This window comes from Mycobacterium persicum (assembly GCF_002086915.1).
Taxonomy (GTDB): domain Bacteria; phylum Actinomycetota; class Actinomycetes; order Mycobacteriales; family Mycobacteriaceae; genus Mycobacterium; species Mycobacterium persicum.
In genome coordinates this window covers 3909449-3966308 of the sequence record NZ_MWQA01000001.1, presented here as the reverse complement: position 1 = coordinate 3966308, position 56860 = coordinate 3909449, and the positions used below count along the sequence as shown (strand labels likewise).

The window sequence follows — 56860 nt, the reverse complement described above, 5'->3', positions numbered from 1 at the left end:
GGCACTGGCACGTCGGCTCGGCACCACCGATGCGGTGGTGATCGGGCTGGGATCGATGATCGGCGCCGGGGTGTTCGCCGCGTTCGGCCCGGCCGCCCGGGCTGCGGGCGTGGGGCTGCTGATCGGGCTGGCTCTCGCCGCGGCGGTCGCCTATTGCAACGCGATCGCCTCGGCCCGACTGGCCGCGCGGTATCCGGTTTCCGGCGGCACCTACATCTACGGGCGCGAACGCCTGGGACCGTGGTGGGGCTTTCTGGCCGGTTGGGGATTCGTGATCGGCAAGACGGCCTCGTGTGCGGCGATGGCGTTGACCGTCGCCTCCTACACCGTCACCGGGCCGGGGTGGGCGCAGCGAGCCGTGGCGGTCGCCGCCGTGGCGGTGCTGGCCGCGCTGAACTATCGGGGCATCACCAAGACCGCGATGCTGGCCCGAATATTGGTGGCGTGCACCTTTATTGCGCTCGCCGTCGTGGTAATCGGCATTGCCGCGGCCCGGCCCGGGTCCGCCCATCTGATCGAAGGCTGGTCCGTCGTCACGCCCTACGGGGTGCTGCAGGCGGCGGGACTGCTGTTCTTCGCGTTCGCCGGCTACGCGCGCATCGCCACGATGGGAGAAGAGGTCCGTGACCCGGCCCGCACCATCCCCAAGGCGATCACCCTGGCGCTGACGATCACGGTGGCGACCTATCTGGTGGTCGCGGTGGCGGTGCTGTCGGCCGCCGGCCCGGACCGGCTGGCCAGTGCCGCGGCACCGCTGGCCGAGGCGCTGCGCGCCGCCGGTGCCGCGCCGTTGGTGCCGGTGGTGGCAGTCGGCGGCGCGCTGGCCTCCCTCGGTGCGCTGCTGGCGCTGATTGCCGGGGTGGGGCGCACCGCGCTGGCGATGGCCCGTCATCGGGACCTGCCTCGCTGGCTGGCCGCGGTCCATCCGCGCTATCAGGTGCCGCATCACGCCGAGATCGCGCTGGCCGTCGCGGTGTGCGTGCTGGTGGCAACCGTGGATCTGCGCGGCGCGATCGGTTTCTCGTCCTTTGGCGTGTTGATCTACTACGCGATCGCCAACGCCGCCGCCTATACCCTGGCGGGCCGGGGCCGGCGGCGGGCGCTAAGCGTCTTCGGGCTGACCGGTTGTCTGGTCCTGGTGGTCACATTGCCGTGGGAATCGGTCGCCGCTGGGCTGGGCATGTTTGCCGTCGGGCTCGTCGGGCGCTGGGTGGTGCTGCGCCGCCGAACCCGCTGACGGTGGGGTATCCGGCAACGCCCGAGTGCGCCGCCCCGCTGGTGCTGCCCACCTCCCCGGGCGGCTTTAAAGCCCGGCCGCGCGGGTGACCCGGGCGAAGCGGCTGTCCGGGCCGCACGCGTCGCGGACCACCGCGAGGTCGTCGATGACGTCGAGATCGGCCAGTGCCGCCACAGTTGTCGCCTCAATACCGTTGTCGCGCAACGCTTTTAATGTGAGTTCACCGGTGTCCGATTGCGACATCGGGACGCCGCGCAGGCACTCCGCCGCAGCAGGGCTGTGCACTCCGAGCACCCACCAGCCACCGTCGAGTGCCAATCCGAGCACCGCCGGCGCATTGAGTAACCGTCGTGCGCAATCACTTAGCAGTCCGGCGGAAACCTGGGGAGTATCCATGCCGATTTGCAGTACGGGATACCCGTCTGCGGCATCGGCGTGTGCGTTGGCGAGCCGGTCGGCGAAGTCCTCGCCACGTTGCTCGATGACCGTGAAGGCCGCCAGCCGTTGCCGGATGTCGTCGGCGTTGGCCGCCCCGTCCAGGTCACCGGTGAGCGCCACCACCCGCGCGGCCACCGGCGCCGCCGCGACCGCGTCGAGCGTGTCCAGCAGCGCCGCCGCGGCGATGTCGGCGGCGATCCGGTCACCGATCGTCGCGGCCAGCCGCGTCTTGGCGAATCCGGGCTCCGGCGCCTTGGCGACCACCAGCACCGTGACCGGCAGCACGCTCACGAGATCACCTTCCAGAAGTCCAGAATCGCGATGATGCTGCCCCGCAACGAACCGCTGACCTTGGATTTGCCGCCCGTCCGGGGACCGTAGCTGACGTCGAGTTCGACCACGCGCCAGCCGGCTGCCGCGGCGCGGACCAACAGTTCCAGCGGATACCCGGACCGTCGATCGGCGACGCCCAGATGCAGCAGCGCCTCGCGCCGAGCCACCCGCATGGGCGCGATGTCATGCACCGGCAATCCGTGGCGGGTACGCAGCCGCCAGCTCATCACTACCGTGCCCAGCCGCGCCACCCAGGGCCAGTGCAATCCGCGAACCGGGCGACGTCGACCGGTTACCAGGTCGGCGCCCCGCTCGAGTTCGGCCACCAGCCGGGGCAATTCACCGGCATCCATCGACCCGTCGGCGTCGATCACCGCCACGATCGGGGTTGTCGCGGCTTCCACGCCCGCATGCACCGCAGCGCCGTAACCTGGCCGCGGCTCGGTAACCACCTGCGCGCCGTGGCGGCCGGCAACCACCGCGGTGTTGTCGGTGCTGTTGTTGTCCACCACCAGCGACCGATAACCGGCCGGGATCGCGGCCAGCACCGCCGGTAGCGACTCTTCCTCGTTCAGACAGGGCAGCACCACAGTCACCGCATCGCCGGGCATGCCCTCCGACCTTAGGCGAAGCCGCGACCGGGATCAGTGGCCGGAGTGGCCGCCACCGCTACTGCTGCCGCTACCACCACCGCTGCTGCCGCCGCTACCACCACCGCTGCTGCCGCCGCTGCTGCCGCTACCACCACCGCTGCTGCTGCCGCCGCTGCTGCCGCTACCACCACCGCTGCTGCCGCCGCTGCTGCCGCTACCCCCACCGCTGCTGCCGCTGCCGCCGCCCCCGAGGGGCGGCTGCGGAGCCGGAGCCACCGTCTGCGGCGCCTGCGGGGCCACAGTCTGCTGCTGGGTTGGTGCCTGCTGAGTTGGTGCCTGCTGGGTTGGTGCCTGTTGCGTTGGCACTTGCGTCGGCTCCTGGGTCGGCTGTTGCGTCGGCTGGGGAGCCACGGTCGTCGGAGCGACGGTGGTCGGCGGAACGGACGTCGGAGCGACCGTCGTGGTCACCGGAGCCATCGTCGTGGGCGGCGTGGTCACCGGTGTGGTCGGCGGCGTGGTCACCGGTGTGGTCACCGGTGTAGTCGGCGGTGTGGTCGGCGGCGTGGTCACCGGTGTAGTCGGCGGCGTGGTGGGTGGGGTCGTCGGCGGTGTCGTGGGTGGCGTCGTCGGCGGCGTGGTGGGTGGCGTGGTCGGCGGAGTCGGCACTCCCGGCGACCAGCCCGGCCACGGCGGAATGATGACGGGAACCGGGATCGGAATTGGTGCGGGCACGACACCGGGAGGCGCCGGGGCCGGTGCAACCGGCTCCCCGCCCGTCGCGGGCGGCGTCTGCTGCCGAGGAACCACGCCCTGGACGGCCGGGACGGTACCTCCCTGGAAGCCCGCGGTGGGGTTGTCGATAGGTGGCGGTGGGACCGGCGCCTGCTGTTCCGTCGGCAACAGCGGCATGAACTTGCCCGGCTGCGCGTTCTGGTAACCCTGGACCGGCTGCGACGCCGCGGTCGGCCGGATGGCAACCGCCACCGCCACCGCCAGCGAGGCGAATCCGATGATCATGAATGCCACCACGGCATTGCTGATCAGCAACGACCGGGAGTTGAGCCGCGGACGGCCCGAGGCGGCCGCCTCGTCGTCGCCATAGTCGCCGTAGTCGCCGTACTCGCCATAGTCATCGTCATAGTCGTCATAGGCGCCCGCAAAGTCGTCGCCGGCCTCCGAGTACGCCAGCTGGGCATCTGCTGCCTCCCCCGCCGGCACCGCGGCCGGCGGGAGGAAAGTCGTCGCGTCTGCGGCCACGGCCGGCTGCGCCATCGTCGAACCCGACGCGCCCGCTGCCGCCCCGGCAACCAACGCCGCGCCACGGGCCAGGGCGAACGTCGGATCGTCGACAGCCTGCACCCGCATCGTCGAGGCGGCCTGAAACTGGTCGGCCAGCACCGAGGTCTGCTCGGCAGAGGTACCCACTAGCAAAACCTCACCGGGAGCACCCGACTGCTCATCCAGCCGCGCCATCAGCGTGTCGAAGGTCGCCGTGGTGTCACCCTCCACCGGCGCGGCAGCCAGCACGGTCGGCGGCGCGTCACCGGCACCGGCGACCGACAAGCTCGCCGTCTGCTCGCCGACCAGCAACACAGCCGAGTCCGAGCCCTGCGCACCCAAGAGCGCGGTGGCAGCCTCGGACTCCGACAACACCTCCACGTCGTGGACCCCGGAATGGACCAGAGCTTGCCGCAGTTCGTCGGCTTTGCCGTGATCCGGCCAGCACAGCCGGGTGGCGACCAGTCGGTGACCCTCGTCGGCCAGCAATCGGTCCGTGCCGGCCACCGTCTCGGTCAACACCGAGATGGGCTCATCGGCCACGTCGACCGAGGATTGGTCGATCACGGCGGCACCCCCGGAGCCGGCCCCGACAAGCGCTAACCGCGCGACCGGACCCGCGACCGCGACCCCCAACACGACGTCCATTTACGGTCTCCTTCAGCTGGCGACCCCACGGCCAGCAATGTCCGGCATCATTAGACTGCGATACGGTCGGCAGTATTCATCTTTTCAGGCGACAAACGCAGCGTAACTGGATTTCCGAAGGGCTGGGTCACACCCGAAAACCCTGCCACCTGCCGCGTCGTCCGAATGGAGGATATGTTCGCAATCCAACAACGCCGAGCGCCCGGCAGGGGGTTCCCTCGCCGCCGCGCCGACGCCGAGGCAGCCGCAACCGATCTCGATCCCAGGGAGGCATCGTGAGCCTGAGCAGCGACGACACGCCGACCGGCCCGATCATGGGCGCGCAGCCGCCGGCCCCGCCCGGTCAGGCCCGGGACTCGCTACGAAGGTGGAACATCAACCGGGACCTGGCCGCCGGTGTGCTGGTGGTCAGCGCGCTGTTCTTCCCGTGGAATCTGTATTTCGGCTTCCGGATTCCGGGCAGCAGCAAAATCTTGTTCGGGGTCCTGCTGCTGGTGACGCTGCTGTCGCTGACGGCAGCCGTCGTGCCGTATCTGGGTAAGCCCGATCCTGGCCGGGCAGGACGGGTGCGTCTGGGCCTCAACATCCCGTATCTGCTGCTGGTGTTGGCGTTCGTCGTCTACGACGCGTTCCAAACGATCCGGTTCGGTGGCACCGTCAACGTGCCCGGCGGTGTCGGGCCGGGCGCCTGGCTGGGAACCGCCGGCGCGGTGCTCAGCGCGCAACCGTCAATCACCGCCACGATCGCCGACGATGACAAACACCGCAACTGGTTGCTGGCTGCCCGAATCATCGGCTATGCGTCGATGTTCGGCGCCGCCCTCAGCTCGGGTTTCAACCTTGTGTGGCGGGTGCGATACGCGTTGCATCCCGCTGGGGCCGCCTCCGGGTTCGGCAAGCAGAACATCGTGGTGATCGACACGGCGGTGGTCTATGGCATTGTCGCGCTGGTTGCGGTGCTGGTTGCATCCCGGTGGATGCTGAAGGGCACCGAAGACTACCGGCTGTCCACGATTGCGCTGGGAGCCTCGGCGCTGGTCGCCGGAGTCATCGTGTGGATCCTGCCGGTGGGCCGCGAAGTCGACGCATTCCACGGCATCGCGCAGAACACCTCGACGGCCGGCGTCGGATACGAGGGGTTTCTGGCGTGGGCGGCCGGCGCCGCCGTCTTCGCGCCGCTGACCTTGGTGCGACCCCCGGGCGGCCGGCCGATAGCCAAGGCCGTCTGGCGCGCGGCGGCCCGCAACGGCTTGCTGCTCATCGCCGCGTGGTGCCTGGGTTCGGTGGTGATGAGGCTGACCGACCTCACCACGGCGGTGATGTTGGATTACCCCTATTCGCGCTATGACACCATGACGCTGGCGGGCTTCGATCTTGTCACCGCGGTGCTTGCGATCTGGCTTCGACTCAACCTGACAAACGATGCGCTGCCCGGCCGGCTGATCTCGTCGCTGTCCGGATTTCTGTTCGCGCTCAGCGTTTCTCGCGTCATCCTCGGCGTCGTCCTGGCGCCACGATTCGCGACACCGCCCGGCGCCCCGGCGAACCCGGTCTATGGCAACAACCTGGCCCAGCAGATCAGCAGCGTCTTCGACGTGACGCTGTGCGGCCTGGCCCTGGGCATTCTCGCCGCCGTCCTGATCGCCCGGCGGCAGCGCCCGCCGCGGCGAATGCGGTCACATCCGCGACGCCCCCGGTCTGGTCGGCTCCGCACCCCACCGGACGGGCGGCCCGCGCTGCCGTCGGAAGCGGAGACGGCCCGGTTCCGGACACCGGAGGCGGTCCATGACGCGCCCACCACCGTCCTGTCGGCGCCGGGGCCGTCCCCCCGGATCTTCCGGTCAGCCGAGACGACCGGGCCCGTGCGCCCGAAGATCTACCGTCCGCCAGGCGACTCGCAGTAACGGTCAGCGCAGGGCCGCGAACGCGAACTCACGCAGCCCGTCGCCCGGCGCCACGGCCGCACGGAAGCCCAGCATCTCGGCGGCTCGCGCCGGATCGGCGACGATGTGGCGCACATCGCCGCTGCGGTATTGCCCGGTGATGACCGGAGACATCGAATCGCCCCGGGCCTCGCACAGCACGGTGGCCACCTCCAGAATCGAGATCGGCTGCCCCGAACAGACGTTGGCGGCGGTGAACCCGCCGCGGTCCGCCGCGGTCAGATCCGCGGCGGCCAGATTGGCCGCGGCGACGTCGTCGACGTGGACGAAGTCACGCATCTGACCGCCGTCTTCGAAAACCCTTGGCGGCTCCCCCTTTTCCAGCGACGAGCGGAAGATCGCCGCGACCCCGGAATACGGGGTGTCGCGCGGCATGCCGGGACCGTAGACGTTGTGGTAGCGCAGCGCCACCACCGAGCCGCCCGTCGACTCCGACCACGCCAGCGCGTAGTGCTCCTGCGCCGCCTTGCTGGCCGCGTACAGGCTGCGCGGCCGCACCGCGGCGGCTTCGTCCACCAGCCGCCACCTGACCGGGTCCCCGCAGACCGGGCAGCGGTGCTCGAAGACGCCGGCGTCCAGATCGGCGCGCCGCCGCGGCAGTGGGTCGACCAATCCGTGCCGGCCGCAGTGGTAGCGACCCTGCCCGTAAACCACCATCGACGACGCCAGCACCAGGCGGCGCACCCCGGCGGCGAACATCTGGGCCAGCAGCACCGTAGTGGCCAGGTCGTTGTGGGCGCCGTATTCGGGCGCGTCGGCGGCGTCCACCCCGGCACCCACCATCGCCGCCTGGTGACACACCAGGTCCACCCCGGCCAGCAGCGGCGCCAGGGCGTCGCCGTCACGGACGTCCACGCGGTGACACCCCGGCGGTAACCGAGCGTCGGGCCCGTGCGCGGCCGGCAGCAAGGCGTCGACGCCGACCACCTCATGGCCGGCGTCGCTCAGCGCGACGGCCACCCGGGATCCGATGAAACCGGCCGCACCGGTCAACAGCACCTTCACGGCAACTCGAACGGCAACGCGACACCGGCATGCAGCAGGCACAGGGTGCAGGTGCGCTCCCCGGCGACCCGGCCGATCGACGCCCGCACCAGCTCCTTGAGCATCTCGATGTTCTCTCCGAAGCTGGCGAACACGTCGGACGCTTTCACACCCTTCCCGACGTCGATACCCGCGTCGACATCGGTCACCAAAGCTATTGCTGCATAACATAATTCGAGCTCACGAGCGAGGATTGCCTCGGGATAACCGGTCATGTTGACCAGGTTGAACCCCGCGGCGGCAAACCACTGGCTTTCGGCGCGGGTGGAAAACCTCGGGCCCTGGATCACCACCAGCGTGCCGCCGTCGACCACATCGGGTAACCCGGTGACCGCGCCGCGCAGCGTCGGACAGTACGGATCGGCGAAGGTGGCGTGCACCCCGCCGGAGTCGAAGTAGGTGTCGGCCCGGCCGCGGGTGCGATCGACCAACTGGTCGGGCACCACCACCGCGCCGGGCCCGAGCCGGGACGTCAGGCTACCCACGGAGCACGGGGCGAACACCCGTCGCACGCCAAGGGCACGTAGCGCCCACATGTTGGCCCGGTAGGGCACGGTGTGCGCCGAATACTGGTGATGGACGCCGTGCCGGGGCAGGAACGCGACATCGTGGCCTCCGACGGTGCCGATGGTGATCGCGCCGCTGGGCCGGCCGTAGGGGGTTTCCGGTTCGACGGTGCGCGCATCGGGACCGAAGAAGGTGTAGAAGCCGGTACCGCCGATCACTGCGAGCATCCGCTCATTGTTGTCTATGCCCGCAAGTTGATCGCGGGTGCGGGACACCGGCAGGATGCCTTGGTGGCCAGTTTCACGCAGTGGGTCGGCGGCGCTCGCCCGCGCACCCTGCCGAACGCGGTGGCGCCCGTCGTCGCGGGCACCGGCGCGGCGGCCTGGCTGCACGCCGCCGTGTGGTGGAAGGCACTGCTGGCGCTGGTTGTCGCCGTTGCGCTGACCGTCGGCGTCAACTACGCCAACGACTATTCCGACGGCATCCGTGGCACCGACGACCAGCGGTCCGGCCCGCCGCGGCTGGTCGGCTCACGCTTGGCGGCCCCCCGCTCGGTGCTGACGGCGGCGATGGTGAGCCTGACGGTCGCCGCGGCGGCCGGCCTGGTGCTGGCGCTGGTGAGCCAGCCGTGGCTGATCGCGGTCGGCGCCGCCTGCATCGCCGGGGCGTGGCTGTACACCGGCGGCGCGAAACCTTACGGCTACTCCGGTTTCGGCGAAGTCGCGGTGTTCGTGTTCTTCGGTCTGATCGCGGTGCTCGGCACCCAGTACACCCAGGCCTTGCGGGTCGACTGGGTGGGGCTGGTGCTCGCCGTCGCGACGGGAGCGCTGTCGTCGTCGGTGCTGGTGGCCAACAACCTGCGCGACATCCCGACCGACACGGTGTCGAACAAAATCACCCTGGCGGTGCGGCTGGGCGATGCCCCTACCCGAGTGCTCTACCAGGGGCTGCTGGTCACGGCGGGGGCGTTGACGCTGCTGTTGACGATTGCGACGCCGTGGTGTGCCGTGGGCCTGGTGTCCACGCCGCTGGCCCTGCGTGCGGCCGGGCCAGTGCGATCCGGCCGCCGCGGGCCCGAGCTGATCCCGGTGCTGCGCGATACCGGGCTGGCGATGCTGGTCTGGGCGGTTGCGGTGGCCGTGGCGTTGACGGTGGCCGGGTGAGGGTGCGCGCCGGGCCTGCCGGGCATTCAGGCTGGGCCTTCGGGGCGGGTGCTGTTGGCGCCGCACGACCCTGGGCGCACACTCGACATGGGGATAACAGCGACCGAGGACGGGTATGACGGAGATCGCCACAGCCAGCGGGACCACGAACGTGGGGTTGCTCAGCGTCGGGGCGTACCGCCCCGCACGGGTGGTCACCAACGACGAGATATGCCAGAACATCGACTCATCCGATGAATGGATCTACACCCGAACCGGTATCAAGACCCGCCGGTTCGCCGCCGCCGAAGAATCCGCCGCATCGATGGCGATTGACGCCAGCAGGCAGGCGATCGCCGGCGCCGGCCTCGAAGGCAGCGACATCGACGGCGTGATCGTCGCCACCAGCACCCACTTTCTGCAGACCCCGGCGTGTGCCCCGATCGTCGCCGCGGCGTTGGGCGCCCAAGACGTTCCGGCATTCGACATCTCGGCCGGATGCGCCGGATTCGGATACGCGGTCGGGGTCGCGGCCGACATGATCCGGGGCGGTAGCGCCGGCACGGTGCTGGTGATCGGCACCGAGAAACTGTCACCCACGGTTGACATGTACGACCGGAGCAACTGCTTCATCTTCGCCGACGGCGCCGCCGCGGTGGTGGTCGGGCAGACGCCGACGCAAGGCATCGGACCGACCGTCTGGGGCAGTGACGGCGACCAAGCCACCGCGATACGGCAGGACATCGACTGGATCACCCACGCGGAGAACCCGATCGGACCGCGACCGTTCCTGCGCCTGGAAGGTACCGCCGTCTTTCGGTGGGCGGCTTTCGAGATGGGCAAAGTCGGTCAGCGGGCGCTGGACGCAGCGGGGGTCTCACCCGACGAGATCGACGTGTTCATCCCGCATCAAGCCAACAGCCGGATCAACGAACTGCTCGCCAAGACCCTGCAACTGCGGCCGGATGCGGTGGTGGCCAACGACATCGAGCACACCGGGAACACCTCGGCGGCGTCCATTCCGCTGGCGATGGCCGAACTGCTGGCGACCGGGACCGCCAAGCCGGGCGACCTGGCGTTGTTGATCGGTTACGGCGCCGGCCTCAGCTATGCCGCGCAAGTGGTCCGAATGCCCAAGGCGCCGAACGGATAGGCGGGATTTCAGCTTTCGCCGGCACCCTGGTCGGAGTTCGGATCGTCGGGATCCTCACCTCGCAGCCGGGCCCGCAGCCGTTCGCGTTCCGCGCGCCTGCGCTCCCCCGCAACCGCCAGGGCGACGGTGGCTCGCCGGCGCAACGGAGTGAATATCCACATACCCAACGGCATCGCAATGGTCAGCCCGAACAGCGCGGCGACGACAACCGGGAATTCGTTGATCCCGGCCAGCCGCGCCGCCCCGTAGATCGCCGCGGTGACCGCGGCCGCGAGCAGCAACCGGGCCGTAGCGTAGAGCGCCACGTCGATGACGCCGCGGTGCTCGGTGGTTTTCTCGGCGCTGTTGCCGTGAGGCGCTGCTGACACAGCCTGAGCCTACGGCGCGGGTATATTCGCTCTCAGGAGGTGTCGAGTGCTTTACCTGCTCGTCGTCCTGGTATTGGGGACGCTGATCTACATCGGCTGGCGTGCGGCGCGGTCGCAGACAAGCCGGCCCAAGACTCGCGTGATCGGACCCGACGACGACCCAGAGTTCTTGCGCCGGTTGGGACAGGGCTGACCGGGGCCCGGTCGACCTAGATGAACGCCGGGTTGGTTCGCCGCTGATCGTTGGGGAACCCGTCGGCGACAACGGCGGCCAACTCCATCAGCGCCTCGCGAGTCTCCCGCTTCAACCGTTCGAAGCGGATCTCGGCGCCCTCTTCCAGATGCGGGTCGAACGGCACCAGCCGCACGGCGCGGCAGCGCCGTGAGAAGTGATCGACCACCTTCTGCATGTCGACCTTGCCGGACCGCGGCCGGACGGCGTTGATCACCGCGATCGATCCGCGTACCAGCTCTTCGTAGCCGTGTGCATCCAGCCAGTCCAGCGTTGCCGAGGCGCTGCGGGCGCCATCGATGGATGCCGAGCTGACCACGATCAGCACGTCGGCCTTGGCCAATATCGCCGACATCGCCGAATGCAGCAGCCCGGTGCCGCAGTCGGTAAGCACCAGGCCGTAGAACCGCTCGAGGATCTCGAGGGTGCGAGCATAATCGTCGGCGCTGAACGCCTCCGACACCGCCGGATCGGTTTCCGAGGCCAGCACTTCCAGCCTGCTGGGCCCCACCGAGGTGTAGCTGCGGACATCGCTGTAGCGCTCGATGCCGTCGGCGTCGCGCAGCAGATGACGCACCGTGGCCGGCGTCTCCACCGGCACCTTCTGGCTCAGCGTTCCGCGGTCCGGGTTGGCGTCCACCGCCACCACCCGGTCCCCGCGGATCGAGGCGAAGGTGCCGCCCAGGGTGGCGGTGATGGTGGTCTTGCCGACACCGCCCTTCAGTGAGAGCAGCGCGATCCGATAGCAACCGCGTAGCGGCCTGTTCACCGCAACCACCAGGTCGTTGTACCGGTTGACCCGTGGGCTTTCCCCCAGGTTGATCAGCTTGCCGGACACCATGTAGAGCCAGCGGCGCCAGCCCTCCGACGGCGGCGGTTTGACCTGCCGCAACAGCGTGCTGGTGGACAATTCCGGATAACGCGTCGGCGGCGTGCCCGCCGGTCGCTGCGCGGTCTCCACCGAGGTGTCGGCCGGCTGCCCGCCGAAATACCCGTAGGGCTGCGCATCGGTGATGGTCGGCAACCCCTTGGCCGGCGTGGTAGCCGCCCACGCGCGCGGTTCGGCGCGGGTCGGCGGCGGGGGCACGGCATGCGTCTCCGATTCGGAGAAGCGTCGCTCGGTGCGGAATCCGGCAAACGCCCGGGTCGGCGCCTCGCTGGAGTCGCCGCCCGTCTCGCCGGCCGACAGCTGTGTCGTCGGGCGATCCGGGTCTTGGCGTTCCTGCCCCAGTGGCGCCCCCACGCCCTCCGTCGGATGGTCAGACACGTGTACGTCCCCTCGTCGCGTTACTCGGTCCTTGTACCCGCCGCCTGATCACCCCACACCAGCATAGGAGTGCAAACCCACGGTAACCAGGTTAACGAAGAACAGGTTGAAGACCATGGCCACGAACCCGGCGACGTTGACCCAGGCCGCCTTCCGGTCCCGCCAACCCGCGGTTGACCTGGCATGGAGGTAGGCCGCGTAGATTACCCACGCGACGAAGGACACCGTTTCCTTGGGGTCCCAGCCCCAGTAGCGGCCCCAGGCCTCCTCGGCCCAGATGGCCCCGAAGATCACTCCGAAACCGAACACCGGGAAGGCGAAGATCGTGGTCCGGTAGGCGATCCGGTCCAGCGTTTGGGCATCGGGGAAGCGCTGCACGAGGCGAGCCAACGCCCCTTCGGTTGCCGGCTCACCCAGCCGCGAGGTTCGCAGCAGGAACAGGATGCTGGCGATGCCGGCGACCAGAAACACCCCTGAACCGAGGCTGACCACCGAGACGTGAATGGGCAACCAGTACGACTGCAGTGCCGGCATCACCGGGGCGGCATTGGCGTACAGCCAGCGCCCGGACACCGTCAGCAGGATCAGAACCGGGAGCAACAGGAAGACCCACAGCGGCCGGTTCTGCGGGCGACGCAGCACCACCGCGCCGGCGACCAGCCCGGACATGCAGGTGAGGTTGATGAACTCGTACATGTTTCCCCACGGCACCCGCATGGTGGCCAGGCCCCGCAGCACGATGCAGGCGCCCAGCAACCCGATGCCGAGGTAGAGCACCGCCAGCCCGGCTCGCCCGACGCGTTCGTCGAACGGCCGCCGCGGACCGTCGGCCACGATGCCCGGAATGGTGCTGTCGACGGCGACCGATCCGGCGGCCACCGCGACCGGTTCGAGTTTGCGGCCGCGGACGTAGGCCAGCTCGAAGGCCAGCAGCAGCAGCGCCACCACCAGGGCCACCACGGCTGAGGTGAATGCCCAGTCGGAGTAGCGGGCCAGGCCGATGTTGATATGCGCGGTGTTCATCTGACGTGCACCTGAGGGCTCCTTCGGGATGCTGCGGGCATCGGCGCCGCCGATGCGCCGAACCCGGCCAGCAATCGCTCGGTCAACCGCTCGAACTCATCACCCCAGCCGGAGTTGTCGGTCCGTGCCAGGCCGCCCAGCTCGACGTTCACCGTACCGGGGGTATCGGCGGCCGGCGTAATCCGGACCCAGACCCGGCGGCGGCGCACCAGCAGCGATACCAGCAGCCCGGCCATCATCGTGACGGCGAACACCAGCACCCAGGTTTGGCCGGGGTCGTGGGAGACCTGCAGGTTGACGAAGGGCACGGCGCCGTCGAAGCGGACGGTGGTGCCGTCTTGATCCAGGCGCACCTGTTCGCCGGCGCGCAGGTTGACCCGCTTTTCCTTGGTGAGCCGGCCCTGTTCGAGCAGCCGGGGATCCAGGGTGAACAGCGACTGCGGTCGCCCGGTGTCCAGGCCGGTGTCGCCGCGGTAGATGTCGATGGCCACCGCGGGGGCGTCCAGCGCCGGGAAACGCGACGACAACAGGGTGCCGTCCAGCTGCTCGGTCGGTGCCAGCAGGCCCTGGATCGCGATTTGGTGCCGACGGCGTTCTTCGGCGGTGGGATAGCTGCCGGCCGGCGGGTCGATGCGCACCACCCCCGACGACAGCAGGGTCTGCGGGTTGTCGGGTCGCCATTGCACGGTCGACGTGCGGCTCTGGCCGTCGGGGAAGGTCACGGTGAAGCTGGGCGCGTAGCCGTGGCCCTGCAGATACACCCGGTCCCCGCCTACCCGCAGCGGATGGTTGACCTCCAGCCGGTAGGGCCGCCAGGTGTTGGCCGACGGGTCGCGGCTGCCCGGGTCCGCCTGGTAGTCGATGTCGGCGGCAAACGAGGTGGCCTGCCCGGACGGCAGGTAGTGGGCTGCGAAGTCGTTGACCCGGATGCAGATCGGGTGCAGCGACGTGCCGTCGACGGTGTTGCCGGCGCGGAACGAGTCGAACGCCGCCGGGGAGGCCGAGCAGAAGCCGGGACCGCCGTCGGCGATGACGATGACGTTGCCCTCGTAGCCGAAGAGCTTTCCGACGGCCACCGCGACCAGCAAGCCCAACAGCGAGAAATGGAAGACGATGTTGCCGAATTCTCGCAGGTAGCCCTTCTCGGCGGCGACCTCGTAGGTGCCGTCGGTGTGCCGGACGATCCGGCGCCAGCCGCGCAGCCTCGCCGCGATCGTCTGGGCCACGGTTTCGGGGTCCCCGACCGCCTGGGAGCTGGCGCGCTTGGGCAGCCGGGCCAGGTTGCGCGGCGCGGCGACCGGGGCGGCCCGCAGGCTGCGGGCGTGCTCGATCATCCGCGGAGTGAGGCAACCCACCAGAGACACGAACAGCAACACGTAGATGGCGGTGAACCAGAAGCTGGAGAACACGTCGAAGGCCTGCAGCTCGTTCAGCCACGGGCCGATGAGGGGGTGGGTGCGCAGGTAGTCGTCGACCTTGCCGGCGTTGAGGCTGCGCTGCGGCAGCAGCGCTCCCGGTATGGCCCCGAGCGCGAGCAGAAACAGCAGCACCAGCGCGGTGCCCATCGACGTCAACGAGCGCCAGGTGTTGCGCGCTTTGGCCGCGAGCAGACGCAGAATCGCACCAAACCGCTTGGTTTGGTGCGATTCTGCGTCTCCTCGCGCCGCTGCTCGCTCCGTCAAATCGGCAACCTCACATCGGACACCACCGCGTCGCGCAGCCAGGAGACCACGTCGTTCCACACGCCGGTGACCAGCGCCAGGCCGACGGCGATCAGCAGCACGCCGCCGAAGACCTGGATGGCCCTGGTATGCCGGCGCAGCCAGCCCAGGCCCGCGACCGCCCCCGCCGAACCGAACGCCAGCAGCACGAACGGGATGCCCAACCCCAGGCAGTAGGCGATCACCAGGACGATCCCGCGCGCCACGCTGGCGCCGTCGGTGGCCGAAGCCACCGTGATCACCCCGGTCAGCGTCGGCCCCAGACACGGCGTCCACCCGAGCGCGAACACCGCGCCGAGCAGCGGTGCCCCGGCCACCGTCGTCAACAGCCGCGGGCTGAACTTGACCTGACGCTGCAATGCCGGGATCAGGCCCACGAACACCAACCCCATCACCACGGTCAACACCCCGCCCACCCGCTGCAGCAGCACCTCGTTGCTGATCAGCGTGGTCGTCATGCCCAGCACCGCGACCGTGCCCAGGACGAACACGGTGGTGAACCCGGCGACGAACAGCGCCGCCGACCCGGCGACCCGCCACCGGGCCGCGGGCTGCGGCCGTGGCTCCTCGTTGACGCCCACCACGCCCGCCAGATAGGAAAGGTAGCCGGGCACCAGGGGCACCACACAGGGCGAGGCGAACGACACCAGCCCGGCCAGCACGCACACGCCCAGCGCCAGCAGCAGCGGCCCGGCGGCGGCGATCTCGGTGAAACCGGTCATTGCCGGCCCGGCGGGTTCGCCGGTTCCTCGGCCGCTACCCGCTGCACCACCGGCTGCAGATCCTCGGCCAGCAGCTCGCGCAGGAACACCGCCGCGACCCGGTGCTGGCGATCGAGCACCAGCGTGGACGGAATGACGGTGGTGGGGTATTTGCCGCCGAATGCGATCAGGGTGCGCATCGCCGGGTCGTAGATGGACGGGAAGGTGACGTGGCGGTCGTCGACGAAATCCAGTGCGGCGTCGCGACTGTTGTCGCGCACGTCGATGCCCAGGAAGGACACCCCGGAGCCGTGGGTGGCGTCGTATACCCGCTGCAGTTGGCTCACCTCGGCCCGGCAGGGCCCGCACCACTGGCCCCAGACGTTGACGACGACGACCTGCCCGGCGAAATCGTCGAGGTTCAGCGTGCGCGCCGGGTCGCGCAGGTCCGGCCCGGACAGCGGTCCCGGGCGGCCGCGGCTGGCCGGCGGGTCGTAGTAGATGTCGGTCTTGCCGCCCGGGGAGACGAATTCGAAGGTGCCGCCCTGAGCGACGGCATCGCGCCCGGAACAGCCGGTCAGCACGGCTGTCACCACCAGAGCAAGAGCGAGCCGGCGCATGCTCAGCAGCCTGCCGGTTCGGAGTACACCACGTCGACCAGGCGGTCGCCGTCATAGACCAGGGAGGTCACCGACGCCAGCGAGCACTCGCGGCGCCGCGGGTCGTGCCACAGCCGCCTACCGGTCACGTGCAGCCGCAGCGTCCACACCGGCAGCTGGTGGCTGACACACACCACCTCGTGGCCGGCGGCGCGCGCCCGCGCCTTGTCTACCGCGGTCGACATCCGTTGCGCGATCTGGGTGTACGGCTCACCCCACGAGGGCGTGAACGGGTTGCGCAGCTGCCACCACACCCGCAGGTCGCGCCATGCGCCGTCACCGAGGCCGACGCGGCGGCCCTCGAAGAAGTTCGCCGATTCGATCAGATCATGGTCGGTGTCCACCGCCAGCTCGTGGCGGGCGGCGATAGGCGCGGCGGTCTCCTGAGCGCGTTGTAGCGGCGAGGCGATCACCGCGACGACGTCGCGGCCGGCCAGGAAGTCGGCGACCGCGACCGCCTGCGCTCGGCCGGCATCCGACAGGTGATAGCCGGGCAACCGGCCGTAGAGCACCCCGCTGGGGTTGTGCACCTCGCCATGGCGCACCACGTGCACCCGGGTTTCTTCGGCCATCAGGCTTTATCCTCTCGGGCGGCGTGGGCGGCCCGGCGGGCCGCAACAGGCAGCGCGTCGGCGATCCGCCCGAACGCGGCGTCGTCGAGGGCGGCCGAGACGAACCACGCCTCGAACGCACTGCACGGCGGGTAGACGCCCGCGTCCAGCAGGGCGTGGAAGAACGGGGCATAACGCCACGTCTGGCTGGCTCGTGCCGACGCGAAGTCGGTGACCGGCCGGTCGGTGAAGAACACGCTGAGCATGTTGCCGGCCCGCGGAATCCGGTGCGGCACCCCGGCATTCGTCAGCGCCTCGGTCAGCAGCGCTGCCAATCGGTCGGCATTGGCGTCCAGCGCGGCGTACACCGCGTCGTCGGCCGCCCGCAGCGTGGCCAGCCCGGCGGCCATCGCCACCGGGTTGCCCGACAGTGTCCCGGCTTGATACACCGGCCCCAGCGGCGCCAGCCGCTGCATCACCTCGGCCCGGCCGCCGAACGCGGCGGCGGGCAGCCCGCCGCTCATCACCTTGCCGAAGGTGAACAGGTCGGCGGCCACCGGATCCAGGCCGTACCAGCCGCTTCGGCTGACCCGAAACCCCGTCATCACCTCGTCGACGATCAGCAGCGCGCCGTGTTCGGCGGTGATCGAGCGCAGCGCGGCGTTGTAGCCGGGCCTGGGCGGGACGACGCCCATATTGCCCGGGCTGGCCTCGGTGATCACCGCAGCGATCTGCTCGCCGTAACGCGCAAAGGTCTCCCGGACGGCGTCGACGTCGTTGTAGGCCAACACGATGGTGTCGGCCGCGGCGGCGCCGGTGACCCCCGGCGAGGACGGCAGGCCGAGGGTGGCCACGCCCGAGCCCGCGTCGGCCAGCAGTGCGTCCACGTGGCCGTGGTAGCAGCCGGCGAACTTGATGATCTTGGCCCGGCCGGTGTACCCGCGCGCCAGCCGGACCGCGCTCATGGTGGCCTCGGTGCCGGAATTGACCAGCCGGATCCGCTCGACGGGCGCCACCCGCTCGATGATCTCGGTGGCCAGCTCGGTCTCGGCCGGCGTGGGCGCCCCGAACGACAAGCCGTTCGCGGCGGCCCGGGCGACGGCGTCGACGACGGCCGGGTGGGCATGACCGAGGATCATCGGGCCCCACGAGCAGACCAGGTCGACGTAGCGGTTGCCGTCGGCGTCGGTGAGCCGGCAGCCGTGCGCTTCGGTGATGAACCGCGGGGTGCCGCCGACGGCCGTGAACGCGCGCACCGGGGAGTTCACCCCGCCGGGGATGACCGTGCAGGCGTCGGCGAACAGCCGCGCGGAGACGTGCGTCCGCGCGGTCGCCTGGTCCGTGCTGCCCATGACGACTAGTGTCCCAGCCGCTGCGGCCCGCTCAACTACAGGGTGTAAGAGTTCTACCCGTCGCGGGTGTAAGCATGCCGACGGCGGGGAAAGCATCCCCCATGGGCGTATGCAACCCGACCAGACTGGGCGCGGCATCCGTGGGCCTGGTGCTGGCCGGCGGCTGTGGCAGTGATAACCCGGTCATCGACTCGTCGAACCGCGGCTCGAACTCCCACACCAAGGACACGACAGTGCAGAACGCCCACATCGTGCCCCGCTTTCAACCGGGGTCGGGTGCGATTCAGGTGGGGGATGCCGCGGCGCTCGCTTTCACGGCCACCAACAATCGCAGCACCGAATCGGAACGCCTGCTCGCGATCGCCACCGACGCGGCCGAGGCCGTCCATATCTCTCCGGCCGCGCCGCTAGAAATTCCCCCGCAGTCATCGATCGCTGCCGGCCAATCGATCGAACAGGTAGGCGCTTCCGGCCAACCATTCGCCGTCAGCGTGGACGGTCTGCGGGAATCCGCCAGACCGGGTACGTCGGTGGAGGTGACCCTGGTATTCGACCGTATTCGACAACTACGGTGACCTGACCATGCGGGTGCCCATCGAGGCGTGTCCCAGCCAGCAGTAGCCCGAAGATGAAAAGCCCTGGCAGCCAAGCGCTTTGAGCTGGGTTGGGGGCAGCGTGCATACGGCCACCCGGCACGGGGTATCCCTGTGACGACAGACAATCGAGGCAACGAAACTGATATCGAGAGGGATGAGACTCATGACCGACCCCGCCGGGGAACGCACGACAACGAGCACCGGACAACGGCTGGTCGCATCGTTTGACAGTTACGACGCGGCTCAGGAGCTGGTCGATCGCATGTCCGACGGCGGATTCCCCGTCGAGCACGTTCGCATCGTCGGCGACGGCCTGCGCACCGTGGAACAAGTCACCGGCCGCCTGACCAAGGGCAAGGCCGCGCTCGCGGGTGCGGCCAGCGGCGCCTGGATCGGCGCACTGATCGGCCTGCTGTTCTTGCTCTTTGCCGTCAGCCCGTTATGGCTTTGGGTATGGGTGCTCCTGTTGCCGATTGCCTTCGGCGCACTCTGGGGCGCTATCTTCGGCTTCGCCGCACACGCGTCGACGGGTGGAAAGCGGGACTTCACCAGCGAGCACACCCTGCTGGCGCGCCGCTACCACGTCTATGTCACCGCCGAGTACGCCGACCACGCCGCCCGTTTTCTGCCGGCAGCGCACAGCGCGGCTCGCTGACGCCGGCGTGAAGTTGGCATGGCAGAGCGAACAAGGTGTACTACCCCAGTGAGAACCCGATGAGAAACCCCGGCAGACTGTCGATGGGCGCGACGATTCCCGCACAACAGCTGGAAACCATCACCGGTCAGCCCGTGGCGGTGCCGGCGCCCGGGGGGCGTACCCATCTGCAGTTTCGCCGGTTTGCCGGATGCCCGATCTGCAGTCTGCATCTGCACAGCTTCGCCGACCGCCACCAGCAGCTCACCAACGCCGGTATCACCGAAGTGGTGTTCTTTCATTCGCCGGCCGACGCGCTGCGCGGATATCAGAGCGTGCTGCCATTCGCCGTGGTCGCCGACCCCGACAAGGTGCACTACTGCCGGTTCGGGGTGGAGCGGAGCTGGCGCTCCCTGGCCAGTTGGCGCGCCTGGTCAGCAGCCGTCCGCGGCTACTGGGCCGCGCTGCGGCACCGCCGCGATCCGGCCTACGCCGGCGTTGGATCTACTGATGGCACAACGCATTTGGGGCTGCCCGCGGACTTTCTCATCGATCCCGATGGCCGCCTCGTCGCGGTGCATTACGGGCGTCACGCCGATGACCAGTGGTCGGTCGACGAGCTGCTGAGTATCGATCGGTCGCTGGGGTAACGGCATGGCCGGCGAAGTGGTGGTCTACTGGCGTCCGGGCTGCCCGTTCTGTTGGCGGCTGCGTAGGGCGCTACGGCGGCGCCGGCTGCCCACCCGGGAGGTGAACATCTGGACTGATCCGGACGCGGCAGCGGCGGTCCGCTCGATCGCCGACGGCAACGAGACCGTGCCCACCGTCGTCGTGGGCGATATCGCCATGGTCAACCCGACGGCCGGCCAGGTCATCGACGCGGTCCGCAGCCGGGCTCCGGAGCTTCTCGACCAGGCGGTCGCGTCCTCGCGTTGGCGGACCATCTTCCGGGGTTCAAACCGTTAGCTCGGCTGGCCCTCGATGGTCACGCCCCGCCAGAACGCCACGTGGTTCTTGATGTCGCTGGCAGCCGGGCTGGGGTCCGGGTAATACCAGGCGGCATCGGGATTGGTCTGGCCATCCACCACGACGGTGTAGTAGTTGGCCACCCCCTTCCACGGGCATACCGACGTGGTGGAGCTGTCGATCAGATACTCGCGATGAATTGAATCCGGCGGGAAGTAGTGATTGCCCTCCACTGTGACGGTCTGCGGCACTTCTGCGAGCACGGTCCCGTTCCACACGGCGCGAATCATTGGCCCACCTCCCTGTCGGCTTCGATAGTGCACGGTTTCCGGATCCGGCGCCGCCGATTGCCCGACTTCAGATGTAGCCCCGGAAATGAGTTGGACAGTGGCATGCAATGTCGGCAACGGCTCGCTCAACCGCCATATCACCAACCCCATTCAGCGGATGTGGGCCGGTGGGCCCGGCCAGCCGCGCGGCCGTGACCAAGGCGTGGGAGGTGGCGTGGGCATCGGGTATCGGGCATCGGGTATCGGGCCTTCGACGCCGTGATGCCCGACGCGAAGCCGTCGGCACTGCTGGACCATCAAGCGCGCCGGATCAGCGAGATCGACGTCAGCAACGGTGCGGTTCCACGGTACGGCGCCCGCGTCGGGGTGGCGGCGCCGGTGAATGCGACCTTGACGGCGGTGGCCGGTCGGTGGAAAGGCGATGGGGCGACGACTGATTCGCTACGTAGCGTCCCGCGCTACGCGCACGGGAACAACGCGGCCGCCTCGGCGGCCTGCGCCCACTGCTCGGCGAACAGCCGGCTTACCGCGTCCAGTGCCGGGGTCAGCGGTTCGATGGTCCGCGACACCAGGGCCCGCTCGTCGGTGGCGGCGACCGGATGCCAGTACACGCCGTCGGCGGTGACGGTCACCTCCGGAACCAGCGATTCGCGGCGCAGCGACAACCCCTCGGACGCAACACCTTCCAAGGCGATCGGCCGCACCAGCTGATCCTCGCCGGCGATACCGAGCGCATTGAGGAACTCGTGAAATGCCGCCAGTTCGCCGGGAGCGGGGGCGGCGACCGTCGCGGCCACGCGTACCCGGAAACCCAGCGATAACGCGAAACGGATTCCGGCGACCGCCTTTTCCCACGACCCGCGACCCCGGTGCGAGTCGTGCAGGTCCGGCGTCGCCGAGTCCAGGCTGATCTGCAGGGCGAGCCCATCCCGGGGCAGGGATTCCAGCGCCCGGCGCGCCCGGCCCTTGAACACCATCCCGTTGGTGAGGACGGTGGTGGGCAGCGTCTGGGCACAGGCCGAGATGATCGTGTCGATGTCGGGCAGCAGGAACGGCTCACCGCCGGTGAGGAACAATTCCCGCACCCCCCAGCGCGCGGCTTCACCGACAATGCGGCCGATTCGCTCGGCCCCGAGTTCGCGGTGCGGGGCCTGCGGCGACGACGAGACACAGCAGTAGTCACAGGACAGATTGCAATGAAAGTTGGTATAGAGCCACAGCCGGACCCCGGGCAGCCGGTCGACGCCCAGCACCTCGGCGGGATCCGGTGGATGACCGCGCCGCACCACCACGGTACCGACTCCAACCTCGTCCAGGTCGGCCCGCACTAGAGTGTTTCCGGTTCGGGCGCACCACTTTTCGGCGAGTTCTCGGTCGCGGTGACTGCTGACGGCAACTTCGACGGTGGCGCCCTGCGCAAGCCCGCTCACCTGGCGCATCAAGTCCAGGATCACCATCGCGGGTCGATACCCTGCTCCTCGACAGCTTCGAACAACGGCTGGTATCCGTCCAGGTGCGGCGGCACCCAGCGTCGTAACCCCTCGAGTTCCAATATCTTTCGATGCTCGGGGTTATCCCAGTTCATCGCCAGCAACCGGTCCAGCCATGGTTGGTACCGCTCGGCGGCCAAGGTGTCCAACGCGGTGAACATGCAGTGGCAGTAGCCGTCGGTGCGCCAGACTTCGGCCAGCGATTCCCCCATCAGCTCCGCGGCACCCATCGCCGCCCACGTCGAGCTGCCGATTGCCGCCACGTCCGCCTCCCCGGCCAACACGGCGTCCACCGCGTCCAGCTCGCTGCGGCCGGTGTCGCCGTGTTTGCCGATGTCGGTGTTGAATCGGGTGACGTGCAGGTCCGCCTCCGCGATGCCGGCGCGACGCAGGTAATACAGCGGCAGGATCGCCGCATGCGCGGAGTCGGCGGACCCGAGTGCAACACGTGTTCCGGCAATGTCGCCCGCGCCGTGCAGTCCACTGCCGGCGCGCGCCACGAACACGGTGGTGTAGTCGACGTCGGTGTCCCGCTGCGCCAGCGCGGTGCAGTGCCCACCCGTTTGCAACACGGTGCGCACATAGGCCAGGTTGGTGTTCCAGGCGATGTCGATGTGGCCGGCGATCAGCGAGTCGACCAACCGCCCGTAGTTGGAGTAGAGCACGAAATCCATCTCGGTGTCCGGGCTTTCGGCGTCCCGAAAGTAGCTTCGGATGCCCTCCCAGATCGGGACCACATTCGGCGTGTATGCCACAGCCCCGACAACCAGCGGTTCGGCTGACATATCCCTCCCCTAGAACAGCGGCAGCCCGGTGACGGCCCGGCCGTAGAAGTCGTACAGTGCGTCGGCGGTCGGTGCCATCACCGCCCCGGCCCGAGCGTCGCGGAACGCCCGTTCGATGGGCAGATGCTTGGAGAACGCCGCACCGCCACACACCCGCATCGCCGACTCGGTGATGGTCAGCGCGGCGTCGTTGACCGACGCTTTGACTCCCAGCACATGCGTCAGTGTGGTGTCGTCGGGAGAACTCACCCGATCGGCCACCTGCGCCAGATACGCCTCCTGCGCCGCCAGCCCGGTGCCCATCCGGGCGATCTGGGCGCGGATCGTCGGCAGCTCGGCCAGACTCCCGCCGAGGTGTTCCAGCCGGGCGCTGCTGACGTGCCTGACCGCGGCGCTGGTAGCGGCGGTTGCCAAACCCAGTGACACGGCCGCATTTCCGAGGTTGAACCACGGCAACACTGTTTGCATCATCATGCCGAACCCGCCGCCCGGCGGGCCCACGCCATAGGAGGCGGGCACGCGAATGTCCACCGACATCGGCGCCGAGGCATTGCCGCGCAAACCCATCCCGGTGAAGGTCCCGGTCACCCGCAGGCCCGAGGTGTCCGCCGGAACAGCGTAGAGATCGACGTCTCCGGCGACGCCGCTGACCGAACCGGTGGAGACGACGTAGACGTCGGCGAACCCCGCCGATGTCACCCAGCTTTTGTCGGCCCGCACGACGACGTCGTCCCCGTCGGCGGTCGAGGTGGACACCGGCGCCCAGAAGTGCGACCGAGAACCCTTCTCGCTGAACGCCAACGTGCCCAGTATTTTCCCGGAAGCCATGTCCGCCAACAGATCCGGCAGGCCCGGCGGGGGCGCTGCGGCGACCGCGACGGCCGCCGCCACATGCATCAGATAGATCATGGCGGTCGATCCGCAGGCGGCCGACAGCTGCGCCACTACCTGGGTGAATTCCTTTGGGCTGGCGGCCATTCCACCGACATCGGCCGGTAGCACCAGACCGAGGAGTCCGCTGGCCCGCAGGGCATCCACCGACTCCACCGGAAAGGAACAGTCGGCGTCCACTCGATCGGCGTGTGCTGCGGCGACGGCAACGACTTGCGGCACAACGCCCGACGCGGTCATCACGCCCCTTTCGTCCGGCCGATTCTCGGCCCGGTTGCCAGACTCCCCACCGCCGCACAGACAAAAATTACTGCGGTGGTGTTGGTTCCACCGAGCCACACCGAATTCCCGGCTACTTGGACGTAGATCGAGGCCGCGGCCAGCGCTGCCACCGCGGCGGCCGCGATCGCGATCAAGCGCTGGCCGACCCTGGCCGCTGCCAGCATCGCCAATGCGACCGCGATCAGTACCACGGCTCCACGCAGGTTGTATTGGCCGAGCGAGAATTCCAATGGTCGGATGCCGACGTAGGCGGGCCAACTGCCGGCAAGACCGCGCCACACGGCGATCAGCCCGATCAGTAGCAGCACGGTTGCCCAACCAGCCAGCAACCGCTGCGCTCTCAAACTGACCGCTGATGGCGTGGTCGCGGCGCGCACCGCGTCGACGGCGGCGTACCGGGCCGACGTCACGAAGAGCAAGACGACGTGGATGCCGAGCAGCATCGCGTACGCCCACGGCCATTCCCCGGGCGACTCGGCGACCGAGAGGCCGATGGCCAGTGACTGTCCGATGCCGATCAGGGCGGCCAGCCGCACCGCCGTCCCGGTCAGCAGCAATACCGCGAGTGCGGACTCGGCGACCAGCACCGCCCAACCGAAGGCGGTGAAGTACGGCAGCACCAGGTGTTCGACGGCCCAACTGAACGGTGCGAACACCGGATGTTCGATCGCCAGATGGGTGAAGTGGTACAAACCGCTGTTGCTGCGCTGGCCAAAATCCGGTGGCAGTTTCCAGACCACGTTGTAGAGCCAGATCAACCCGGCCAGCAGCCGCAGACCGGCCAGAGCTATCAGGCCACCGGTCTCCGGCGGCGCCCCGGGTGAAAACAACAGTTCCGTTCCGCGACGCACCCCGGCCGACCTCATGCGTTGCAGTATCACATGCGGCGCAAGGGTCTGCGCGTCGCCACTCTGGCGACGAAGTGCACCGCGACCACCACCAACCAGGACAGCAGGCTGAGCCACAGCTCGGTGCGCGCGGTGCGGTCGAACGCCATTTGCACCAGTACGGCGATGATTCCGGCGACCGTGAGAATCGACAGCGCCGGGAAGAACCACATCTTCACCCTCAGCTTCTCGGCGGGTGTGCGGCGGCGCAGCACAATTTGGGACACCGCGACGAGCAGGTAGACAAACAAGATCACCGCACCTGAGGAGTTGAGCAGGAAGAGGAACACCGTGCCGGGCGCGAGCCACGCCATGACGACACAACCGAACCCCACCGCCGACGAACACAGAATGGCGATGTGCGGTACGCCGCGCCGGCTGACCCTGACCAGAAGTGCCGGCGCCTCGCGCCGGTCGGCAAGCACGAACAACATCCGCGACGCGGTATACAGGCCGGAGTTGAGGCAGGACAACACCGCGGTAAGCACCACCGCATTCATGATCCGGTCCGCGCCCGGAAGACCGAGGTGCTTGAGCGCCGCGACGTACGGCGAGGTGCCGAGTTCCACTGAGTCCCAAGGCAAGATGACGACCACCAGGAAAACCGAGCCGACGAAGAAGATCGCGATCCGCGCCACCACCGAGTTGGTGGCGCGCTGTATCGCATGCTGCGGATCCCGGCTTTCGGCGGCGGCGATGGTGACGACCTCGGCGCCGACCATGGAGAAGATCACCACCACGATGGCCGCGAATACGGCGCCGACACCCTTGGGGAAAAACCCGCCATGCGCGCTGAGGTTGGTGAAATTCATGGCGTGCCCCGGCAGGAAGCCGAGCACGAACGCGGCGCCGACCCCGAGAAAGATCACGATGGTCGCGACTTTGATTCCGGCGAACCAGAATTCGAACTCGCCGAAGGACGACACCGAGACCAGGTTGGTCGCGGTCATCAGCACCATCAGGCATAGCGACAACAGCCACAGTGGCGCGGGAAACCAGTAGTTGAGGACTTTGCCGCCGGCCACCGCCTCGAAACCGACGACGATCACCCAGAAGTACCAATACAGCCAGCCCACGGAAAACCCGGCCCAGCTCCCCAGGGCGGTGTCCGCGTAGTCGGCGAACGACCCGGTCGACGGGTTCGCGGTGGCCATCTCCCCGAGCATTCGCATCACCAGCACGATCAGCACCCCGCACATGGCGTAGGTCAGGAACGCCGCGGGCCCGGTCGCCTGGATCACCACCCCGGAGCCGACGAACAAGCCGGCGCCGATCACCCCGCCGATAGCGATCATGTTGAGCTGACGCTGCGACAGTGCTTGGCGCAGTTGGGAAGTCGTACTCGAATCCGGACGGGCCGGCCCGCACTCGATATCCGTGCGAGCCAGGTGATGCGCTCGGTTCTGCATCCGCCGCATTACCGGACGCTAGCAGTAGTTGCCAGCGACCACCGCCAGTTGGCACGGCACCCCGGGAGCGATCGTGTTCTCATGAACGGTTCGCGCCGCGGCGCCTGCGCAACAGCTTGTCGACGGCCACGACGAGGGTGACAACCGTGGCGACCCCGAAGATCCGCATCCAGGCGGGCGCCCCGATCGGTGCCGTACCGAACACCGTGTTCATCGCGGGTAGATAGGTGATCGCAAGTTGGGCAACGGCCTGCACGGTCACGCCCACGATGATCCAGCGGTTGGAGAAAATGCCGATCCGGAAGGCCGAGTGGGTCAACGACCGACAGCTGAACAGGTAAAAGGCCTCAACCACCACAAAGAGGTTCAGCGCCGCGGTCCGGGCTACTTCGACGCTGGCGCCTTTGCCGATTTCCCATTCGAAAAGCCACCAGGCAGTGGCGACCAGCATGGTGGCGACCAGCAGAATCCGCGCCACCAGCTCGCGGGTCAGCAGCGGCTGGTCAGGATCGCGCGGCGGACGAGTCATGATGCCGGCTTCCTTGGGCTCGAAGGCGAGCATCAGGCCGAGCGCGACGGCGGTGGTCATGTTGATCCACAGAATCTGGGTCGGCAGTATCGGCAGCGCGGCCCCGGCTGCGATCGCCACCAGGATCACCAGTCCCTCCCCGATGTTGGTGGGCAGCGTCCAGGTGATGAACTTCGTCAGGTTGTCGAAGACCCCGCGGCCCTCTTCTACCGCGGCCTCGATGGTGGCGAAATCGTCGTCGGTCAACACCATGTCGGCGGCGTCCTTGGCGACCTCGGTGCCGCCGAGGCCCATCGCGACGCCGATATTGGCCTGCCGCAAGGCCGGTGCGTCGTTGACGCCGTCGCCGGTCATGGCGACCACGTGACCCCGAGCCTGCAACGCCTGCACCAGCCGCAGCTTCTGCTCCGGCGAGACCCTGGCGAACAGCGCGGCCCGGTCCACGGCGTCGGGATACTCGTCGCTACTCAGCGCAGCCAACTCGGCACCGGTGAGCACCGCGCCTGCCGTCGGTTTCTCGTCGTCGAGCAATCCGACCTTGGCCGCGATCGCGGTGGCCGTACCGGCATGGTCGCCGGTGATCATCTTGACCGCGATACCGGCGGTGTGACAGGCCGCCACGGCGGAGGAGGCGGCGGCCCGCGGCGGGTCAAGCATTGCCTGCAGTCCGGTGAACGCCAGCGTGCCCGGCAGCGCATCGTCGTCGAACTCGCCGGGGTCGCCTCCGGCGCGGACGGCGGTGGCCAGTACCCGTAGACCCCGGGCGCTGAGTAGGTCAGCGGCCCGCAACGCCCTCGCGCGGTCCAGCGGACGCAACGCCCCGTCGGCACCCAGCTGCGTGCCGCACAACTCGAGCATCCGCTCCACGGCGCCCTTGGCCAGCACCACGTGATCAGCGCCGTGACGATGCAGGGTGGCCATGTATTGGCGCTCGGAGCTGAACGGGATGGCCGCCACCCGCGGCATGCCGGCGCCGACGCGCTCCACATTGAGACCAGCCTTGGCCGCAACAACCAGCATCGCGCCCTCGGTCGGGTCACCGATAACACTCCAGTGCCCATCGTCGTGGCTGAGTGCCGCGTCGTTGCAGCGCGCACCGGCGATCAGTGACCAGCGCAGTGCCGCATGTTCATCCATCGACACAAGGGCGCCTTCGCGATCCTGCAGGACACCGTCGGGCGCATAGCCCGTTCCGGTCACCTCGACCATGCCGTCGGGGGTCCAGATCATCTGGACGGTCATCTGGTTCTCGGTCAGCGTTCCGGTCTTGTCGCTGCAGATGACGGTGGTGCTGCCCAGCGTCTCCACCGCCGGCAGCCGACGAATCACCGCGCGGCGCTTGGCCATTCGGGCCACACCGATAGCCAGGGTGATGGTGACGGCGGCCGGCAGGCCTTCGGGGATGGCCCCGACCGCGAGGGCGATCGCGGCGGTGAAGGTTTCAACGGCATCCTGGCGGCGCAGCAATCCTGTGGCGAAGGGGGCCGCCGCCCGTGCGAGGATGGCGATGGTCAGGACCTTGCTGAACCAAGCGAGCTTCGCGGTCAGCGGCGTCATCAGGGTTTCCGCGGCACCGACCAGCCGATGAATTTCACCCAGTTCCGTTTCGGCGCCGGTCGCGACGGCGATGCCGGCGCCGTGGCCGGCGGTCACCAGGGTGCCGGAGTAGACCATATTGCGGCGATCCGCGACCGGAGTGGCCTCCGGCAGCGCGACCGCGTCCTTATGGACCGGCACCGACTCTCCGGTGAGCGCTGACTCGTTGACGTGCAGTTCGGTTACCCTTACCAGCCGCAGGTCGGCCGGCACTTTGTCGCCGCTTTCCAACAGCACCAGGTCCCCGGGAACCAGGTCCTCCGACGCCACGGTGTGCTCATGGCCGCCCCGAACCACCTTGGCGTGGGTGCGCACCATCGACCGCAACCCCTCCAGCGCGGCCTCGGCCTTGGATTCTTGGATGAAACCCACGATGGCGTTGACGACAACCACGCCGAAGATCACCGCGGAATCGACGTATTCCCTCAGTCCCGCGGTAATCAGCCCGGCTGCGAGCAGGACGTAGATGAGCGGATGGTGAAACTGCCGCAGAATGCGCACCAACAAGCCGCCCCGCGCAGCCACCGGCAAAGTGTTGGGTCCAAAGCGTTCTAGTCGCTCCGCCGCTTCGCCGCCGGACAGCCCGCGGTGCGGATCGGTCTCCAATAGCAGCACCACTTCGTGCGCTGCCAGACCGTGATGAGCCGTGGATTCCGGCACTCACTTCACCCCTTGCGACCCCTTGCGACCCCTTGCGACCCTTTTCACATTGCCGACGGGGGCCGGCGAACCGCGCGGCCCGGGCCGGCCGATCATGATCCGGCGACGACCTCCCACCCGCCCGGGACGACCATCACCGGTCGATGGGAGTGGTGCACGGTTCCCACGGCTACGCTGCCCAGCACCACGTCTCGCGCGCCGGAACGTCCCCGGGAGCCGACCACCACCAGAGCCGCATCGTGGTCGTCGGCGGCCGCCACCAGTGCTTCCGAGACGGCACGAGCGCGGAGACCGTGACCTCGGTTGACGGTCAACCGGAGAACGTCTGCGGCTGCCGCTCCCGAGGAATCGACCGGCGGTGCGGGCGCTGGGCCATCGCCGACTGATATCAGCAACACATCTCGCTGCGGGCACAGCCGCTGGGCCGTCGCCAACGCCGTAGCGGCGCCGCTCGACCCGTCCCAGCCGACGAGGATCGGCCCGTTGGCCAGCGCTTCGTACTCGGCTGACAGCATCGGATGCGGCACCACGACCACCGGCTTGGGGCAGTAATGCAGCACCATGTCGGACACGCTGCCCAGCACCGCTTGGGTCCCTCCGAGCCCGCGGGCCCCGACAACCACCAGGTCCGCCTGCACATCGTCGACCGCTTGCGCTATTCGCAGCCCCTCCGGACCCCAGGTCCGCTTCAGCAGCGGCTCGGCATGCCACCCGGCGGCGCGCGCCAGCGTCACCCCCATCCCGACGATTCGCTGGGCCTCGCACTCACCCTCGCGCTCGACCATTTCGGCCAGCTCGTTCGCGTCACGAGCCATGGGGCGCAGCCGCCGGCGCACCTTGTCACTCGCGAACGGCGGAACCCACAGATAGGTAATCCACCCGTGCGCCCCGGGAAACAACAACGCACCGGCAGCTATCGCGGCACTCGCCCCCGGCGAACCGTCGTATCCCACAATTGCATCCACCGGCACCGGTGCACCTCCTCACCATGGACGTTAGGCAAACGTCGGCGCCGGTGTCAGGAGGCGTTGGTCCCTAATCGTGTGGTCGCCGGTCACACGCCGGTCGCGCAGCGGCCGTCGGCGCATCTTGTCGTGGCCGGCGGCGACACGAAAGCCGTTGGGCTCATGAGGGTTTGGCGACCAACGTGGCCGCCTCAGTCCAGGCGGGTGGCCACCACGGCCCACACCGGAAGGTGTACCCGGTGGTCCTGCAGCAGCGGCTGCAGCACGTTCAGCTGCCGCATGAGCGGTCGCATGCGCGCGAGCATCTCGTCCTGACTCTCCGAGACCACTTTGGTCATCGCGTCGAAGGTCTGCGGCAGGAAGCGCGCCTGGTAGCTGGTGGCGCCCAGGTAATCCACCCGCCATCCGCCTGCGCCGAGCACCCGGTCGAAGTTGTCCGCCGGTATGCCGGCCCACTGGATGCCGTTGACGTTGTGCGGGCTGAACTCGAACATGTAGAGCCGTGCTCCGGGTTTGGTGGCCCGGTGCAGCGCCTGCGCGTAGCGCGTCTGGGTGGCTTCGTCGCCTAAGAAGACGTGATAGAAGGCGCTGTCCACCACGGTGTCGAACCGGCGCTCGAAACCGTCCAGGCGGGTGGCATCGGCCACCCGGAAGTCGACTGTGACGCCCGCGTGTTCCGCGTTGCGCCTGGCCCGCTCGATGGCCGAAGCTGACCCGTCAATCCCGGTCACCGAAAACCCTTGGGACGCATAGTGAATCGCATGGTAGCCGGGACCCGTGCCCGGGTCGAGGACCTCGCCGCGGATGCCGCCAAAGGCGACCAGCTGCTCGATGACCGGCGGCGGGCCGCCGATGTCCCACGGGATCAAGCCGTCGGTCAGTTCCGGATCGCCGTACAACGGCTCGAAACCGGCAACGTTCACCTCGGTTGTCATGGGATTCTCGCTTCCTTGTCGATGGGGGAACGCACTCCACGTTGTATACGATTGCGTTCACTAAGTTCCCACCATAGCCGAGCTGCGTAAGGAACGCAATCGTCTACAACAAGGTGGCGCGGTCGCGGGTCAGCGCGCTGCCCGCGTGCCGGCTGGCCCGCTAAATATCCTGGCGGGCAAGGTAATCGGTGACGGGCTAATGCGCCGAGACAACCGCCAACGGCACCGGGGCCGGTGGCGACTGACCGTTGGGCCGCGCCCACAGACCCCTGCGCTCGAGCAGCGGCAGCACGCCGTCACCGAACCAGTAGGCCTCTTCCAGGTGCGGATATCCCGACAGGACGAAGTGGGTGATGCCCAACTGCGCATACTCGGCCAGCCGGTCGGCGACCTCGTCGTGGGATCCGACCAGCGCGGTGCCCGCCCCACCGCGCACCAGGCCGACCCCGGCCCACAGGTTGGGCGCGATCACCAGTCGGTCGTTGCTGCCGCCGCGCAGCTCGACCATGCGGCGCTGTCCCTCCGACTCGCTGCGCGCCAGGTTGGCCTGCATCCTGGCGACATCCGCCGGGTCGATACCTTCGAGCAGCCGATCGGCCTCGGCCCAGGCCTGCGCGGAGGTGTCCCGGCTGATCACGTGAATCCGTAAGCCGTACCGCAGAGTTCGGCCGTGCTCGGCCGCCAGCCCGCCGACCCAGTCCAGCTTCTGCCCGACCGCCGCCACCGGCTCGCCCCAGGTGAGGTACACATCGGAATACTTCGCCGCTACCGGCCCGGCGGGGCCCGATGATCCGCCGAAGAACACCGCGGGAACCGGGTCGGGCCGGTTGTTCAGCGCCGCTCCTTCGACACCGATGTGGTCGCCGGTGAAGGTCACCGGCTCACTCGAACTCCACAGTTGTCGCACCACGTGCAGGAACTCGGCGGTGCGGGCATACCGCGACTGTTTGTCCAAGAAGTCCCCGTAGGCGCGCTGCTCGTGCGGTTCGCCGCCGGTGACGACGTTGAGCAGCAGCCGGCCGCCGGACTGGCGTTGGAAGGTGCCAGCCATCTGGGCGGCCAGGGTGGGACTGGTCAGGCCGGGACGCAAGGCGACCAGAAACTTCAGCGTCTCGGTGCGCTCGACCAGCATCGCCGTCGTCAGCCAGGCGTCCTCGCACCACAACCCGGTGGGGGTGAGCACCGCCTCGAAACCGTTGGTTTCGGCGGCCGCGCAGATCTGGTGCAGATACTTCAGCGTCGCGGGCCGGTCGCCACGCATCGCGGTACCGTGCCCACCCGCAACCAGATTGCGTGAATCGCCGTACGTCGGCAGAAACCAATGAAAAGCCAGGCTCATCCGGGTCCTCTTTCTAATACCAAGGCCAACGGCCGAGCTCGCCAACGACGATGGCCGCGCGCGGGTCGCTGACGTTGAGCCGGCCGTGAGCTGCCCTGGTCAGCTCCGATGCCCTACCGCGTGCTGTCCATGATTGAGGCCACACGACCGCCGGCCAAGGGCGAAAACCTCCCCAATCCGAGCGACCGGTGGTGCAAGAGTGTGCATTTGCCGCGTGCGGAGCCCTGGAATCCACGCGGCCGCGGCCCGGCGTCACGATTGGGCTACCGATGCGGCGTGGCTCGCCGGGAAAAACCCTGTCGGGGCGGCATTATGGCCCCGTGGCTGACCTGACCCGTCGCGCGGTGCTGCGGATGGGCGCCGGAGCCAGCGCGGGAGCCGCTGGTGTGTGGGCTCTGAGCGCCTTGCTGGATCCGCTCAAACCCCAGGCGGCGCCACCGCAGGCGCCGGCCCCGTTCGAGCCCCCGGCGGCCGGCAGCAGCTTGCCGACCAAGCTGTCCGGCTCATTCATCTCGGCTGCCCGCGGCGGTATCCAGACGAACTGGGTGATCGCCCTGCCGCCGGGCCAGACCAGGTTGTTGCGGCCGGTCATCGCCCTGCACGGAAAGGACGGCAACGCCGGCATGATGCTCGAGCTCGGCGTCGAGGAGGGGTTGGCCCAGCTGGTCAAGGCGGGTAAGCCGCCGTTCGCGGTGGTCGGTGTCGACGGCGGCAACACCTACTGGCACCGCAGGGCATCCGGCACCGACTCCGGCGCGATGGTGCTCGACGAGCTGCTGCCGCTGCTGGCCTCGATGGGGATGGACACCACCCGGGTGGGATTCCTGGGATGGTCCATGGGTGGATACGGCGCGCTGCTGCTGGGTGCTCGGCTGGGCCCGGCCCGGACGGCTGGAATCTGCGCGATCAGCCCGGCCTTGTACACCTCGTTCACCGGCAGCGCACCCGGCGCGTTCGACAGCTACGACGACTGGGTGGCCCACAGTGTCCTAGGCCTCCCGGCGCTGAACCAGATTCCGCTGCGGGTGGACTGCGGCATCGGCGATCGGTTCTACTTCGCCACGCGGCAGTTCGTCAGCCAATTGAAGACGGCCCCGGCGGGCAGCTTCTCCGCCGGCGGGCATGACACGGACTATTGGCGCGGACAACTGCCCGCCGAGCTGGCCTGGATGGCGTCCTGAAGCCGGCCAGATGACAGCTCCCCCGAAAGACCCCGCCGGCCCGCTCCGTTCAGCTGGGCGGCCCAATCGAGGGATCGCTTTCCGCCCGGACATCGAGGGCTTGCGGGCGGTCGCGGTGGTCGCCGTCGTGCTCTATCACGCCGGCATACCGGGCATCGTCGGCGGCTACATCGGCGTGGACGTCTTCTTCGTCATCTCCGGCTTCCTCATCACCGGCTTGCTGTGGCGCGAGGTGACCACCACCGGTACCGTCCGGCTGGGCCGCTTCTACGGTGCGCGGGCGCGCCGGCTGCTGCCCGCCGCGGCTACCGTCGGCGTGGCCACCGCGATCGGCGCCGCCGCACTGCTGCCGCCCCTGCAAGCGCGGCGGGTCTTCGTCGACGGCATTGCCAGCGCGTTGTATGTCGGCAACTACCGGTTCGCCGGGCAAGGCACCGATTACCTGTCCGCCGACCAGCCCCCGTCGCCCTTCCAGCATTACTGGTCACTGGGCGTCGAGGAACAGTTCTACCTGGTGTGGCCGGCGCTGATCATCGGCACCGGATGGCTGGTCCGACGAGTCGGTCGCGGCACCGGGTCGCGGGCCATGCCGTATGCCGTCGCCCTGGGTTTGGTGGCGGCGGCGTCGCTGGCGGCGGCGGCGGTCTGGACCCGCACGTCGCCGTCGTGGGCGTTCTTCTCGCTGCCCACCCGCGCCTGGGAACTAGCCGCCGGCGGGTTGGTGGCCCTCTCGATCGGTCATTGGCGACGGCTGCCGCTGGCGCCCGCGGCAGTCGTCGGCTGGGGCGGTCTGGCGCTGATCCTGCTGACCTGCACCCAGCTGGGCCCGGGTACTCCCTACCCCGGCACCGCGGCGCTGCTGCCGGTGCTGGGCACCGCGCTGGTGATCGGCAGCGGTTGCGTCACCGGCGCGATGGGAGTCGGTCGCGTGCTGTGCCGTCCGGCCATGCGCGCGATCGGGCGGGTGTCGTACTCGTGGTACCTCTGGCATTGGCCGGTGCTGCTCCTGATGCCGCCGCTGCTCGGCGATTCCGCCGGACTGCCGGCCAGGCTGGCGGCCACCATCGTCTCGGCCGGGCTTGCGGTGATCACGCTGCATCTGGTCGAAAATCCCGGCCGGTTCGCCGCGGCGTTCCGCCGATCCGCCAGGGCGAGCCTGGCACTGGCCGGTGCGACCAGCGCCGTCGCGGCGTGCGCGTCCGCGGTATTGCTGACCGCGATACCGGCACCGGCCGGCCACGGAGCCGCCGCCCCCGAGGCCAAGATCGCCGCGTTACCCTCGGCGGCCGCGAGCGCCAACGCCCCGAGCCCGCGGGAGGCGGCGATCCGGAGTCTCTTCGCCCAGGTGCGCGACGCCGTCGCTGCCGCCGCGGACCTGCGGGCGGTGCCGACGAATCTGAACCCGCCGCTGGCTGCGGCGCCAGGCGACAAGGCCCCCGTCTTCGTCAACGGCTGCCTGCGGTCCTGGCGTGACGTCGGCCAGCGCGAGTGCGCTTCGGCCGACACCGCGTCGGCGACGACCATCGCGCTGGTCGGCGACTCGCATGCCGCCATGTGGGACCCGGCTCTGCAACAGGCCGCCACGCAGCGGCACTGGCGGCTGGAGACGTTGGGCAAAGTGACCTGCCCGCTGCTGGACCTGCCGATCGTCAGCCCGTACCTGGGCCGCAGGTACACCGAGTGCGAACAGTGGCGCGCCGAGATACTCGACCGGCTGCGGGCCGAGCGGCCGCGCCTGGTGGTGCTGGGCATGAGCCGCCGCTACCACGCGGACTTCAGCTTCGCGTCCTACGACCCGGCGTGGATCGATGCGCTGTTCCGGACGGTGGCCCAGCTGCGCAGCAACGGTTCGGCGGTGCTGGTGCTGGGCCCGGTCGCCGATCCGCATTCTTCGGTGCCGACGTGCCTTTCCGCCCACTTGGACGACGCACGCGGCTGCGCGCCCCTTCGGTCGGTGGCCGCCAATGGCGACGGTATCGCCGCCGAGCAGGCGGCCACCGCAGCCGCCGGCGGCCACTATGCGGATCTGACCGATCTATTTTGCAGCACCGAGCGATGCCCGGTGATCGTGGGCAACACCCTGGTGTTCCGCGACGACAACCACGTGACAACCGAGTACTCGCAGCTGCTGACACCGGTTATCGGGGCGCTGGCCGATCGCGCCCTGGCCGAAGGGTGACGTTGGATTACGACACGGATGAATTTCTTTGCGAATGAACCACATAACCACGCAGAACGTGTTATCACTGAAGGAGTCTTGGAGGTTTCGAGATGAGTCCGTTGATGGTGATATTTGTGACGGCGCTTACGCCAGTCGCCGGACTCGGTCTCGTGCAATTGCAAGCGCGCCTTGAGCGTTGGGACTACGAAAGGCACGCGGAAGACTGAGTGGCGACCCCTACCACCTTGTGCGGCTGAAGATTTGGACGAAAATCAGCCCGCTCATCGCGGTAACTGCGCGCGAATGAGCGGTGCGATCTTGTCCGCCAGATATTGATGCCCGGCGTCGGTGGGGTGCACGCCGTCCGCGCCGATCAACTCGGGCCTGTCCACGAACCAGCCGTCGCCGATTGGATCGACGAATGCTGCTCCCGCGGCGTGCGCCGCAGCGTTGAGCACGTCGCGAATCTGCAGCACCGAGTCGGGGACCTCGGCGGCGGGCCACGGCGGCCCGATCACCAGCAACCTCGCCGACGGCGCCAAGCGGCGGGCCAGATCGAAAGTCGCGCCGGCCTTTTCGGCCAGCAATTGCGGCTCGACACCCGCGTCGTTGCGGGACCCGAAGAACACCACCAGCACATCGTCGGGCTTGACCGCCCTAGCGGTCAGATCCTCGAAGACGCTGCCATGGTCACCGGGCACCCCGTAACCGGCTCGGCCCTCGGCCGCCACATCGGGGGCAATCCGCTCTCCGGCACGAGCCAGCGCCTGCCAGGCGCGCGCCGTCCACGACGTGGCGCCCAAGCCTCCCTCGTCGGTGCCGGCGGTATAGGAGTCGCCGATCACCGCGAGGTGGGTGAGCCGGAAATCCATGGTCAACGGGCGGTAGCCGGGGGCTGCCGGGGTCGCGGCGGCCACCAGAGTCAGACCAATGATGAACATGGCCACCCGACTCACTACCAAACCTCCGCTGGGATACGGCGCCGTCATCGTACGAGGAATCTCGGCGAACTTGCCGTCGACGCGCTGCAACCGTCACCCCGCGCGGGCCGAAACCGCTTCCCGCGCACCGTCGATCGGATGAAGCGTGGCGCTCGTCGACTCAGCGGATTCGCTTTTCCGGTGCACTGCTCTTACATCTACCATCTTGCGCATCCAGCGGCGCGCGGGCTCCTCGACGAAGTGATACAGCAGGATCGAGGCGCCCACGGCGATCGCCAGCAGGCCGATGATGTTCCATTTCCACGGGTTGTCCTGCGGCGTCAGATCGAATTGGAGAACGGCCCAGCCCCACCCGGTGTGCACCAGCTCATGCACCATGTACAGGCAAAATGAGATTTGCCCGCCGTAAACCATCAGCCGCGTCGACAGCAGTCCCGGTAGGCTGCCCAGGCCGACCGCCAGCGTGATCACCAGCGGAACGAACAGCACGTCGACCACGCCGCCGCTGTCTACGACTCCGGTGATGGGATGCGCGTCCAACCAGTACATGACGGCCACCATGACCGCGATCAGCAGCAGGGAAAGGTATCCGGCCACCCGGCGGGCACGATCGGACAGCCGCAACCGGCGCACCGCGGCACAGGCCAGCGCCCCCGCGATGAACTGTGTGACGATGCGCGGCAGCCAACTCCACGGCGTGTAGAACTGGCCGCTGGCCAGCAGCAGCAGCACCGGCGGCAACGACGCGGCGAAAGCCAGCAGCATCAGGCTGCGGGCGCGGGTAACGCGTTCCATTCGCAAGATCACCAGGATGAGCACACCGAACAGCAGGTAGGCCAGCCATTCGGCGCTGATCGACCAGGCCGGGCCGTCCCAACTGGACCCGTCGAAGAACGGCTGAAACCACAACTGCACCAACAGGATCTGCCGGAGGTAGCTGATAGCGGTGAGATCTCTCACTTCCGGCAGCGGCACATGCCCGACGTGCAGGCTCAAGATCACCAGCAGTGCGGCCAGGTGCAAGGTGACCAGGTAGACCGGCCACACCCGGGCCAGCCGCAACCACAGGAAATGCACGGTGGCGCGGGTCGACCAGGACCTGCCCATCCGGTCGAGGTAGTTCCAGGTCAGCACAAAGCCACTGAGAATGAAGAACAGGTCGACGCCCTGGGCACCGCAGTTGAGCACCGGCGCGAGCGCGTCACGGAAATCCGGCGATGCATCGCCCAGCATCGGCCGGAAGTGAAACAGCACGACCCATACCGCGGCGATGATGCGAAGTCCGGTCAGCGACTTGATCTCCCCGCGGATCTCACCCCTGATGTCTGCGGTGATATCTCCGGTGCGCACGACGCTCTTTCCGTCTGGACTCTGCTGTTTCGTCATCCAATGCCCGACTCCGCCCCGCAAGCTCCCCGACGGGCGGTGGTGCCGGTGCCCCACCTCGCTACGTGGCGCGCATTGTCGTCGGGCGTGCGCCTGCTGCTTCGGCTGAGCGGGCGACCCGCCTGTTCTCTGGCCCGCCGACTGGGCGATGGGCAGCCATCGCAGCCTAACAGCGAGACGCTCCCGACGGCACCGGCGCATCCTGGGAGATTGCCGTAAAAAACCGCCGCCCCGGTGCGACCGACGTTGCTGGAGGCTCGGCAACTTCCGCGAAAATCGCTCTTAGCAAAGAGTTAAACGCGGCTTTCGGTCTCCTTATGTTTGCGGGTTAGCGTTGGTGGCCAGACTGCCACGGGGAGTGAGGCCGCTCATGACTATCGCCGACGTCGCTGATCCGACGGGTCGACGGGGAAACTGGACCTACGACTGCGCCGGCGCGCAGATTCGGGCGCATTGTCGTCACCTGGCCACGGTGCTGACCATCCGCGGAGACATCGACGCCGTCAATATCGATGAGGTCAGCAAGTACCTTGGGCGGTTCATCCTCGAGGATCACCCGGTGGTCCTCGACCTGAGCGGCGTCAGTTACTTCTCCGCGGCCGGCCTCTCACTGTTGCAGACGCTTGACGAGAACTGCCAAGCCGCCGGTGTGCAGTGGTCACTGGTCGCGAGCCCGGCCGTCCGCCAGCTGCTCGGTGACGACCCCGACGACGCACCGTTTCCGCTCACCGGCTCCGTCCACGAGGCGCTTCGCGACTTGGCCGACGCCATCGTCAGCCGCCGTCAGCTGGTCCTGCCGCTGATCAGGAAGACGGCTTAGCAGTCCGCTCAGCGCCCGCCGATGGCCGGGCACTTCGCCGCAACCGGGCCGCCCCCACCACCGCGAAAATTCCGGCGACCGTCGCCAGCAACAACGTCAGCACCAGCAGCTGCGGGTGATAGACCACGGACACGGTGACCGGTTGCCCGTCGGCAACCGGCCCCACCACCACTGTCGACCGGGTATGCAGCCAGCTTGCCGCGGTGGCCACCGCCGCGACCACGGACACGGCCAGCTCGGCCACCGCCCGGTGACGGGCCGTCACCGCGCCGACCCCGTGTCGTCGTCATCGTCGACGTCCACCTGGACGGGCTCGACGCGCTCGGTGACCAGTGGAGTCAGCGCAGCCCGCAGGTGACGATGTCGTCGCGCCCAGGCTTGGGCGGTGCGGCCCCCGGTGAGCTTCAGACCGATGCCCACCCGGCCCCGCGGCACCCCGACCAGTTCGCCGAGCGCCCGCGCCGACTGCCACGTGGCCAACGGCTTGCCCGATGCCTCCGAATTCTCCGGCTCGGGAAACACCTTCACGATCTCGGACACCAGGATGGTCTCGGTGCCCTGTCGCAACGCGTCTTCGGTGAGTTCCACGGAGGTGTGGATGCGCGCCGCCTTCACTTGCACCGCCACGAACACCGACACCATCACCAGGAAAATCGCCGGCGTCACCAGCCCAACCCCGCCGCCGCCGGACATTTCGATCAACATCATCGACACCGCCGCGATCGGACCGGCCAACAGCCAGTACCAGCTGGCGCCGGGTTCGTAGAACAACGGCTTGGATTTGGTGTCCCCCGCTGATGTCATGGAAGCCTCCGTCACGAAAGCCAACCCGCCGCTTCGGCGGCCCAGTAGCTGAGCACGATATCGGCCCCGGCGCGCCGGATGCTGGTCAGCGATTCCAGCGCGGCGGCACGTTCGTCGATCCAGTTGTGAGCCGCGGCCGCGCGAATCATCGCGTACTCCCCCGAGACCTGGTAGGCGGCCACCGGCACCGGTGAATTGGCGGCCGCCGCGGACACGATGTCCAGGTATCCCATCGCCGGTTTGACCATCACGATGTCGGCACCCTCGTCCAGATCCAGCTGGATTTCCCGCAGCGCCTCGCGTGCATTGCCCGGTTCCTGCTGGTAGGTCCGCCGGTCGCCGGACAGGCTGCAGCTCACCGCCTCCCGGAAGGGTCCGTAGAAGGCCGAGGCGAACTTGGCGGCGTAGGCCAGGATCACCACGTCGGTGTAGCCGGCGGCGTCCAGGCCGTCGCGGATCGCGCCCACCTGGCCGTCCATCATCCCGCTCGGACCGACCACGTGGGCCCCTGCCCGTGCTTGGGCCACCGCCAGTTCCACGTAGCGGTCCACGGTGGCGTCGTTGTCGACCCGGCCGCGCTCGTCGAGGACACCGCAATGCCCGTGGTCGGTGAACTCGTCCAGGCAGGTGTCGGCCATCAACACCGTCGCGTCGCCCAGGTCCTTGGCCAGGTCCCGAAGCGCGACGTTGAGGATGCCGTCCGGGTCGGTGCCGGCCGAACCGATAGCGTCTTTCGACGCGTCCCGGGGCACACCGAACAGCATCAGCCCGCCCACTCCGGCGGCGACCGCGTCGGCGGCGGCGCCGCGCAGCGAATCACGGGTGTGCTGCACCACGCCCGGCATAGAACGGATCGGCTGCGATTCCGATATACCGTCGGCGACGAACATCGGTAGCACCAAATGCCTTGGCTCCAAGGAGGTTTGCGCCACCAAACGACGCATCGCGGGGGTTGAGCGGAGCCGGCGTGGCCGCTGCCGCGGGGAGCTCATGCGCGGCGACCCGCGGCCACTAGCGCCTGCGGCTCTTCTTGCGCGGCGGCGGCAGCGCGCCCTCGGCGCGCAATCGGGCGGCATGTTCGGCCAGGGCGTCGACCAGCGGACCCACCGCGGCGGTCTCCGGCTGGACATCCACCCGAAGCCCGAATTCTGCGGCGGTCTCGGCGGTTTTGGGGCCGATGCAGGCGATGATGGTGCGTGCGTGCGGCTTGCCGGCAATGCCGACCAGGTTGCGCACGGTTGAGCTCGAGGTGAAGCACACCGCGTCGAAACCGCCCGTCTTGATCATTTCGCGGGTGGCCGCCGGCGGCGGCGCGGCCCGCACGGTCCGGTAGGCGGTGACGTCCTCGATTTCCCAGCCACGTTCGCGCAGTCCCTCGGCCAGCGTTTCGGTGGCGATGTCGGCGCGCGGCAGCAGGACCCGGTTGACCGGGTCGAAAATGCTGTCATATGGCGGGAATTCGTCGAGCAGACCCATCGACGACTGCTCACCGGACGGCACCAGCTCGGGGCTGATCCCGAAGGCCCGAACCCGGTCGGCGGTCGATTCGCCGACACAAGCGATCTTGACCCCGGAGAACGCCCGCGCGTCCAGTCCGAATTCGCCGAATTTCTCCCAGACGGCCCGCACCGCGTTGGTCGAGGTGAACACCACCCATTGGAACCGGCCGTCGACCAGGCCCTTGACGGCGCGTTCCATCTGCGCGGGGCTGCGCGGCGGTTCGACGGCAATGGTCGGCACCTCGACCGGCAGCGCCCCGTAGGACGTCAACCGCTCGCTCATCTCGCCGGCCTGGTCCTTGGTGCGGGGCACCAGCACCGTCCAGCCGTACAGCGCCCGGCTCTCCCACCAGTTCAGCCTGCCCCGGTTGCTCACGGTCTTGCCGATGGTCACCACCAGCGGGCCGGCGAACGGGCCAGCGGGGTCGGCGCCGCCCAGGATGGCCGGATCGGTCAGTCCCTGCAGCGTGGTTTCGACGGAGCGCTGCTGGCAGGTGGTGCCATGTGCGGTGACCACGCATGGCGTCGTGTCGGCCAGCTCGTGGTCGAGCAGGGTGCGCGCGGCGTCGGCCAGATGCGACGCGGTCGCCTGCAGGATCAGCGGTCCCGGGGCAGCGGCCAGCGCATCCCAATCGGTGTCATCGAGTTCGCCGCGCACGTCGGCCACCGTGTGCGACGACCCCAGCGGCAGCCCGGCATAGGTCGGGACCGCGCTGGTGGCGGCCAGCCCGGGCACGACCTCGAAGTGCAGGTGGGTGCGCGCCACGGCGTTCACCTCGGTGATGACCGCGTCCACCGACAAAGGGTCGCCGGCCACCAGCCGCACCACGTCGGCACCCGAACGGGCCTCGGTGGTCAGCATCTTGGCCACATCGGCGGGTTCGCCCAGCGCCGGGCGGATGTCGGGGCCGCTCGAGACCACCGCCGGGGCGCTCGGAGCGGACTCTCCCGCAGCCACGCCGACGTTCTCCCCCGCATGGGCGGCCGCCGGCGCCGGCCCGGATACCGGTGGCAGGTCCTTGCCGATCAGCGCCAGCACCGGTTCGGGTACATCGGGGTCGGTGAACACCAGGGCGGCGTTGGCCAACACCGCGGCAGCCCGTGTGGTCAGCAGACCCGGGTCGCCGGGACCAGAACCCACGAAAGTGATGCGGCCCGGAGTCGGCTTACGCCCTCGCGTCATCATTGTCGCTCCCACGTCACTCAAATTTTTCCTGGCGCGGGTCGTGCCGCGCTCCCCACATCAGTTCTCGGGCACCCAGTTCGAACAGCTCCGCGGCGACCGAGAGGCCGAGCTCCCGTGCCCGACCGGAGGTGCCGACGCCGGACGCGCGGATCACGTCGGATCCGTCCAGCGCCGCCACGCAGCCGCGCAGCGACAGCTCTTCGAAGACCCGCCCCTCCTCATCGATGGACTCGACCACCTCGGCGATCGCGCCCACCGGTGCCGAGCAACCGGCCTCCAGTTCGGCCAGCAGGGCTCGTTCCGCGGTGACCGCCGCTCGCGTGTCGGCATCGTCCAGCTCCGCCAGCACCGCCGCCAACCGGTGGTCAGCTGCCCGGCATTCGACGGCGAGCGCGCCTTGCGCCGGCGCTGGCAACATCTGCACGGGCTCCAACGTCTCGGTGACATCATCGAGGCGGCCCAGCCGGGCCAGACCTGCCCGGGCCACCACGATGGCGTCAAGATCACCACTGCTTACCCTGTTCAACCTGGTATCTAGGTTGCCTCTTAGGGGGCGGATTTCCAAACCGAGACCCAATGCTCTAAGCTGTGCGGCCCGCCGCGGGGAGGAGGTGCCGACCAGCGATCCGGCCGGCAACTCCCCCAGCACCAGCCCGTCGCGGGCCACCACCGCATCGCGGGGATCGTTGCGCCGCGGTATCGCCGCGATTGTGAACCGCCGATCTTCGGCGGTGGGCAAATCCTTGTGCGAGTGCACGGCCGCGTCGACGCGACCGTCTTCGATGGCCTCACGCAACGCGGTGGTGAAGACGCCCACGCCGAGCGTCTCGATCGGCGCTGACGACCGGTCGCCGGCGGTGCTGATGGTCACCAACTCGGCCGGGTGGCCGTTGGCGATGAGCGCGTCTCTGACCGTCGCGGCCTGGGTGGTGGCCAGCAGACTGCCCCGGGTACCTATCCGGATCACGTGTGACAATCAGCTACTCGCCAAACGGGTTCCGGTCGTGCGGCAGGTCACCGGGGTGCCTGCCCGCGTCGAATCCGCTGGACACCGCTGGCAATTCGGCTGCGGTTGCGACGGCATCGACAGCCGTCTGATCGAGTTCGAAAAGCTCGCGCAGCGCCTCGGCGTAGCTGTCGCCGCCGGGAGCGCTGGCCAGTTGCTTGATCCGCACCGTGGGCGCGTGCAGCAATTTGTCCACCACCCGCCGCACGGTGCGGGCCACCTCGTCACGCTCGGCGCGCTCCAAGTCGGGTAGCCGGTTCTCCAGGCGCAGCAACTCCGCCTCCACCACCTCGGCGGCCCGCTGGCGCAACGCCGTGACCGTCGGCGTTACCTCCGCCATCCGCTGCCCCACCAGGTAGGCGGCAACTTCGGCGGCGACGATGTGGCGGGCGGCGTCGACGTCGGCCGCCGTGGCGTGGGCCGACGGCTCGTGTTGGACGCGGTCCACGTCGACGACCCAGACGCCCGGCAGGCCGGCCACCGCCGGATCGACGTCGCGGGGCATCCCCAGATCGCAGATGACCAACGGTTGGGTCTCTTCGTCTCGGCGGGCGTGAGCCAGCGCATGGTGCACGTCGGCCAGCGAAACCACCGGACTCACCGCTCCGGTGCAGCAGACCACCACGTCGGCGTCGGACAGCGCCTCGGCCAGGCGATCGAGTCTCATCACCTCGGCCGGTACGCCCGCTCCGCGGACCTTGCCCGCCAGCCGCTGCGCCCGCGGCACCGAGCGGTTGAGCACCCGGATCCGCCCGATACCGGCCCGAGTCAGGTGGGCGGCCGACAGCGCACCCATCGCCCCGGCGCCGACCACCACTGCGGTCTTGGCCTCCAGCCCGCCCAGGTGTCGTTCGGCGATGTCCAGGGCGACCGACACCACCGAAGCACCGGCAGCATCGATTCCGGTTTCGGAGTGCACCCGCTTGCCCACCGACAGCGCCCGCTGGGCCAGTTCGTGCAACACCCGGCCCACAGTGCGGTTGGCCTCGGCGGCGGCATACGAGCGGCGGACCTGGCCCAACACCTGCTGCTCGCCGATCACGGCCGAATCCAGGCCGCTGGCCACCGCGAACAGGTGCTCGACCGCGGCCTCGCTGTAGCGGACGTAGGCGTGTTTGGTCAGGTCACCCATCGACATGCCGGAGTGCTCGGACAGTACCTGGCCGATCACCGACAGGCCGCCGTGGAACGCCTCCACCACCGCATACACCTCGACGCGGTTGCACGTCGACAGCACCATGGCCTCGGTGACCAGCGCTGATTGCAAAATCTTGTCGACGATCTTGACTTGCTCGGACTCGTCGATGCTGAGTTGTTCCAAGACGGAAACCGGCGCGCTGCGGTGCGAAACCCCGAAGAGCAGGATGCTCACGGCAGCACCACCTGGCCCGCTCCCTTGCGCCTTGAGAAGTGAACTGCTTTCTACGGTAGACGGTTGTCAGGTGGGCTACCAAATAATTGAGCGACCTGCCAGCGCCTTCTCAGCCGGCCAGGTCAGCGCGGAGCCGGGCTTCGTCGACTTCCCAGTAACTATGTTCGCGACCATCCAGCAAGATCACCGGCAGCCGGTCGCCGAACTCGGCCCGCAGGCCGGTCTTCCCGGCCGCGGCAGCGGCGTCGACGTCGGTGCTGACCAACTCGAACCCCAGCTCTCGGGACAGCTCGGCCAGCTGCGCGTGTACCCGCAGGCAGATCGCGCAGCCGTCGCGGGTCAGCAGCTCCACCTGGCGGCGCCCGGACCGCGGTGCTGACGGCGTCATGGGCACCAGTGTGGCATTCCCGGTGCCGCGGGACGCGGGCTCGTCGGGTTCTCGAGTGCTCGGCGAAGCGCGCCTTACCGGGCGCGGGGTTCGTTAGGGCGCGGGTTCGGGGTCGGTGTCCCGGGCTTGCCAGTGGTGTTGGCCGGCGCCGCCCGAATCGTCGGCGTCGTCGAGAGGCCGGGACGCCGCCTCGTGGGGCATCGCTGATCGGGCTCCGCCGGGACCGAAACCGGCGCGCCGGTCCCCGGCTGCCGAGGTGCCGTTGGGCGGCAGCAGTAGGGCGCGGACCAGCCGGCGAGGCCCGTAGGCCCGCAGCATCCGACTCGCCGGGCGCGGGCGGACCCGCTGCGGCCACCAGAACCAGCGTCCCAACAACGCGGCAATGGACGGTGTCATGAACGAGCGGACGATCAACGTGTCGAACAACAGGCCCAACCCGATGGTGGTGCCGATCTGACCGATGATCCGCAGATCGCTGAACACGAAGAGCGACATGGTCACGGCGAACACCATGCCTGCGGCCGTCACCACTCCGCCGGTGCCAGCCATCGCGCGGATGATCCCGGTATTGAGCCCCGCCCCGATTTCTTCTTTGAGCCGCGAGATCAGCAACAGGTTGTAATCCGATCCCACGGCCAGCAGCAGGATCACCGACATCGCCAATACCAGCCAGTACAACTCGATGCCGAGGATGTCCTCCCATACCAGCACCGACAGGCCGAACGACGACCCCATGGATACCAACACCGTCCCGACGATGACGGCCGCGGCGACGACACTTCGGGTGATGAGCATCATGATGATGACGATCAAACTGATCGCGGCCACTCCGGCGATCAGCAGGTCGAAGGTGGCGGCCTCCTGAATGTCGCGGAACGTCGCCGCGGTACCGCCCAGATAGATGGCGGCGCCCTGCAACGGAGTGCCTTTGATGGCCTCGCGCGCCTCATCCTTGATCTGCTCGACCCGGGCGATACCCGCCGATGTCGCGGGATCGCCCTCCAGAGCAATGATGAAGCGGGCCGCTTTGCCGTCCGGCGATAAGAACATCTTCAGGCCGCGCTGGAAGTCGGGATTCTTGAACGCCGACTGCGGCAGATAGAAGGAATCATCGATTTGCGCGGCGTCGAAGACCCGGCCCATCGCGCCGGGATCCTTGCTGCCCGTATCGGACTGGTCATAGAACGACTGCAATGTCCCGTGCCAGACAACCAGCATGTCCCGCATGATCGTCATCGTGTTGATCATCGGTGGAATCTGGGCGCGCATCTGCGGCAGGAGTTTCACCAGAATATCCATGTCCGTGACCAGATATTCGAGTTTCTCGCTCATTTGATCGACGTTGTCGATCATGTCGAATATTGATCTGATCGACCAGCAGACCGGGATGTCGTAGCAGTGTTTGTCCCAGTAAAAGTAGCTGCGAATCGGCCGGAAGAAGTCCTCGAAATCCGCGATGTGATCCCGCAATGTGTTGGTGATATTCGACAGGTCGTGGGTGAGGTGGTCCATGTCGACGGTATTGTCAATGACTTCGCCCATGAGTTCGTACATCGTGTGCATCGTGGCGATGGAGACATCCATCGCCTGTACCTGTATCAGCATGTCGTCCATACGCGCCTTCATGAACTGCATGTTTTCGGTGTTCGAGACACCCTGCATGCTGATGATGAACGGTATCGACGTGTGCTTGATAGTTGTTCCCAACGGCCGGGTAATCGACTTGACTTGTTCGATACCGCGACTGTGGTAAATGTTTTTGGCGATCTTGTCCAACACCAGCATGTCCACCGGATTACGCATATCGTGGTCGGTCTCGACCATCAGCACCTCGGGGTTCAACCGGGCCCGCGAAAAATGCCGGCCCGCCGCCGCATCCCCGACGTTGGACGGCATGCTGGCCGGCATGAACTTGCGCAGGTCGTAGGTCGTCTTGTAACTGGGCAGCGCCAGCAGGCCGATAAAGGCGATCACGCACGTCGCGGCCAGCACCGGCCCCGGCCAGCGGACGATTGCCGTCCCCACGCGCCGCCAGCGGCGGGTGTTCAATCTCCGCTTGGGGTCGAAAAGCTTGAAGAAGCTGCCGATGGCGAGCACCGCGGGGCCCAACGTGAGGGCTGCGAAGACCGCGACGAGCATGCCTATCGCGCAGGGCGGGCCGAGCGTATTGAAATACGGAAGCCGGGCGAAGCTGAGGCAATACATGGCGCCGGCAATGGTCAATCCGGAGCCCAAGATCACGTGGGCGGTCCCATGGAACATCGTGTAGAAGGCAGTCTCGCGATCCTCGCCGGCGTTGCGCGCTTCGTGGTAACGACCGAGCATGAATATCGCGTAGTCCGTGGTGGCCGCAATGGCCAACAGGACCAGCAGATTTGTCGCGAAAGTGGAGAGACTGAACACGTTGTGGTCGGCGAGAAAGGCAATGGTTCCCCGGATTGCCCCGAGGTCAATCCCGACCATGATCAAGACCAGAAACGCGGTGACCACGGAGCGGTAAATGAAAAGCAGCATCACCGCGATCACCAGGCTGGTGATCGCGGTGACCTTGGCGATGCTTTTGTCCCCGGCCTCGGCCTGGTCAGCGTTCAGTGCCGACGGACCGGTGACGTAGGCCTTGACACCCTGCGGCGGCCGTGTGGTGTCCACGATATGCCGGACGGCGTGCACCGACGCGTATGCTTCGGTTTCGTTGTCACCGACGAGATACACCACGACATATGCGGCTTTGTCGTCCGCGCTCTGTGATCCGCCGGCGGTCAACGGATCACCCCAGAAGTCCTGAATGTGTGCGACGTGCTTGGTATCAGCTGAAAGCCTTTTCATCAGCTCGCCGTAAAATTGGTGCGCCGCGTCGCCGAGTGGCTTATCGCCTTCCAGCACAATGGTCACGGCATTATCGGAGTCGAACTCCTTGAATACCTGGCCGACGCGTCTTATCGCCTCGATCGACGGCGCATCGCTGGGGCTCATCGATACCGAGTGGGCCTTTCCCACCGCTTCCAGCTGCGGAACGGCGAGATTGACGATCGCGGTGAACCCCAGCCATAACAACAGGATCAGCACCGCAAAACGGCGGATCAGCCGCGGCAGAAGCGGGCGCTTTGGCGCCGCCGCGCCATCCCGTTCGCTCATGCCGATGTCACCTGGCAAAAGGTCAAGGCTTTGGGTCTGGTGACCGACCTTTCGTCCTTGACGGCGCCGTTCACGATGATCCGGCAGCCGATGGTGTCGGCGTTGCTCTGCGCCATCAGGTTCACACTGACCGCGGGCAGCGTCGTGGTGACCGTCTGCGACCACGGCAGCGGCACGTCCGGCAGCTGCAGCACGCGGGCGTCGGGGTCCAGGTAGGCGATCCTTGCGGTCGAGGCGGGGCCGAAAACTTCGTAGACCACTTGCTTCGGGTTGAACAGCGGGACACCGATATCAGCCTTGGCCATCACGGCGGGATGCTCGTGAGCGCCGAAGACGCGGTGGAGACGATAGATACCCAGCGCTGCCACAATCGCCACGGCTGAGACGGCCAGCAGCAGCCACATTCGTTTCACAACGCTGGTAACCGGACTCATCCTCACCTTCGTGCTCCGCCACCGGGCCCACACCATAGACTGCGGCATCGGGTGCGTCGCCCCCGGCTCGCCCCGATCAAGGAGCGTGGTCGAGAGCGCCCAGTGCGCGAATCTGAACCTCCCGAAATCTCCAACGTGCGTGGTAATCCGATGTCTCGTCTGCGCTCGCAGCGTAGACGCTACCGCCGACCTGCTGAATGCATTTCGGATTTCCGACAAACCTCGTTACCGGTGCCCCGCGCGGCGCTCGGATCCGACGGGTCACAGCAGCCTCTCCAGGGTGATGGGCAAATCGGTGACGCGTCTGCCGGTGGCGTTGAACACGGCATTGGCGATCGCTGCGGGTACCCCGACGATCACCAACTCGCCGAGCCCCTTGACGCCGATCGGATCGGCAATCGTGTCCTCGGCCGGCAAAAAGGTCGCGTCCAGCGCCGGGACGTCGGCGTTGACCGGAACCAGGTAATCCGACATGTTCGCGTTGACAATCCGGCCGTCGCGGTAATCCAGCTCCGTCCGCTCCAGCAACGCCATCCCGATCCCGCCGACCATCCCCCCGATCGCCTGACTGTGCGCGAGTTTGGGATTGATCACCCGGCCGGCGTCGTAGCACGCATACATGCGGCGGATCCGCACGGTCGGCAGCAAACGGTCGACGACGACCTCGGCGAATACGGCTCCGTAGCCGTAGATGGAGTATCGGCGGTCGGCGTCGTCGGGCGTCCAGGTCTGCTGTGAATCCAAACCGGACCAACCGCGGCGGCGCAACAGGTCCTGATACGACTCGCCGGGCTCGGATCCGGCCCCGGAGGCCGTGGCGACCATGCGGCCGTCGACGACCACCACGTCCGCCGGACGCAGACCGCTCAGCGGGGATCGCGGGTCGGTGACCGCCGCGCGAATGAACTTGTCGCGCAGCATGTTCGCGGCGGTGTACACCGCAGAACCCACACTGGCCATGGTTCGGGAGGCCGAGTGCGGCGGTGCCGGCGGAAAACTGCTATCACCCAACGCGAATCGCACCCGGCTCAACGGCATCCCGAGGGCATCCGCGGCGACCTGGGTCATCGACGTGTAGGTCCCCGGCCCCATGTCGCTGGTTCCGCATCGCACTTCGGCGGTGCCGTCGGCGAAAACCTTTGCGAACGCCGAACATTGGCTGCGATAGGTGTAATAGCCGGCGCCGGCCACCCCGAGCCCGACAAAGAGATCGCCCTCGCGGGTGGTGGCGGGTGTCGGATTGCGCCGGTTCCATCCGAACCTCGCCGCGCCCCGGGTCAGGCATTCGGTGAGCCGCCGGGTGGAAAACGGCATCCCCGAGGTCTGGTCGACATCGGGTTCGTTACGCATCCGCAATTCGATCGGATCCATGCGCAGGCGGTGTGCCAGATCGTCCATGGCGCACTCGAGCGCAAACGCTCCGGTGACCGCGCCGGGGCCCCTCATGAACCACGGCAGGCCGACGTCCAACGGCACCACGCGATACGTCGATCGCATGTTGGGGACGCGGTAGAGCATCCGCGGACTACGGACGAGCCCGTCCTCGTAGTCGCCGTACCTGGCCGTCTCGGTATGCCCTTCGTGGATCATCGCCCTGAGGCGCCCGGATTCGTCTGCCCCGATCGCCATGCGCTGCCGACTGGTGGGCCGGTATCCGATTGCGCTGTACATCTGCCGGCGAGTCAATACCAACTTGACGGGTCGTCGCATCCGGCGAGCCGCGAAAGCGGTCAGCACCTGATGCGGCCAGGTCCGGCTGGCGCTACCGAACGAACCGCCCACGAACGGCGAAATCAGCCGGACCTGATCGGTGGGTAGACCGAAGGCGTCGGCGTAGAACTTCTGGGCCGCGCTGATGTCTTGCACTTTGTCCCATATCGTGAGGCGATCGCGATCCCAGGTGGCAATCGTCGCAGGCATCTCCATGGGGTTGTGGTCGTTGCGCGCGATGCTGAACCGCAGGTCCGTCATCACCGAGGTACGGCGAATCGCCTGATCGGCGAACCCGCGGGAATAGTCGCGGATGAATCGGCCGGGCCGCTGGTCCGCATGTGCCGCATCAATATCGGTAACCGGCGGCCGACTCGAATACCGCACGTCGACCAGCTCTGAGCCGTGGACCGCCGACTCGAGCGTCGTCGCGATCACCACGGCGATCGGTTGTCCGAAAAAGGCCACCAGCCGGGTGTCGAAAGGCAGTTTCACCCCAGTGAAGTCGGTCAGTACGGCAAGCACGTCGGGCTGGCGTAACGCGGCACCGGCGTCCAGGCGCTTGATCCCGCCGCATGCGACGGTGCTACAGACCAGCGCGGCGTAGAGCAATCCGGGAATCTGGTTGTCGGCGGTGTAGCTGGCCTTACCGGTCACCTTCAGCGGCCCGTCCACCCGGCTGACCGGCTGGCCGGAGACGACCTTCGCGGCGGTGAATGCGTGGGTCATGGCATTGCCGCCACGGTGGCCAATTGCCTTTCGACAGTGCGCCGGAGAAGGCCGACCTTGAAACCGTTCTCCCGCAACGGTTGAGCATCGGCAACCGATAGTTCGGCGGCGCGGCGGAACAGGCCCGCGTCGATCGGGCGCCCCTGTAGCTCCCTTTCGACGGCCGGTAACCGCCACGGGACGGTGGCGACGCCGCCAACGGCGACCCGCGCGCTGCGTATCGTGCCGGCGACGATGTCGAGTGCCACGGCCGCCGAGGCCAGCGCAAATTGGTATGACTGGCGATCGCGCACCTTGAGATATCCGGACCGGCGGGCCTCCGGCCCGAGAGGTACCTCGATCCCGACAATCAGCTCGCCCGGTTCGAGATTGTGCTCGCGGTGCGGCGTGTCACCCGGCTGGCAGAAGAGCTCCGCCAGCGTAAATCGCCGCCGCCCGGAGGCTCCACGACTGACGACAACGGCGTCCAACGCGACCAGTGCAACGGCGAGATCTGAAGGGTGGGTAGCGCAGCAGTGCCGGCTGGTACCGAGGATTGCGTGGCTGCGGTTACGTCCGTCGATCGCCGAGCAGCCGGTGCCCGGGGCGCGTCGGTTGCATGCGGCCGACACGTCGCGGAAATACAGACACCGCGGGCGTTGCAGCAGGTTGCCGCCGATAGACGCCATGTTGCGCAGCTGAGCGGAGGCGCTGAGCTCAAGAGCCTGACTGATCACCGGGGCTTGTTGCCGGACGACGGGATGAGCGGCAAGGTCGGACATCCGCACCAGAGATCCGACGCGGATCATTTCCGGCTGGACCTCGATCCAGCGGTACGGAAGCGCGTTGATGTCGACCAGCGAATCGGGGCGTTCGACGGTCTCCCTCATCAGGTCGACCAGCGTGGTACCCCCGGCGATATAGCGGCCGCCGGCCGCGGCTGCCTGCAACGCCGCCTGCTCGTCGGTCGCTTTGAGGTAGCGGAACGGGAACACGTGCTACCGGTCTCGCGCCACAGCCGCGACCGCGTTCACGATGTTGGTGTAGGCGCCGCAACGACAGATGTTGCCGCTCATCCATTCTCGTATCTCCTCGGGCGAACCCGCGTGCCCTTCGGCAATACAAGCGACGCCGGACATGATTTGGCCGGCGGTGCAGTAGCCGCACTGGAAGGCGTCCTCGTCGATGAACGCTTGTTGCAGAGGATGGAGTCGGCCGCCCGAACCGGCCAAGCCTTCGATAGTGGTGATCTGTGCACCCTCGTGCATGACCGCCAGGGTCAGGCAGGAGTTGATCCGCCGACCGTCGACCAGCACCGTGCAGGCACCGCATGCGCCGTGGTCGCAGGCCTTCTTGGTGCCGGGCAGTCCCACCCGCTCGCGCAGCATGTCCAGCAGCGACGTGCGGGTGTCGACGGCGATTTCTCGAGGCTCGCCGTTGATCTCGGCCCGCACCACAGCGGTGTGGATTTCATCCTGGACGGTTCGCTCAGATCCGGCAACGGTAGCGACGGCGGCGACACCGCCCACGGCGACGGAGGCGCTTACGAACGTCCGGCGATTGACTCGGAACCCAAGTCGGTCGTCCACGGATCCACTGTAGAAGTGCAGCTCGCAACATCGTTGCTAAACTCGGATCCCGGCCCGTGTTCGTCTCGCGCCAGGCTGGAAAACCTCCCCAACACGTTTGCCGGATAGGGTTTATGTTGGCCGAAGTGTCGCCGTCCACCGGCCGGGTACCGCGATTGTGAGAGGTTGCTGATGGCTTCCACCGATCTGGGTGATCTGGGCACCTCGAATCGCATCACCGGCGCCGACCTGGAGTCGGTGGCCGCAAACGCCAGCGCCGAACGCGCCCTTGACGGCCTGCGCGCCACCGCCGCTGCCGCCGCCGAGGATCGTCCGCAGCCACCGATCGACCTGACCGCCGCGGCGTTCTTCGATGTGGATAACACCCTGGTCCAGGGCTCGTCCGCGGTGCACTTCGGCCGGGGGCTGGCCGCCCGCCATTACTTCACCTACCGCGATGTCCTGGGCTTCGTCTATGCGCAGGCCAAGTTCCAGCTGCTCGGCGTGGAGAACAGCGATGACGTCGCCGCCGGGCGGCGCAAGGCGCTGGCCTTCATCGAGGGCCGTTCGGTGGCCGAACTGGTGAAGCTGGGCGAGGAGATTTACGACGAATTCATCGCCGACAAGATCTGGCCGGGCACCCGCGAGCTCACCCAGATGCATCTCGACGCCGGTCAGCAGGTCTGGCTGATCACCGCCACACCGTATGAGCTCGCGGCGACGATCGCCCGCCGGCTCGGCCTGACCGGCGCGCTGGGAACGGTCGCGGAGTCCGTCGACGGGGTGTTCACCGGCCGGCTGGTCGGCGACATCCTGCACGGCACCGGCAAGGCTCACGCGGTGCGTTCGCTGGCCATCCGGGAAGGTCTCAACCTCAAACGCTGCACCGCCTATTCCGACAGCTACAACGACGTGCCGATGCTGTCGCTGGTGGGGACGGCCGTCGCCATCAACCCGGATTCACGGTTGCGCAGCCTGGCCCGCGAACGGGGATGGGAAATTCGGGATTTCCGGACCGCGCGCAAGGCCGCCCGAATCGGGGTGCCGTCGGCCCTGGCGCTGGGCGCGGCCGGCGGCGCGTTGGCGGCTCTGGCGTCCCGACGCCAATCACGCTGATAAGCTGCGCCGCTGAGCACACATTCGAGCGGAGAGCACAGCGGCATGACAGTCCCCCAGGAAGCCGAAGGACTCATCGGCAAGAACTACCGCGCCCCGGACTACTTCGAAGTCGGCCGGGAGAAGATCCGCGAGTTCGCGGCCGCGGTCAACGACGAGCATCCGGCGCACTACGACGAGGCGGCCGCGGCCGACGCGGGCTACCCCGCATTGGTGGCGCCGCCGACCTTCCTGGCGGTCGCCGGGCGGCGTGTACAGATGGAGATTTTCACCAAGTTCAGCATTCCGATTAACATCGCCCGGGTCTTCCATCGCGACCAGAAGTTCCGGTTCCACCGGCCGATCCTGGCCGGCGACAAACTTTTCTTTCATACTTACCTAGACTCTGTGATTGAGTCACACGGCACAGTGCTCGCCGAGATTCGAAGTGAAGTCACAGATGCCGACGGCAAGCCGGTCGCTACCGGCGTCGTCACCATGTTGGGGGAAGCAGCGCACCACGAGGCCGAGGCCGATGCCACCGTGGCGGCAATTGCAGCTATTTGAAACAGGTTGAAGCAAGAAGGTAGGGTCCGTTCAATGACGTCTCAGGGTGAAACGGGTGGCACACAGCTCAAGCCGCCGGTCGAAGCAGTCCGTTCCCACTACGACAAATCCAACGAATTCTTCAAGCTCTGGCTTGACCCGTCGATGACCTACAGCTGCGCGTACTTCGAAGAGCGCCCCAATATGACGCTGGAAGAGGCACAGTACGCCAAACGCAAACTTGCCCTGGACAAGCTGAACCTCGAGCCGGGCATGACGCTGCTCGACATCGGCTGCGGCTGGGGCGCCACCATGCGCCACGCCGTGCAGGAGTACGACGTCAACGTGATCGGCCTGACGCTCAGTGAGAACCAGTACGCGCACGACGTGGCGAAGTTCGAAGAGATCGACAGCCCCCGCCGCAAAGAGGTGCGGATCCAGGGCTGGGAGGAATTCGACGAGCCGGTCGATCGGATCGTGTCACTCGGCGCGTTCGAGCACTTCGCCGACGGCGCCGGCGACGCCGGGTTCGAGCGCTACGACACCTTCTTCAAGAAGTACTACAACTTGACGCCCGACGACGGCCGGATGCTGCTGCACACGATCATCATCCCGGATGCCGACGAAGCCAAGGAGCTCGGCTTGACGTCGCCGATGAGTTTGCTGCGCTTCATCAAGTTCATCCTGACCGAGATCTTCCCGGGCGGTCGGTTGCCGCGGATCTCGCAGGTCGACCACTACTCATCCAACGCCGGCTGGAAGGTCGAGCGCTACCACCGCATCGGCTCCAACTATGTTCCGACGCTGAACGCCTGGGCCGATGCGCTCGAGGCACACAAGGATGAGGCGATCGCCCTGAAGGGGCAGGAGACTTACGACATCTACATGCACTACCTGCGGGGTTGCTCGGACCTGTTCCGCGACCACTACACCGATGTTTGCCAGTTCACATTGGTGAAGTAACGCCCGCATCGTGCTTCAGTCGCGAACGTAACGCCACGGCGAATCCGCCGCCCGGATTTTCGCCCTGGCGTTACGCTCGCGCGCGCCTCGCAAGCCGCGCCCGGTTCGTCAGCCTAGGAAAATGTTGCGACGCCCAGCCAACAGCCGGTACAGCGTCTGCTGAATGGTCTCACGCACCTGATCGGTCAACTCGAAGGTGACCATCGGATCCTCGGCGTCGGTGGTCGCGTAGTCGGCCGTGTGGATCGGCTCACCGAATGCGATGCGCCATTTCGATGGCAGCGGCACCAGTCCGGCGGGGCCGGCCAACGGGAACAGCGGAGTGACCGGGAAATAGGGCAAACCGAACAGCCGCGCCAGCAATTTGACATCGGTGAGCATCGGGTAGATCTCCTCCGACCCGATGATCGAGCACGGCACAATCGGCGCCTGGGTACGCAGGGCCGCTGATACGAAGCCGCCGCGTCCAAATCTCTGCAGGCGGTAACGGTCCTCGAAGCGCTTGCCCAGGCCCTTGTAACCTTCGGGGAACACCGCCGTGAGTTCGCCGGAGGCCAGCAGTCGGTGCGCGTCGGTGGTACAGGCCATGGTGTGCCCCGCCTTGCGGGCGGCCTCGCCCACCACGGGCAGGTCGAACACCATGTCGGCGGCAAGCAGCCGCAAATCCCGGTGGGCGGGATGTTCGTCGTGAACCGCCACCGACAGCATCAACCCGTCGAACGGCAAGACTCCGGCATGGTTTGCCACCAACAGCGCGGCGCCATCGCTGGGAAGGTTCTCGATTCCGCTGACTTCCACACGGAACCATGACCTGAAGAAAAACCTCAGCAAAGGCCGAACGATCGCGTCATTGAAATGCGGGTCAAATCCGAATTCGTCGACGCTGTAATCACCGGTCAGTCGTTGCCTCAGGAATCGGGCGACCGCGGCGACACGCTGCGCCAGATCGCTGAGGGGCGCTTCGCCCGACCCGGGAACGCCCGACGCACCCGCGGCACGTCGATGCTCGTCGATTTCACGGACCACTGCGGCGATCTGTTCGGCCGATGCCCGGCCGCTCGGATCGGACAGCAACGACGGGTGCTCACGGGACGCCTCGGCGCGTTGACCGGCACGGCGGCGCGCTGCTACCCGACCCCGATTACTGTGCAGTGGAATGACATTCGCTCTGGTCTCACCCGCCACGATAGCTACCCAAATCTACCTGACCCCCACCCATGGAATTGGCTTCCGGGTTCCCCACCGTTGCGCTAACGCGATCGCGCGACCCTCCCAGGAGCGTACCCGATGCGGATCGATAATGGGAGTTAGACCGCGGCCCCGAATGTAGTCATCGAAGGCCTCGGCCGTCGTCCACTTGGGCTGATAGCCAAGTTCGGAACGCATTCTGGTGGTGTCCATCACCCTGCCGTAACTCAAATAATCGAATTGCTCGCGGTTGATCTCGGTGTATCCGTTGGCCCGTCTCAGCGAATCAAGCGCCCACACCCCAAATCCCGGTACCGGCAATGGA

53 protein-coding genes and 2 pseudogenes (2 of these 55 cut by a window edge) are annotated in these 56860 nt (G+C 67.8%); 16 read left to right on the top strand and 39 right to left on the bottom strand.

Features of this window, described 5'->3' with window-relative positions:
• Positions 1 to 1237: the 3' portion of an APC family permease gene (locus tag B4U45_RS18100; protein WP_075546903.1), read on the top strand. The gene continues 11 nt to the left of window position 1, outside the view; 1237 of the gene's 1248 nt are visible here — the last part of the coding sequence; its start codon lies off the left edge, out of view; the stop codon is at positions 1235 to 1237.
• Positions 1238 to 1303: 66 nt separating this feature from the next.
• Here B4U45_RS18100 and B4U45_RS18095 read toward each other — a convergent pair whose 3' ends face one another.
• From B4U45_RS18095 to B4U45_RS18085, 3 genes are read right to left on the bottom strand one after another with little or no spacing between them, the layout of a single operon-like run.
• The gene (locus B4U45_RS18095; RefSeq protein WP_075546904.1) at positions 1304 to 1966 is read right to left on the bottom strand and encodes a TIGR04282 family arsenosugar biosynthesis glycosyltransferase; all 663 of its coding nucleotides are present in this window, start codon (positions 1964 to 1966) and stop codon (positions 1304 to 1306) included.
• The gene (locus tag B4U45_RS18090; protein WP_075546905.1) at positions 1963 to 2619 is read right to left on the bottom strand and encodes a glycosyltransferase family 2 protein; all 657 of its coding nucleotides are present in this window, start codon (positions 2617 to 2619) and stop codon (positions 1963 to 1965) included. The genes B4U45_RS18095 and B4U45_RS18090 overlap by 4 nt, the downstream gene beginning before the upstream one ends.
• A gap of 33 nt (positions 2620 to 2652) precedes the next feature.
• A complete protein-coding gene (locus B4U45_RS18085) occupies positions 2653 to 4527 on the bottom strand; it encodes a DUF7159 family protein (RefSeq protein ID WP_122526369.1) in 1875 nt (624 codons plus the stop codon).
• Positions 4528 to 4841: 314 nt separating this feature from the next.
• On the opposite strand from B4U45_RS18085, the gene B4U45_RS18080 reads away from it, so the two are divergent.
• On the top strand, positions 4842 to 6431 hold the full coding sequence (locus B4U45_RS18080; protein WP_116671240.1) for a DUF7937 domain-containing protein: 1590 nt from the start codon (positions 4842 to 4844) through the stop codon (positions 6429 to 6431).
• A gap of 3 nt (positions 6432 to 6434) precedes the next feature.
• Here B4U45_RS18080 and B4U45_RS18075 read toward each other — a convergent pair whose 3' ends face one another.
• Positions 6435 to 7475: an NAD-dependent epimerase/dehydratase family protein gene (locus B4U45_RS18075; protein WP_075546908.1), complete on the bottom strand. Its 1041-nt coding sequence runs from the start codon at positions 7473 to 7475 to the stop codon at positions 6435 to 6437.
• Positions 7472 to 8248, bottom strand: coding sequence for an S-methyl-5'-thioadenosine phosphorylase (locus B4U45_RS18070; RefSeq protein ID WP_198929523.1), 777 nt, complete (start codon positions 8246 to 8248; stop codon positions 7472 to 7474). The genes B4U45_RS18075 and B4U45_RS18070 overlap by 4 nt, the downstream gene beginning before the upstream one ends.
• A 63-nt stretch (positions 8249 to 8311) precedes the next feature.
• Between B4U45_RS18070 and B4U45_RS18065 the strand changes: the two genes are divergently transcribed.
• Complete coding sequence (locus B4U45_RS18065) at positions 8312 to 9184, top strand: 1,4-dihydroxy-2-naphthoate polyprenyltransferase (protein WP_075546954.1); 873 nt, start codon at positions 8312 to 8314, stop codon at positions 9182 to 9184.
• A 115-nt stretch (positions 9185 to 9299) separates the two neighbouring features.
• A complete protein-coding gene (gene fabH / locus B4U45_RS18060) occupies positions 9300 to 10316 on the top strand; it encodes a beta-ketoacyl-ACP synthase III (protein ID WP_075546909.1) in 1017 nt (338 codons plus the stop codon).
• An 8-nt stretch (positions 10317 to 10324) separates the two neighbouring features.
• On the opposite strand, the gene B4U45_RS18055 is transcribed toward fabH, so the two are convergent.
• Entirely contained in the window at positions 10325 to 10684 is a 360-nt protein-coding gene (locus tag B4U45_RS18055) for a DUF4229 domain-containing protein (protein WP_075546910.1), read from the bottom strand.
• Between the two features lie 46 nt (positions 10685 to 10730).
• Between B4U45_RS18055 and B4U45_RS18050 the strand changes: the two genes are divergently transcribed.
• Positions 10731 to 10877 carry a hypothetical protein gene (locus B4U45_RS18050; protein ID WP_089025030.1) on the top strand — a complete coding sequence of 49 codons (147 nt, stop codon included), beginning with the start codon at positions 10731 to 10733 and terminating at the stop codon, positions 10875 to 10877.
• A gap of 16 nt (positions 10878 to 10893) precedes the next feature.
• Here B4U45_RS18050 and B4U45_RS18045 read toward each other — a convergent pair whose 3' ends face one another.
• From B4U45_RS18045 to hemL, 7 genes are all read right to left on the bottom strand, one after another.
• On the bottom strand, positions 10894 to 12183 hold the full coding sequence (locus B4U45_RS18045) for a MinD/ParA family ATP-binding protein (protein ID WP_082275381.1): 1290 nt from the start codon (positions 12181 to 12183) through the stop codon (positions 10894 to 10896).
• A 48-nt stretch (positions 12184 to 12231) separates the two neighbouring features.
• Positions 12232 to 13206: a c-type cytochrome biogenesis protein CcsB gene (ccsB, locus tag B4U45_RS18040; protein WP_083153823.1), complete on the bottom strand. Its 975-nt coding sequence runs from the start codon at positions 13204 to 13206 to the stop codon at positions 12232 to 12234.
• The gene (resB, locus tag B4U45_RS18035; RefSeq protein ID WP_122510321.1) at positions 13203 to 14771 is read right to left on the bottom strand and encodes a cytochrome c biogenesis protein ResB; all 1569 of its coding nucleotides are present in this window, start codon (positions 14769 to 14771) and stop codon (positions 13203 to 13205) included. The genes ccsB and resB overlap by 4 nt, the downstream gene beginning before the upstream one ends.
• 113 nt (positions 14772 to 14884) lie before the next feature.
• Positions 14885 to 15649: a cytochrome c biogenesis CcdA family protein gene (locus tag B4U45_RS18030; protein ID WP_083153822.1), complete on the bottom strand. Its 765-nt coding sequence runs from the start codon at positions 15647 to 15649 to the stop codon at positions 14885 to 14887.
• The gene (locus B4U45_RS18025) at positions 15646 to 16248 is read right to left on the bottom strand and encodes a TlpA disulfide reductase family protein (protein WP_083153821.1); all 603 of its coding nucleotides are present in this window, start codon (positions 16246 to 16248) and stop codon (positions 15646 to 15648) included. The genes B4U45_RS18030 and B4U45_RS18025 overlap by 4 nt, the downstream gene beginning before the upstream one ends.
• A 2-nt stretch (positions 16249 to 16250) precedes the next feature.
• Entirely contained in the window at positions 16251 to 16859 is a 609-nt protein-coding gene (locus tag B4U45_RS18020; RefSeq protein WP_075546915.1) for a histidine phosphatase family protein, read from the bottom strand.
• Positions 16859 to 18190, bottom strand: coding sequence for a glutamate-1-semialdehyde 2,1-aminomutase (hemL, locus tag B4U45_RS18015; RefSeq protein ID WP_075546916.1), 1332 nt, complete (start codon positions 18188 to 18190; stop codon positions 16859 to 16861). The genes B4U45_RS18020 and hemL overlap by 1 nt, the downstream gene beginning before the upstream one ends.
• Positions 18191 to 18291: 101 nt before the next feature.
• On the opposite strand from hemL, the gene B4U45_RS18010 reads away from it, so the two are divergent.
• The 4 genes from B4U45_RS18010 to B4U45_RS17995 all read left to right on the top strand — a co-directional run bounded on the left by B4U45_RS18010 (position 18292) and on the right by B4U45_RS17995 (position 20386).
• The gene (locus B4U45_RS18010; protein ID WP_082275382.1) at positions 18292 to 18765 is read left to right on the top strand and encodes a copper chaperone PCu(A)C domain-containing protein; all 474 of its coding nucleotides are present in this window, start codon (positions 18292 to 18294) and stop codon (positions 18763 to 18765) included.
• A gap of 184 nt (positions 18766 to 18949) precedes the next feature.
• Positions 18950 to 19441, top strand: coding sequence for a YflT domain-containing protein (locus tag B4U45_RS18005; RefSeq protein ID WP_075546917.1), 492 nt, complete (start codon positions 18950 to 18952; stop codon positions 19439 to 19441).
• Between the two features lie 59 nt (positions 19442 to 19500).
• Positions 19501 to 20070 carry a peroxiredoxin-like family protein gene (locus B4U45_RS18000; RefSeq protein ID WP_083153831.1) on the top strand — a complete coding sequence of 190 codons (570 nt, stop codon included), beginning with the start codon at positions 19501 to 19503 and terminating at the stop codon, positions 20068 to 20070.
• A gap of 4 nt (positions 20071 to 20074) precedes the next feature.
• Complete coding sequence (locus B4U45_RS17995) at positions 20075 to 20386, top strand: glutaredoxin family protein (protein WP_075546918.1); 312 nt, start codon at positions 20075 to 20077, stop codon at positions 20384 to 20386.
• Here the strand turns inward: B4U45_RS17995 and B4U45_RS17990 are convergent.
• Positions 20383 to 20676: a DUF427 domain-containing protein gene (locus B4U45_RS17990; RefSeq protein WP_075546919.1), complete on the bottom strand. Its 294-nt coding sequence runs from the start codon at positions 20674 to 20676 to the stop codon at positions 20383 to 20385. The genes B4U45_RS17995 and B4U45_RS17990 overlap by 4 nt on opposite strands.
• Positions 20677 to 20780: 104 nt before the next feature.
• On the opposite strand from B4U45_RS17990, the pseudogene B4U45_RS17985 reads away from it, so the two are divergent.
• Positions 20781 to 21113, top strand: a pseudogene (locus tag B4U45_RS17985) (ketopantoate reductase family protein); the annotation flags it as partial.
• Positions 21114 to 21134: 21 nt separating this feature from the next.
• Here the strand turns inward: B4U45_RS17985 and B4U45_RS17980 are convergent.
• The 9 genes from B4U45_RS17980 to B4U45_RS17940 form a co-directional block, all read right to left on the bottom strand.
• Positions 21135 to 22130, bottom strand: a complete 996-nt coding sequence (locus B4U45_RS17980) for an Rv1681 family radical SAM protein (protein WP_089025034.1) — start codon at positions 22128 to 22130, stop codon at positions 21135 to 21137.
• Positions 22127 to 22951 (bottom strand): Rv1680 family SBP-like protein, encoded by an 825-nt coding sequence (locus B4U45_RS17975; RefSeq protein ID WP_075546921.1) that lies wholly within the window; start codon positions 22949 to 22951, stop codon positions 22127 to 22129. Before B4U45_RS17975 ends, B4U45_RS17980 begins: the two co-directional genes overlap by 4 nt.
• Before the next feature lie 9 nt (positions 22952 to 22960).
• Positions 22961 to 24082 (bottom strand): Rv1679 family acyl-CoA dehydrogenase, encoded by a 1122-nt coding sequence (gene fadE16 / locus B4U45_RS17970; protein ID WP_075546922.1) that lies wholly within the window; start codon positions 24080 to 24082, stop codon positions 22961 to 22963.
• Positions 24082 to 24990: an Rv1678 family membrane protein gene (locus B4U45_RS17965; protein ID WP_219859474.1), complete on the bottom strand. Its 909-nt coding sequence runs from the start codon at positions 24988 to 24990 to the stop codon at positions 24082 to 24084. The genes fadE16 and B4U45_RS17965 overlap by 1 nt, the downstream gene beginning before the upstream one ends.
• Before the next feature lie 11 nt (positions 24991 to 25001).
• Positions 25002 to 26429: an amino acid permease gene (locus B4U45_RS17960; RefSeq protein ID WP_241780243.1), complete on the bottom strand. Its 1428-nt coding sequence runs from the start codon at positions 26427 to 26429 to the stop codon at positions 25002 to 25004.
• A gap of 70 nt (positions 26430 to 26499) precedes the next feature.
• On the bottom strand, positions 26500 to 29205 hold the full coding sequence (locus tag B4U45_RS17955) for a cation-transporting P-type ATPase (RefSeq protein WP_219859473.1): 2706 nt from the start codon (positions 29203 to 29205) through the stop codon (positions 26500 to 26502).
• Between the two features lie 92 nt (positions 29206 to 29297).
• Positions 29298 to 30176 carry a universal stress protein gene (locus B4U45_RS17950; RefSeq protein WP_075546924.1) on the bottom strand — a complete coding sequence of 293 codons (879 nt, stop codon included), beginning with the start codon at positions 30174 to 30176 and terminating at the stop codon, positions 29298 to 29300.
• Between the two features lie 185 nt (positions 30177 to 30361).
• Positions 30362 to 31105 (bottom strand): class I SAM-dependent methyltransferase, encoded by a 744-nt coding sequence (locus B4U45_RS17945; RefSeq protein ID WP_075546925.1) that lies wholly within the window; start codon positions 31103 to 31105, stop codon positions 30362 to 30364.
• A 196-nt stretch (positions 31106 to 31301) separates the two neighbouring features.
• Entirely contained in the window at positions 31302 to 32444 is a 1143-nt protein-coding gene (locus tag B4U45_RS17940; protein ID WP_083153819.1) for an LLM class flavin-dependent oxidoreductase, read from the bottom strand.
• A gap of 269 nt (positions 32445 to 32713) precedes the next feature.
• Here B4U45_RS17940 and B4U45_RS17935 point away from each other — a divergent pair, with 269 nt between their 5' ends.
• Together B4U45_RS17935 and B4U45_RS17930 are read left to right on the top strand one after the other, a co-directional pair.
• A complete protein-coding gene (locus B4U45_RS17935; protein ID WP_075546959.1) occupies positions 32714 to 33625 on the top strand; it encodes an alpha/beta hydrolase in 912 nt (303 codons plus the stop codon).
• Between the two features lie 10 nt (positions 33626 to 33635).
• Positions 33636 to 35804 carry an acyltransferase family protein gene (locus B4U45_RS17930; RefSeq protein WP_075546927.1) on the top strand — a complete coding sequence of 723 codons (2169 nt, stop codon included), beginning with the start codon at positions 33636 to 33638 and terminating at the stop codon, positions 35802 to 35804.
• 263 nt (positions 35805 to 36067) lie between these two features.
• Here B4U45_RS17930 and B4U45_RS17925 read toward each other — a convergent pair whose 3' ends face one another.
• Complete coding sequence (locus tag B4U45_RS17925; RefSeq protein ID WP_371686803.1) at positions 36068 to 36727, bottom strand: Rv0518 family GDSL lipase; 660 nt, start codon at positions 36725 to 36727, stop codon at positions 36068 to 36070.
• Positions 36728 to 36820: 93 nt separating this feature from the next.
• Positions 36821 to 38038 (bottom strand): acyltransferase family protein, encoded by a 1218-nt coding sequence (locus tag B4U45_RS17920; RefSeq protein WP_371686801.1) that lies wholly within the window; start codon positions 38036 to 38038, stop codon positions 36821 to 36823.
• A gap of 445 nt (positions 38039 to 38483) precedes the next feature.
• On the opposite strand from B4U45_RS17920, the gene B4U45_RS17915 reads away from it, so the two are divergent.
• On the top strand, positions 38484 to 38933 hold the full coding sequence (locus B4U45_RS17915) for an STAS domain-containing protein (RefSeq protein ID WP_075546928.1): 450 nt from the start codon (positions 38484 to 38486) through the stop codon (positions 38931 to 38933).
• Here B4U45_RS17915 and B4U45_RS17910 read toward each other — a convergent pair.
• The 12 genes and pseudogenes from B4U45_RS17910 to B4U45_RS17855 all read right to left on the bottom strand — a co-directional run bounded on the left by B4U45_RS17910 (position 38917) and on the right by B4U45_RS17855 (position 52764).
• Positions 38917 to 39198, bottom strand: coding sequence for a hypothetical protein (locus tag B4U45_RS17910; RefSeq protein WP_075546929.1), 282 nt, complete (start codon positions 39196 to 39198; stop codon positions 38917 to 38919). The two genes, B4U45_RS17915 and B4U45_RS17910, sit on opposite strands and share 17 nt — an antisense overlap.
• On the bottom strand, positions 39195 to 39737 hold the full coding sequence (locus B4U45_RS17905) for a DUF3093 domain-containing protein (RefSeq protein WP_083153817.1): 543 nt from the start codon (positions 39735 to 39737) through the stop codon (positions 39195 to 39197). Before B4U45_RS17905 ends, B4U45_RS17910 begins: the two co-directional genes overlap by 4 nt.
• 11 nt (positions 39738 to 39748) lie before the next feature.
• The gene (gene hemB, locus B4U45_RS17900; RefSeq protein ID WP_082275383.1) at positions 39749 to 40729 is read right to left on the bottom strand and encodes a porphobilinogen synthase; all 981 of its coding nucleotides are present in this window, start codon (positions 40727 to 40729) and stop codon (positions 39749 to 39751) included.
• Between the two features lie 19 nt (positions 40730 to 40748).
• Positions 40749 to 42419, bottom strand: coding sequence for a bifunctional uroporphyrinogen-III C-methyltransferase/uroporphyrinogen-III synthase (locus tag B4U45_RS17895; RefSeq protein WP_089025033.1), 1671 nt, complete (start codon positions 42417 to 42419; stop codon positions 40749 to 40751).
• A 16-nt stretch (positions 42420 to 42435) separates the two neighbouring features.
• Positions 42436 to 43389: a hydroxymethylbilane synthase gene (gene hemC, locus B4U45_RS17890; RefSeq protein ID WP_075546933.1), complete on the bottom strand. Its 954-nt coding sequence runs from the start codon at positions 43387 to 43389 to the stop codon at positions 42436 to 42438.
• A 13-nt stretch (positions 43390 to 43402) separates the two neighbouring features.
• A complete protein-coding gene (locus B4U45_RS17885) occupies positions 43403 to 44800 on the bottom strand; it encodes a glutamyl-tRNA reductase (RefSeq protein WP_075546934.1) in 1398 nt (465 codons plus the stop codon).
• A gap of 50 nt (positions 44801 to 44850) precedes the next feature.
• Positions 44851 to 45188 (bottom strand): annotated as a pseudogene (locus B4U45_RS17880) (glutaredoxin family protein).
• Positions 45189 to 45281: 93 nt separating this feature from the next.
• Positions 45282 to 48323 (bottom strand): MMPL/RND family transporter, encoded by a 3042-nt coding sequence (locus tag B4U45_RS17875; protein ID WP_075546936.1) that lies wholly within the window; start codon positions 48321 to 48323, stop codon positions 45282 to 45284.
• Entirely contained in the window at positions 48320 to 48763 is a 444-nt protein-coding gene (locus B4U45_RS17870) for an MmpS family transport accessory protein (protein ID WP_241780244.1), read from the bottom strand. The genes B4U45_RS17875 and B4U45_RS17870 overlap by 4 nt, the downstream gene beginning before the upstream one ends.
• A 255-nt stretch (positions 48764 to 49018) precedes the next feature.
• Positions 49019 to 51196, bottom strand: coding sequence for a xanthine dehydrogenase family protein molybdopterin-binding subunit (locus B4U45_RS17865; protein ID WP_219859472.1), 2178 nt, complete (start codon positions 51194 to 51196; stop codon positions 49019 to 49021).
• A complete protein-coding gene (locus B4U45_RS17860) occupies positions 51193 to 52170 on the bottom strand; it encodes an FAD binding domain-containing protein (protein WP_075546939.1) in 978 nt (325 codons plus the stop codon). Before B4U45_RS17860 ends, B4U45_RS17865 begins: the two co-directional genes overlap by 4 nt.
• A 3-nt stretch (positions 52171 to 52173) precedes the next feature.
• On the bottom strand, positions 52174 to 52764 hold the full coding sequence (locus tag B4U45_RS17855; protein WP_162877295.1) for a (2Fe-2S)-binding protein: 591 nt from the start codon (positions 52762 to 52764) through the stop codon (positions 52174 to 52176).
• A gap of 171 nt (positions 52765 to 52935) precedes the next feature.
• On the opposite strand from B4U45_RS17855, the gene B4U45_RS17850 reads away from it, so the two are divergent.
• From B4U45_RS17850 to cmaA2, 3 genes are read left to right on the top strand one after another with little or no spacing between them, the layout of a single operon-like run.
• Complete coding sequence (locus B4U45_RS17850; protein ID WP_075546942.1) at positions 52936 to 53859, top strand: HAD family hydrolase; 924 nt, start codon at positions 52936 to 52938, stop codon at positions 53857 to 53859.
• Positions 53860 to 53904: 45 nt separating this feature from the next.
• Positions 53905 to 54405 (top strand): FAS1-like dehydratase domain-containing protein, encoded by a 501-nt coding sequence (locus tag B4U45_RS17845; RefSeq protein WP_075546943.1) that lies wholly within the window; start codon positions 53905 to 53907, stop codon positions 54403 to 54405.
• Between the two features lie 33 nt (positions 54406 to 54438).
• On the top strand, positions 54439 to 55347 hold the full coding sequence (gene cmaA2 / locus B4U45_RS17840; protein WP_075546944.1) for a cyclopropane mycolic acid synthase CmaA2: 909 nt from the start codon (positions 54439 to 54441) through the stop codon (positions 55345 to 55347).
• Positions 55348 to 55455: 108 nt separating this feature from the next.
• On the opposite strand, the gene B4U45_RS17835 is transcribed toward cmaA2, so the two are convergent.
• Positions 55456 to 56532 carry a lysophospholipid acyltransferase family protein gene (locus B4U45_RS17835; protein ID WP_075546945.1) on the bottom strand — a complete coding sequence of 359 codons (1077 nt, stop codon included), beginning with the start codon at positions 56530 to 56532 and terminating at the stop codon, positions 55456 to 55458.
• A gap of 15 nt (positions 56533 to 56547) precedes the next feature.
• A protein-coding gene (locus B4U45_RS17830) for an SDR family oxidoreductase (protein ID WP_075546946.1) crosses the window boundary here: on the bottom strand, positions 56548 to 56860 show its 3' portion. 824 nt of this gene lie beyond the right edge of the window; 313 of the gene's 1137 nt are visible here — the last part of the coding sequence; the start codon falls outside the window, past its right edge; it ends in the stop codon at positions 56548 to 56550.

What these genes read in the sequence shown, in the direction of transcription:
- B4U45_RS18090 (WP_075546905.1), bottom strand. Translation starts at nt 2,619, where the DNA reads ATGCCCGGCGATGCGGTGACTGTGGTGCTGCCCTGTCTGAACGAGGAA.
- B4U45_RS18085 (WP_122526369.1), bottom strand. Translation starts at nt 4,527, where the DNA reads ATGGACGTCGTGTTGGGGGTCGCGGTCGCGGGTCCGGTCGCGCGGTTA.
- B4U45_RS18080 (WP_116671240.1), top strand. Translation starts at nt 4,842, where the DNA reads ATGGGCGCGCAGCCGCCGGCCCCGCCCGGTCAGGCCCGGGACTCGCTA.
- B4U45_RS18070 (WP_198929523.1), bottom strand. Translation starts at nt 8,248, where the DNA reads ATGCTCGCAGTGATCGGCGGTACCGGCTTCTACACCTTCTTCGGTCCC.
- fabH (WP_075546909.1), top strand. Translation starts at nt 9,300, where the DNA reads ATGACGGAGATCGCCACAGCCAGCGGGACCACGAACGTGGGGTTGCTC.
- ccsB (WP_083153823.1), bottom strand. Translation starts at nt 13,206, where the DNA reads ATGAACACCGCGCATATCAACATCGGCCTGGCCCGCTACTCCGACTGG.
- resB (WP_122510321.1), bottom strand. Translation starts at nt 14,771, where the DNA reads ATGGGCACCGCGCTGGTGCTGCTGTTTCTGCTCGCGCTCGGGGCCATA.
- B4U45_RS18030 (WP_083153822.1), bottom strand. Translation starts at nt 15,649, where the DNA reads ATGACCGGTTTCACCGAGATCGCCGCCGCCGGGCCGCTGCTGCTGGCG.
- B4U45_RS18025 (WP_083153821.1), bottom strand. Translation starts at nt 16,248, where the DNA reads ATGCGCCGGCTCGCTCTTGCTCTGGTGGTGACAGCCGTGCTGACCGGC.
- B4U45_RS18020 (WP_075546915.1), bottom strand. Translation starts at nt 16,859, where the DNA reads ATGGCCGAAGAAACCCGGGTGCACGTGGTGCGCCATGGCGAGGTGCAC.
- hemL (WP_075546916.1), bottom strand. Translation starts at nt 18,190, where the DNA reads ATGGGCAGCACGGACCAGGCGACCGCGCGGACGCACGTCTCCGCGCGG.
- B4U45_RS18010 (WP_082275382.1), top strand. Translation starts at nt 18,292, where the DNA reads ATGGGCGTATGCAACCCGACCAGACTGGGCGCGGCATCCGTGGGCCTG.
- B4U45_RS18005 (WP_075546917.1), top strand. Translation starts at nt 18,950, where the DNA reads ATGACCGACCCCGCCGGGGAACGCACGACAACGAGCACCGGACAACGG.
- B4U45_RS18000 (WP_083153831.1), top strand. Translation starts at nt 19,501, where the DNA reads ATGAGAAACCCCGGCAGACTGTCGATGGGCGCGACGATTCCCGCACAA.
- B4U45_RS17995 (WP_075546918.1), top strand. Translation starts at nt 20,075, where the DNA reads ATGGCCGGCGAAGTGGTGGTCTACTGGCGTCCGGGCTGCCCGTTCTGT.
- B4U45_RS17990 (WP_075546919.1), bottom strand. Translation starts at nt 20,676, where the DNA reads ATGATTCGCGCCGTGTGGAACGGGACCGTGCTCGCAGAAGTGCCGCAG.
- B4U45_RS17975 (WP_075546921.1), bottom strand. Translation starts at nt 22,951, where the DNA reads ATGTCAGCCGAACCGCTGGTTGTCGGGGCTGTGGCATACACGCCGAAT.
- fadE16 (WP_075546922.1), bottom strand. Translation starts at nt 24,082, where the DNA reads ATGACCGCGTCGGGCGTTGTGCCGCAAGTCGTTGCCGTCGCCGCAGCA.
- B4U45_RS17965 (WP_219859474.1), bottom strand. Translation starts at nt 24,990, where the DNA reads ATGAGGTCGGCCGGGGTGCGTCGCGGAACGGAACTGTTGTTTTCACCC.
- B4U45_RS17960 (WP_241780243.1), bottom strand. Translation starts at nt 26,429, where the DNA reads ATGCGGCGGATGCAGAACCGAGCGCATCACCTGGCTCGCACGGATATC.
- B4U45_RS17945 (WP_075546925.1), bottom strand. Translation starts at nt 31,105, where the DNA reads ATGACAACCGAGGTGAACGTTGCCGGTTTCGAGCCGTTGTACGGCGAT.
- B4U45_RS17940 (WP_083153819.1), bottom strand. Translation starts at nt 32,444, where the DNA reads ATGAGCCTGGCTTTTCATTGGTTTCTGCCGACGTACGGCGATTCACGC.
- B4U45_RS17935 (WP_075546959.1), top strand. Translation starts at nt 32,714, where the DNA reads ATGCGGCGTGGCTCGCCGGGAAAAACCCTGTCGGGGCGGCATTATGGC.
- B4U45_RS17930 (WP_075546927.1), top strand. Translation starts at nt 33,636, where the DNA reads ATGACAGCTCCCCCGAAAGACCCCGCCGGCCCGCTCCGTTCAGCTGGG.
- B4U45_RS17925 (WP_371686803.1), bottom strand. Translation starts at nt 36,727, where the DNA reads ATGTTCATCATTGGTCTGACTCTGGTGGCCGCCGCGACCCCGGCAGCC.
- B4U45_RS17915 (WP_075546928.1), top strand. Translation starts at nt 38,484, where the DNA reads ATGACTATCGCCGACGTCGCTGATCCGACGGGTCGACGGGGAAACTGG.
- B4U45_RS17905 (WP_083153817.1), bottom strand. Translation starts at nt 39,737, where the DNA reads ATGACATCAGCGGGGGACACCAAATCCAAGCCGTTGTTCTACGAACCC.
- hemB (WP_082275383.1), bottom strand. Translation starts at nt 40,729, where the DNA reads ATGAGCTCCCCGCGGCAGCGGCCACGCCGGCTCCGCTCAACCCCCGCG.
- B4U45_RS17895 (WP_089025033.1), bottom strand. Translation starts at nt 42,419, where the DNA reads ATGACGCGAGGGCGTAAGCCGACTCCGGGCCGCATCACTTTCGTGGGT.
- B4U45_RS17875 (WP_075546936.1), bottom strand. Translation starts at nt 48,323, where the DNA reads ATGAGCGAACGGGATGGCGCGGCGGCGCCAAAGCGCCCGCTTCTGCCG.
- B4U45_RS17865 (WP_219859472.1), bottom strand. Translation starts at nt 51,196, where the DNA reads ATGACCCACGCATTCACCGCCGCGAAGGTCGTCTCCGGCCAGCCGGTC.
- B4U45_RS17850 (WP_075546942.1), top strand. Translation starts at nt 52,936, where the DNA reads ATGGCTTCCACCGATCTGGGTGATCTGGGCACCTCGAATCGCATCACC.
- B4U45_RS17845 (WP_075546943.1), top strand. Translation starts at nt 53,905, where the DNA reads ATGACAGTCCCCCAGGAAGCCGAAGGACTCATCGGCAAGAACTACCGC.
- cmaA2 (WP_075546944.1), top strand. Translation starts at nt 54,439, where the DNA reads ATGACGTCTCAGGGTGAAACGGGTGGCACACAGCTCAAGCCGCCGGTC.